Here is a 57,671-nt window from a genome sequence, read left to right as displayed (position 1 = left end):
CCTTCGCTTACGGTAATCCGAATAAAAACAGTGATTATGATTTCTGGGTTGTTTTGCGGGACTCAAAAAAACATCCAATATACACAATTCAAAAAATTCACAAAAAATTGGGAAAAACAAAAGGTATAAATACGCCTTACGACATCTTAGCGAATAGTAAAAGCAAATTTGAAGAAAGAAAAAATTTACCTACACTTGAAAAAAAATCGCACAAGAAGGAATTTTATTATATGAACGAAGTTGATAATGGCAATAAAACATGCACAAAAAATATTTAGTTTTTGTTTAAAAAAAAGCAGATTGGAACAAAAAACATGACGGGACGAAACGAACCGTGTCCGTGTAGAAGCGGAAAAAAATTTAAACATTGCTGTATAAACAAAGATACGCTGAAATTTGGCGCCGCAAATAAAAAAATTTTCATAAAAACCCCTCAACAAATTGAAAAGATGCAAATCGCCGGCAAATTCAACGCTCAATTGATGGATTATATCCGTCCGTTCGTAAAAGCGGGAATTTCCACCGGAGAAATAAACCGATTAGTGCATAATTACACCATAGAACACGGGCATATTCCGGGAACGCTCAATTATAACAAGTTTCCCAAATCTTGTTGTATTTCGCGAAACGATATTGTCTGTCACGGGATTCCAAACGATAAAGAATTTTTACTTGACGGCGATATTGTAAACATTGATTTAACAACAAATGTTGACGGATGGTTCGGCGATCAAAACGAAACGTTTTTCATCGGAAAAGTAGATCCCGTCGCAAAAAATCTTGTTTTGACGGCGCGTGAAGCGATAATTGCGGCGATAAACGGCGTCGCTCCGGGGCTTCCGCTGTCGATTGTCGGAGATATTATTGAGCCTATCGTCAAAAAAGCGGGCTGTTCCGTAGTTCGCGAATACACCGGACACGGCATAGGAAATAAATTTCACGAGGATATTACGGTTTTGCATCATCAAAATTCTGAAAACAAAAATATAATTTTACAACCTGGAATGACTTTTACGATTGAACCTATGATAAATGCCGGCGATTGGCGTGTAACGACCGACAAAAAAGACGGATGGACCGTCAGGACTAAAGACGGTTCGCTTTCGGCGCAGTTTGAGCATACGATTTTAATAACCGAATTCGGCGCAGACGTACTTACGCTAACGGAAAGTCAAAAAGAAAAAGACGTAATCATAGACGTTCCGAAAGAAAGTTAAGCAAAAATGATTTATCTTGATTTTGCGGCTACGTCTAAACCTTCAAAAGAAGTTTTAGACGTTTTTTTGGAAGTCAATACAAAATTTTGGGCGAATCCCGCCTCTCTTCACGACGAAGGAATAAAAACGGAAGCGGTTTTACAAGAAGCCAGAAAAAATATTTTACAAAACTTTGATACAAAAAAACGGTACGATTTAATTTTCACGTCTGGGGCGACAGAAAGTAATAATTTTATAATAAAAAGCGTTGAAAATTTGAATAAAAACGGAAAAAAACATATAATTTCCTCAAATATCGAACACCCGTCTATTCGCGAAGTTTTGTTTTATCTTCAAAAAGAAGGTTTTTACGTTGAATTTCTGCCGGTAAATCAAAACGGAATGATTTCGGTCGAACAAATAAGAAACGCCGTTAAAAACGATACCATTTTGATTTCAATTATGCATGTGAATAACGAAATCGGTTCTATAAACGACGTTTTTGAAATTGCAAAAGCGGTAAAAGAAAAAAACCGAAACATATTTTTTCACAGCGATTTCTCACAAAGCGTCGGAAAATTAAACACAAATCTTGACGATTCTGAAATTGACGCGGTTTCGTTTTCCGGCCATAAAATCCAAAGTGTCAAAGGAATCGGCGCGGCGATTTTTCGCAAAAACGTTTCACTTTCTCCCCTTTTGCTTGGAGGAGCGCAAGAATTCGGACTTCGAGCGGGAACGTCAAATCTTGCCGGCGCCGTAGCTTTGGCAAAAGCGGTAAAAACCGTTATAAAAACTCAAAAAGAAAATTATGAGAAAGTCTCGCGTTTTCAAAACGTTCTGTTTGAAAATCTGCAAAATATTCCTGAAATTCAAATAAATTCTCCAAGAAACAATTCACCGTTTATAATAAATTTCAGCGTAAAAAATTTAAAATCCGAAACAATTCTTCGCGCTTTGTCCGAAAAAAAAATTTATGTTTCAACCGTTTCCGCCTGTTCGTCAAAAAAAAATAACGAGAGCTATGTTATAAAAGCTATTACAAACAATATAAACCGAGCAAAATCAAGCGTTCGCGTAAGTTTATCCGAAAGTTTATCTGAAAACGATATTTTTATATTTATAGACGAATTGAAAAATATTATAGAAAATTATAGTTTTACTGCAAGGTAATTACAAACAAAAATAAAACTAAAAGCGGAAAAAATAACTTAATTACTAAAAATATACCTTCATAATATTCATTATCATGAACAATCCTGTTATAATTGACGGCTTTTTTTATTTTGTGATATAAATTATCCTCATTAAAAGGAAATTGCAAAATTTCATCGCTATATTCCAAAAATCTATTCTGTTTTTCTTTCAATTTTCCGTCTTCTATAATTAAAAACGTCGGAATTTTACGCGCCTTATTAAAAACGGAAAGAATTTTTTCCGGATATTCCGGAAGTAAATTAATGTCTGCGATGAAAATAGACGGTTTATAATAAATTATTTTTTCTTCCGCTTCAATTTCGTTTTCGGTAATATCTATAGAATATCCGTGTGAACTTAATATTATACAAATATCGTTCTCTATTTCTTTTTCTTTAGATAAAATTAATACCTTTTGTCTGTCTTTTACTTTTTGAAGCATTTTACTACCGTATCTCCTTTTGAACGTGTTGGTATTCATTATTAAAGGAAACATTTTCTAAATTGTTACCAAAATATGAAATTTTATCAATGTTGTGAATTAACATCGCAACGTCTATCGGTTTTTGAACTAAATAAACTTTCTTTTCACTTTTAAAAATTTTATAATACTTTTTAAGATTATCGGCGGACGATATAAAAAATATCGCCGTATTAAATAATTCTCTAATTTCATGTATCTTGTGAATATCGCGTTCAATAAAATCGTCCTTATCGTTGTAAATAATAAAACTTTCAATGTTTTTTTTCTTACTTTCTTTGTAAATCGTCGTAAATTTTTCTATACAATATTTGTCTGAAGCCGCTAAATATAACGATTTATCAAAACAATTATTGTCGGTAAAAACAAAGATATATTTTTCTATACCGACGTTTTTTATTTTATTCTTAAACATTGCTTTTTTTCCAAAATCTAAATAATCAAGTACACGAACAAAAACATATATCGAATATGAAATAATCAAAATTTTTACTATATAATTTGAAGAAATATTTATTATCACGGAACACAAAGCGAACAAAATTGATATAGACCCTAAAAAAAACAGCGTTCTTTCGTGACTATATCCTTTGTTTACAAGCCTATGGTGCATATGACGATTGTCCGGCATCATCATCATTTTTATTTTTTCTTTTGTAGATTTTTCTTCTTTTGAACCGTAGGCATATCTTCTTATCATTGATATAAAAACTTCAATAACCGGTAATGCGACTATATAAAAAACGGAAATCGTTTCTATTTTTTCACTGGCGACGACTCCTACTTTTACAGAAATTATAGCCGCTATCGCACCAAAAAATAAAGAACCGGAATCTCCGGCAAAAATTGTAGCGGGAGAATAATTATATTTTAAAAAAGCTAAAATTACGGCAATTAAAGGAATTGTTATTATCATGTATCGGTCCGCTCCCACAAATAAAAACAAACCGGTTGCAAAAACTAAAGAAATAAGCGTCAAACTTCCTAATAAGCCGTCAATTCCGTCAACGATATTAAAAGCGTTCATAACGCCCGCTATCCAAATTATTGTTAAAATAGGGCCAAAATATCCGAGGTTATAAATTCGTCCAAGAAAAGTAACTTTTGAAATATAAAGTCCAAAAACTAAAACTATTATTGCCGCCAAAATAAATTGAACCGCTATTTTTTGATACGGGCTTACTTCAAAAATAGTCGTATCGTCAAAAAATCCTAAAATTAATATCACCGCCGCCGATAAAATTATAGATTTTCCCACGCTTTCGTTAAGCCAAAATGAAAAAACAGAACTTTTAAAAATCAACAAAGTAATTATAGTTAAAAAAAACCCGATTATTATACAAAATCCGCCGATTCTGGAAATAGCTATGCTATGGACTTTTCTTTTATCGGGAACATCTATAAAAAACTGGGCGAGTTTGCTGTCGCTTATAAGATAAATAGAAATAAACGACATAAAAAAAAATAAAAGTATTGTGGGAATTATACTTAAAAGCGTTTCCATTTTCATTTTCCTCTTTATATATTACCTAAAAATAATTTTATCTACGATAAAAAATTGGTTTTCATTAGAATTTATTAAATTTTTTATTTCTTTTTCTTTAAATAATAATTCATTTTTCCAAACCGTATTTTTAACCTTTACCGTTAATTCTTTATTTTGATATTTAACGATTGACGTAATTTCAGATATTTCTTTACCGACCGCGTTTTCATAAATTTTTTTTATTCTTTCTTCTATTTTAGGTTTTTTTGTTTTTAAATTTTCTATCGCCGCATTAATACGATTTGAAATTTTATATTCTGCGATAGAATATCTTTTTTTTATTTCTACTTTCGGAAGCATTTCATTTGTCCTTTACTGACTTCAAAATAATTGATAATCGGATAATAATCTAATTCTTTTTTACTATGAATAGCAATAAAAATTTGTCCGCTTTTGTTTAAAATATTAAAAAACTTTTGCTTGCGTGAAATATCCAAGTCGGAAAAAGCGTCGTCTATCACTATTATAAGAGATTTTTCAGTTTTTGATAAATATTTTACCGCCGCTATTTTTAATGCAATCGCCGCAGATTTACATTGTCCTTGAGAACCAAACGAAATTAATTTTGAATTTTCGGTACGAAACTCAAAATTATCTCTATGTATTCCGCCCGTAGTAAATTTAAAATCCCTATCTTTATTCAAATTATCTTTAAGAAAATTATAATATTCTATTTCTGTTGAACATTCGGTCGATAATAAATATTTTAATTTTATGTTTATATCGTCATCGGAAATTTCTTTATAAATACTTTCGCAGACAGACGTAATTTCATTAAAAAAATATTTTCTTTTATTTATAATATTTATAGCGATATGTGAAATTTGTTTGTCATAAATATCTATTAAATCATAATTCATATTGTTTGATAAAATGAAATTACGTTGTTTTATTAAACTTTTATATTTTATAATATCTCGAAGATATTCTTTATCGTTTTGACTTATTATCATATCAAAAAATTGTCGTTTTTCCTGTGGTATTCCTTTAACTGTTTTAATATCGTCAACGCCAAAATAAACAAATCCGTTATTTCCATATAAACATAAAAAAGAATTGTAAAGAATATCGTTTATTTTTACAAAAATATCGTTATTTTTTGAAAAACCTACGCTTTGTACTGTTTTTATTTGAGATTTTATAAAAGAAACGCTGATATTTGATTCTTTTTCATTAATTGAAATCATTTCACGAAGAAGAGCGCCGCGTACCGATTTTCCAAGAACGGCAACCGATAACGCTTCAAAAAAATTAGTTTTTCCACTGCCGTTTTCTCCTAAAAAAAGAGAACCTTCTTCCGGTACTTCTACATGTAAGTTTTTATAAGAACGAAAATTAATTAAACTAATATTCGTTAAGAACATTTTTAATTATTAAATTCTTAAAGGCGTTAATAAAAATAAGATATTTCTTTTTGTATCTTCTTCAGAATAAACAGGTCTTATTAATGATACGCCTAAATTGCTTACAAATTCAAATTTTATTGTTTGAGTATCGATAGCGGAAAGAATTTCTATAAGAAAAACAGCGTTAAAACCGATAATAAAACTTTGTTCGTAAGGATAATCTACATATAAAAATTCATCGCTTTTACTATTAGTGTTTATATCTTCCGAATGTAAACGTAATTCATTATTTTCTAAATAAAATTTAGTTAAATTATTAGTTTTATCGGCAACCGTCATAGTAATTCTTAAAGCGTTTATAAGTTCTTGTCTTTCAACTGAAAAACTCTTACTATATTCTTTAGGAATAACTTTTTCATAATCGGGATACTGTCCTTCTACTAATTTTGTTATCAATTCAAAATCGTCTGCAAAAAACAATATATTTTCATTAAAAAATGAAAATTTTATACTTTCATAACCAAATGTCTCTACTATTTTTGCAACTTCGTTTATAGGTTTAGTAGGAACTATCTCACGAACGTTTCCTTCAAATCCGAAAGATTCGTTAAAAGAAATTATACTTAATTTATTAGCGTCAGTCGCTACCGTTATCAATCTTTCTTTTGAACAATCAAAAAATACGCCTTCTAAAGAACCTCTATTTCTTCCCGCTTCTTTGGACGCTGAAAAATTACAAACTTTTCCCGAAATATATTTAATTTTTTCAGCGGAAAATTCATAATATTTATCTTTATTAAGAGTTTGAAATTCAGGATAATCGTTAACGTCGACGCATGCAAAATTTGATTTTGACTTTCCTCTTGTAAGAACTATATTATTATTATCGACGTCTATTAAAATATTTTGATTTTCGTCATTACTGGAAATAGTCGTCCAATCATATATTTTTTTAGCGTTTACTACAAATTTATGATTTTCGTCACTGTCGATATTTATTTTTGCGACGATGGACGTATCGATATCGGTCGCATATACTTTAAGTTGTTTGTCTTCTATAACAAACTTTAGATTAAATAAAACATTATACGGCGTTCTAACCGGAACAACGGGATAAACTTTTTGAAGTAAATTCTTAAACTCTTTAAGATTAACGCTAAACGACATAAAAACTCCATTTGTAATATTCGATTAAAAATAATATTTGCATTATAAATAAAACAAGTAATTTTTTTATTAAATTCAACTATAGTTATCAATTCAATTTATAAAAAATTATTTGCTGCTGATTATAATTATAAAAGAATTTATAAACATATCTCTATTTATAGAATAGTTGAAAAGATTATTTATGCCTACTGTGAAAAAGAAATATATTGTTGAAAAAGCGTTAATTATCTGTTAAATAAAACGCTATAATTTAAAATAAAAAAAAATTTTAAAAAGTTTTCAACGATTATAATAAATAATTTGTATTTAAGTTTTGAAAAAAACTAATTTATGAACGAATTTTTAATATAAGGAGTTTATTATGGACGGAATTATAATAATTGTCGGTATTTTTCTGTTTATTTTATTTATGATTTTTATAGGCGCTCCGTTTGGATTGTGGTTTCAGGCTACGATAAGCGGCGCTAACGTCGGACTTTTGAATATAGTATTTATGGGATTTAGAAAAGTTCCGGCAAAGTTAATTGTTGACGCTATGATAACGGCGACAAAAGCTAATATAAAAATTACCAGCGATCAATTGGAAGCGCATTTTTTAGCCGGAGGAAACGTGATAAGAGTTATTCAAGCGTTAGTCGCCGCAAGTAAGGCTAATATTGTTTTAAGTTTTGAAAGGGCTACGGCTATTGATTTGGCCGGAAGAAACGTATTAGAAGCGGTTCAAATGAGCGTAAATCCTAAAGTTATAGAAACTCCGAAAGTAAGCGCGGTAGCGAAAGACGGAATACAATTGCTTGCTACAAGCAGAATTACGGTTCGTGCAAATATCGATAGACTCGTAGGAGGCGCGGGACAGGAAACAATTTTGGCGCGTGTAGGTGAAGGAATCGTTACTACGATAGGTTCCGCCGAAAATCATAAAATGGTATTAGAAATGCCCGATATGATTTCAAAAAGAGTACTTGAAAAAGGTCTTGATTCGGGAACCGCGTTTGAAATTTTATCAATCGATATAGCGGATGTCGACGTAGGTAAAAATATAGGCGCCGTTTTAGAAACGGACAGAGCGGAAGCGGATAAAAAAATAGCGCAGGCGAAGGCTGAAGAAAAGAGAGCGATGGCGCAGGCGAGAGAACAGGAAATGTTAGCTAAAGTTCAAGAAATGCGAGCGTTGGTGGTAGAAAAAGAAGCGGAAGTTCCAATGGCTATAGCCGCGGCTTTTAGAAGCGGGAATTTAGGAATTATGGATTATAATCGTATAAAAAATATTGAAGCCGATACTAATATGCGTTCGGCTATAGCCAAAGAAAATAATTCCGATACAAAAAGAAGTTGAGTAATGGAGAATTTTTTTTATTTTATCGGTTTTATATTAATATTGTCCATAAATTTTTTTTTAAAAAAGAAAAATTTACCTAAACGCGTGATAGAAAACGAACAAAGAAAGAAAATTTCCGACGTTCACAAACAAATTCGTAATAGTCAAAAGACGTATAGAAAAACAGATGAAAAGAAGTATTATAATATTCAAGAATATTTTAATAATGAAAATTCAAAAAAAACGATAAACGATTCTTTTAATAAAGAATTTAATGAAAAGAACGCCGATATTTTTGAAAAAAATAAACTTATTTTACTTAATAAAAAAACATTAAAAGAAGCGATGATTTTTAAAGAAATTTTAGAGACGCCGGTTTCGTTAAGGTAAAAAATGATTGAAAAAGAAGTAATAGTTATAGGATCCGGTCCTGCGGGATATACAGCTTCTATTTATTTAGCGCGGGCGATGCTTGAGCCTTTGCTTTTTGAAGGGTTTAGCGCAGACGGAACACCAGGCGGACAACTTATGAAAACGAGTTTGGTTGAAAATTTTTCCGGATTTTCTGCGATCGAAGGACAAACTTTAATGTACGAGATTCGGCGGCAAGCGATAAACAACGGCGTAAAATGCGTTATGGTTGACGTTATTTCATTGGAAAAATTTGAAAACAAATTTATTTTAACGGACAGTAACGAAATCCAATATTCGGCAAAAGCGGTTATAGTCGCAACCGGAACAAAAGTACGCAGATTAGAATTAAAAAGCGAAGAAGAATTTTGGATGAAAGGAATTTCCGCTTGTGCGGTATGCGACGGCGGGCTTCCTATTTTTAGAAATAAGACCATCGCCGTAATAGGCGGCGGCGATTCGGCGGCGGAAGAAGCGATTTATTTAACGAAATTTGCACAAGAAGTTTATTTAATTCATCGTAGAGACAAACTTCGCGCAAGTAAAATTATGCAAAAACATTTAATAAAAAATCCTAAAATTAAGATACTTTATAACAAAATACCCGTAGAATTTTACGGTGGAAATTTGCTTGAAGGAATGAAGATTAAGGACGTATATACGGATGAAATTTCAGACTTGTCTGTCAGCGGATGTTTTGAAGCGATAGGCAATATTCCAAACACTAAACTATTAAAAAATTTTTTAGATTTGGACGAAAACGGATATATTATTACAGATAAAAACAATATGTCAAGCGTTGACGGCGTTTTTGCGGCGGGAGACGTTATGAGTCCGCATTATCGGCAAGCCATAATCGCTGCGGGAAACGGAGCGAAAGCCGCCTTAGCGTGTGAAAAACGGCTTCTTGATAAAGAATAAACAATGAAATTGTTTTCTTTGTTCGATTTTTTTATAGTTTTGATTTTCGCGGCGGTAAGTTTCTTTTTATTTTTCAATATTGAAAAAGAGGAATCCGATTATTTTGAAATTTACTATGGCGAAAAAAAAATAGAAATTCCAATAACAAAAGATACGATAATAACCGTAAATTCCGTCGAGATCGAATTTAAAAACAAAAGTGCAAAAATTATAAAAAGCAATTGTCTTAATCAAATATGCGTCGCCGCAAAACCGATAGACGGCGACGGGCAAATTATTTGCGCTCCAAACAAGGTTGCGGTTTTGATTCATAAGAAAAAAACAAAAATAGACGTATATGCTTACTGATAGTAAAAATGAAAAAATAACGCTTTTTGTTATTGCGTTTTTACTTGCCGGAATAGAGAAATTTCTTCCTGTGATTCCTGTTTTACCTTGGCTTAAAATCGGACTTTTTCACGCCGTCGTTATGGTTTGGATTTATAAATTTGGGTTTTTAGACGCGCTCGCGTTTATTTTTATTCGTCAATGGGTGTTTATGTTATTTTTCGGATTTTCGTTTTTACCGTTTTTGTTAGGAACTTTTGCCGCAATAGCTTCCGTATTCGTCGGCGCCGTATTGATAAAATCAAATAAATTCGGCATGATTGTTATAGGAATTTTCTGCGCGCTTATTCATAATATTACACAGTTGTTCGTTTTGTATGTTTTAATGAACGGAAATTTTATATGGCGCTGGCAATTACCGATAATTACCGGCGCTTCGTTATTAACGGGAACGATTACGGGATTTTTGGCATACGAATTAAATAAAGTTTCTTTGAATTTTAACGGTAAAAAAGATATTGGAGAAAGCGGTTTTCAAAACGAATACAACGGTTTTGGAATTTTTGCGGTTTTATTTACGCTTGTTACGACTTGCGTTTTTGAAAACTATGTTTTTTATATCGTTTTATTTTTGTTAATTATTTTTATTTCGCAAAAAACCGATCAAAAAGTTTTATCTGTTTTTTTATTTTTAAAGAGATATGGAATTTTTTTACTTTGGTTTTATTTTTCCTTTGTTTTTTCACAAAAAACGAACGTATATGATATAAATTTTTGGATATGTCCGTTATTACACGTTATGAAGATTTCTCTTTGGTTTTTATTGACGCCGTTTTTTCAGAAATTCGGATTTTATCGCCTGTTTTATAAGATTTTACTTAAAATTTTTCCGAAAAGGTGTTCGCAAACATTGAGTATAGGTACAATAATGCCGCAGGTTTTTCCCGGTGTTTTAGAAGAAATTCCGCATCTTGTTAAAAGTATTTTTAAAAACCGTAAAAACACGGTAAATATTCTTGTAAAAAAATCGCAGAAAATCTTATCGGAATGGGAAGGCGCTTAATAAAATTCGGTAAACAAAAAGAGCGAAGATAAATCTTCGCTCTTTGCAGAATTCCAAAAATTCAACAATTATCTTATTGAAATCTTTTTAATCAGCGTAGTGTTTGCTCCCTGAACGCGGACGACGGCGATACCGTGCGCCAAATTCTTGTTTATAGGCAAAGTGTTTATACCTTTAACAAGGTTGGCTTTTGTCTGCGCAAGCATTCTGCCGTCAACGCTGTAAACGGCGATTGAGTAATTACCTGTCGATGGAACGTTCAAACCTAATTTACCCGCCGAAATTCCCGTAACCGCAATGTTAGCCGATTTTGCAATGGCGCCTTTCGGTTTTGAATTCGGATACGGATCATCGCCTTCGTCATCCACTCCGTAAACTTTAACGGAATGAAGTTTAATCGTTATAATTTTCCCATCACTACCTTCAACGTCTTCATGAGGTGCAAAAGAAATCCCGTCTGCTTTCGTCAAGTCAAGAGAACCGCTCCACTTATCCCAACTCGGAAGACTAAATTGGCCTATTTTAGCGGTTACTGTCTTTTTTACATTTGATTTTGAAAGTTTAACGCTAAATTCATGGTCGCCGGGCATTGATATTACAACAGCCATATCTTCGTCTGCTTCATATTCTATAATAATTGAGTCCAATCCTTCTAAAGATTCCGCTATATAACTGGAAAGAGAAACCCATGCCCAAATGTCGTCTGTTTCATTAGATGAACCGAAAGGCAATTTTGCCTCCAATATCGGATAATAAGAATTTATAACCAATCCGTCCGCTTCTGTAAGGTTCTCTGTGTCATCGCCTTCATTATTAAGTTTTGCACCCATAACTTCCCAATTTTCCTGCATTTCTTCGTCATCGCTTATCAACTCAATATATTCTGCAGTCGGTTCAGGACCAGGACCGGGGCCGGGACCCGGATTATCGCCTCCTGTGGTGTGTAATATTAATTTAGTTATGTTGATTTCATAAATACAATTTTCGTCTCCACCGCTGGTAAAACTGATGCCTGTCATTTTTGACAAATCAATAGCATTTTCTGTCGAACCCCAACTCGGAGCGAAATTTGTAGTGTTTATTTCTATCGTTTTATTTACAGTTCCTGACAATACATTAATAAATGCACCTACACCGGTAGGAATACCAACAAGTGTTAATCTTGTGGATTTACTAAAAGTTCCTTCAATTTCAATGGATTCCAAATTTGAAAAATCGGCTGTATAGCCGGGGCTTACTTCAGCCCATACCCAATTTGTCTCTGTAGTGTCTTCTTTGTTAGGTAGAGATTTAACCAATTCAAAACTTGCTATTAATGGATTCTTGCTGGTTATAGAAACGGAAGAACCAAAATTATCGGCTAAGCCTGCCCAATTTACCTCATCTCCAATCAAACTTCCCCCGTCCATAACCGGTTCAGCCGCCCACACCATCGCAGTCGCCGCCAAGGCGAGCGCTAAAAACTTTTTCACCATTACAAAACTCCTTTGTAAAATTTAATATAATTCCAAAACCACATAAAATAATATACTATTTTTTTGTTTTCTCCGCATGAAAAAAAATAAAAATTTTAATTATCCGCTCCAAAGAGAAAAATTTTTAAGAATTTTAAGACCCGATTCGCCGCTTTTTTCCGGATGAAACTGAACCGCGAAAAGATTTTTACATCCTATGGCGCAAGCGAACTTGATTCCGTGAACGCTTTCTGCGTAAACGTTTTTTTGAGGTAAAACGGGATAGTACGAATGCACGAAATACATTTCGTCGTTATCCTGTAAATCTTTTAATATAAAATGTTTTTGCCGGATTTTAATATTATTCCAACCCATGTGCGGAATTTTAAGCGTTTTGTCGGTCAAATTAAATTTTACGCATTCGCCGTCGATCAAACCGAGCGTATCTACGCCGCCTTCCTGCGAACGCGAAAGAATTATCTGTGTTCCGAGGCATATTCCCAAAATCGGAATTTTTTTATCGAAAGCGTTTTTTAGCGCGGCGTCGATTCCTTTTTGTTTGAGCGACGCCATAGCCGATTTTGCGTGTCCTACGCCGGGAAAAATAATTCTTTCGGCGCTTGCGATTTTTTGCGGATCGTTTGAAATTTGCGCAGAAACGCCGATGTGTTTCAGCGCTCGATAAACCGAGGTTAAATTTCCGGCGTCATAATCGACAATCGTTACCATTCAAGCAATTCCTTTTTATTTTATTACAGTAAAATAATATTTTTACCGTTATGGAGAATTTAAAAATAAATTTTGAAAACGGCACCATAACACTTTCGCGGCAACCGATAAAAAATATTCAAAAATATTTATCGTTTGATTCCCGAACAAAAAATTATCGCGCTTACGCTATGAATTACGGCGATATCGTTATGGAACTTTTCAGAGAAAAAATCGAATTTGAAGACAATGCAAAACTTTTCGAGAAACAGAATTTTGTTTTCAAAAATCCGCTTGAACCGCGTACCCATCAGAAGCGAGCGATAGAATTTTGGCGGCGAAACGATTCAAAAGGCGTAATCGTTATGCCTACGGGAGCGGGAAAATCGCTTGTAGCGCGGCTGGCGATTTCACTCGTAAGCAGAAATACGCTCGTTTTGGCTCCGACCCTGGATTTGGTAGGTCAGTGGGAAAGACAACTTTCAGAATCGTTTAATATTCCGATAGGAATTTTGGGCGGCGGGCGGAAAAGCATAGAAAAAATAACCGTTTCCACTTACGATTCCGCGGCTGTCATGATGGAGTATATAGGAAACAAATTCGGTTTTGTAATTTTCGACGAATGCCATCATTTGACCGGCGAAATTTACAGAAAAGCGGCTCAATTTTGTATCGCTCCTTTTAGGCTGGGGCTTACCGCGACTCCCGAATCGGAAAACGAATTCTTGCTTTATGAACTGATCGGGAAAAAAGTTTTTCACACGCAAATTAACGAACTTGAAAAAAACATTCTCGCACCTTACAAAGTAGAAAGAATAAACGTCGAATTGACGGCCGCCGAGCAGCGAAAATACGACGAATCAAGACAAAGATATTTATCGTTTATCCGCAAAACGGGTATAAATTTTTCGTCAAAAGACGGATGGAATAAATTTATTATAACGTGCTTTTCGTCAAAAGACGGCAAAAAAGCGTTTGAAGCGTATAAAACGCAAAAAGAAATTCCTCAAATCTGCGAAAATAAAATCGCCGAAATTAAACGGATTTTGTACAAACACGCGGGAGAACAATGCATAATATTCACGGCGGACAACGATACCGCGTACAAAATCGGGCGCATGTTTTATCTTCCGGTGATTACGCATAATACGAAACCGCAGGAACGTAAAAGTTTTTTGGAAAGATTCCGTGAAAAAAAGTATCCTATTTTGGTTACAAGCAAGGTTCTAAACGAAGGGGTCGATGTTCCGGAAGCAAGCGTAGGAATTATAGTTTCCGGAAGCGGAAGTATCCGTGAACACGTACAGCGGCTTGGAAGAATTTTACGCCCAAGCGTCGATAAAATCGCCGTTTTGTACGAATTGATAGGCAAAGGAACGGCGGAATTTTCAACGAGCGAAAGGAGAAGCAGACACAATGCTTACGAAAGATTTAATTCGATTTACGATAAAAAATGACTCTGTGAATCCGTCGTTTATAGATCTCAAAACGCCGAACGTAAAAAGCGCCTGTGAACAATTATTCGCCGTTTATGAAAGCGGACAAAACTTATCCAAGAAAGAAGTTCTTCAAAACGCAAATGCGATAATCAACTCTATGCGTTCGCCAAAAACCGCCAAAGGATTGAATAAAATTTTGCTTGACAACTGTAATTTTGAAAGAAGTCAAGATTGCGATTACGTTTCTTTGCGTGAAAAAATATTTGAAAAATCCGCAGTTTTTTATTTATCGCCTAAGCGAAATTCGTTTGAAGAAATTTCTCAAAAATTTGATGAAAATTTTATCAAAGACGTTTACGGAGATCACCCTGACTGTGAAAAAATGATTTCGTGCGAAATAAAAAGCGAAGAAGAGTTGATTGACGAATACAACGTTTCTTTAGTTCAGGGATTGCTCTTAAACGCCGAAAATCTAATTATAAACATAGAAAACACAGACAAAACGGTTATGCGGTATTTTTTTCGGCAGATTCGATTTAATCAACTTCTATGCACGATTACCAAAACCCCGAGCGCTTATTCGATTTTTATCGACGGACCTGCCGGTATTTTGGAAAACTCTTCGGGATACGGACTGAAAATTGCAAATTTTTTTAAAACCGTTTGTAAACTTCACGACTGGAAATTGTTTGCCGCCATTAAAATGGACGCGAATAAATATTCGTTTTTACTTAACTCGGATTTTATCGTAAAAAAAGAAATTTTGGCTTCTTATTACCCTAAAGAATTTGAGGCGTTTAAGCAAAACTTTGAAGAAAAAAGCGAATTTTGGGAAGTTTCTGACGAAGCCGAACCGTTTTCGCTTGACGGAAAAAATATAATCGTTCCCGATTTTTTGTTTATTCATAAAAAAACAAAGAAAAAAATTCAGCTCGAACTGTTTCATAAATGGCACAAATCACAAATCGTCAAGCGGATAGACGACCTGAAAAACCACGAAATTTACGATTTTATCGTCGGAGTCGATACCAATCTTTACAAAAACATAGAAAATGAAATAGACGAGAAAGTACAAGCGAAGATTTTCAGATTCCGCGATTTTCCATCGCAAAACATAGTTGAAAAAACTTTAAACATGCAGAACATTTTCAGAAAATCATAATTAAAATTCAGTTTGTTTTTACTTTTTTAACGCCGCTTCGATAAATCCTATAAAAAGCGGGTGCGGTTTAATCGGTCTGGATTTAAATTCGGGATGGAACTGAACTCCGACAAAAAACGGATGGTTTTTTAATTCGACGATTTCAACAAGCTGTTCGTCGGGAGAAAGTCCTGAAAAAACTAACCCTTTTTTAGTTAATTCTTCACGATATTCGTTGTTAAATTCGTAACGGTGTCTGTGTCTTTCGCTGATTTCTTCTTCACCGTAGAGTTTATATGCCAAGGAATCTTTTAACAGTTTACAGGAATATGCGCCCAAACGCATCGTTCCGCCTTTATCGACGATTTGTTTTTGCGAGTCCATTAAAACTATCATACGATGAACTCCGTTTTCATCGACTTCATGACTGCAAGCGCCGGAATATCCAAGCACGTTTCTGGCATATTCTATGACAGTGATTTGCATTCCTAAGCAAATTCCTAAAAACGGTACGTTTCTTTCACGGGAATATCTTGCGGCGATAATTTTTCCTTCGATTCCTCTGTCGCCAAACCCCCCCGGCACTAAAACGCCGTGCGCCTCTTTTAGAATTTCTTCGGCTTTTGATAAATCGCCGACTCCTTGTGTTTCAAGCGTTTCCGAATTTACCCATTTTACGACGACTCTGGAGTTAAGCATTGCCGCCGCATGCTCAAGGGACTCTTTTATCGACTTGTAAGCGTCGGGAACCTGGGTGTATTTTCCTACGACGGCGATCGTAATTTTCTTTTTGGCTTGGGTTATATTTTTAATATATTTGTACCATTCGTCAATTTTCTTATTTTCATACTTTAAACCGAAATGTTCCAAAATTTGAACGTCGACATCCTGTTCCGAAAACATAATCGGACACTCATAAATCGTATGCTTAAAATCCAACGATTCGACGACGCAGTTCACATCGACGTTGCAGAACATTCCCAATTTTTCTTTAACGTCTTTTGCTAAGGGAATTTCCGTTCGGCAAACAAGCATATTCGGGATAATTCCTATTTCACGAAGCCGCGCGACCGAATGTTGCGTCGGTTTTGTTTTAATTTCTTCGGCTTTGTGCAAATAAGGTACAAGCGAAACATGGACAAAATACACGTTCTTGTATCCTTCTTTTTGGCGAAATAAACGCAACGCTTCCAAAAACGGAAAACTTTCAATATCCCCGACCGTTCCGCCTATTTCCACGATTACGACGTCAATATTTTCATTTCCTACGCTTCTAATCGCGTTTTGTATCTCGTTTACGACATGCGGAACAACCTGTACGGTTTTTCCGAAATATTCTCCGCCCTTACGCTCTTTTTTTAGAATGATGTCATAAATTTTTCCTGCGCTAAAACTTGAATTTCTGTTTGTCCGCACTCCGGTAAATCTTTCATAATATCCCAAATCCAAATCGGTTTCCGCACCGTCTTCGGTTACATAAACTTCGCCGTGCTCTATGGGATTCATGGTTCCAGGATCTATATTCAGATAAGGATCCATCTTTTGATACGCAACGGTTAAACCTCTTGATTTAATCAACAATCCGATTGAAGCGGCGACTATCCCTTTTCCTAATGAAGAAACGACTCCGCCGGTAACGAAAACATACTTAGGCATACGAACTCCGGTAAACTTAAATTTTGCAGATTAAAATACAATTTGCCCGAAATCAAAAAGAAAGGGAATTTACGGTCTTTCAGATTTTATCGTATAACAGACGATAATAAGTTCCAACGAATGCGCATATCGTATTTTAAGTATTATGAATATTGCAATGATTTTAACCGGAAGTCGGCTTTTTACGGGCGCGTTATTCGCGTTTTTTTTTATAAACGCTATAGGAAAAACGGGCGAAGTTTTAAGTTTTGCGTTTTTGAACGCGGCGCTTATCACCGCGATCCTGCTTGAATTGTCCGACGCTTTTGACGGCGTTGCCGCAAGAACGAGAAATCAAGTTACGAATTTCGGCAAAATATTCGACCCGATTTGCGACGCAATTTCCCGTCAAACGATATTTTTATCGTTTTTATTAGTAGGAGCGATTCCTGTTTGGGCGTTTTTAGCGTTTTTGTACCGCGATTCGCTGATTTATTTGCTCCGCATTATGGCGGCGAAAGACGGTACGATTTTGGCGGCGAACAGTTTTGGAAAATTTAAAGCGATCACACAGGCGGCGGCGACATTTCTAATTATAATTATTTATTACCTGCAATATTTCGGCATAAAAATTCCGGTTTTGTTTTTCCCAGTTTCATATTATATTATCGCCGTTGCGGTGTTTTTTGCGCTTTATTCGGGGATACAATACTACCGAATGAATTGGAAGGTCATTTTGAAAGGTCTTTAATTTGTTTGTCTATGGCTTCAAAGGCGGGATTGTCTTTGAAGCTATTCGCTTTTATAAAATAATTCAACGCTTCCTTTTTCTTTCCGAGTTTTAAATACAGTTCGCCTAAATGGTAGTAAACCACATAGTCGTTTGTAATAAGTTGCGCCGAACGCAAAAGCGGTTTTTCCGCTTCCTTGTATTTCTTTTGTTGAAACAAAATCCAACCGTAAGAATCTAAATATGCGCCGTTATCGGGTTCTTCTTTCAACGCCGAAATAAGCAGCTTTTCCGCTTCGTTTAAATTTATTCCTTTTTCCGCCCACATATACCCCAAATAATTAGCGGCGACGGCATAATTAGGATTAATTTCAAGAATTTCTTTGAAATACTTTTCCGCTTCTTCAAATTTTCCCGTTCTTTCCGACGCCATTCCCAACTCAAACAAAACCGTCGGCGTTCTTATTCCTAATTCAAGAACTTTATTCAAAACGACAAACGCGGAATCGTATAAATTCATTGCGTTGTATATTGTCCCCATAATAGCCGGATATTCCGCTCTTTCGGGAAATTTTTCGGACAGCCTTTTGACTAAATCCAACGCCGTTTCAAAGTCGCCGATTTTTGTACATAAAACCATCAACGCCCAAACCGCATCTGTAAAATCTTCTCTTATTTCTACGGATTTTTTGTATGCGTTTGCCGCGTTTTGCCAATCGTTTAACGCTTCTAAAGCCGAGCCGAGCAAATACCACATTTCGCTGTTAACGGGTTCCGCAACCAAAATCTCTTCCAATACGGTCTTTGCAGGATATGCGTCGTTTTGACCGATAAGGGAAAGGGCTAAACCTTTTTTCGCCGCAATATTATCGGGCTGTTTTCGGACAGTCTCCAAATAAAGCGACTCCGCCGTTGCAAACAAGCCGGATCTTCTATACAGATCGGCGATTTTGAACTGTAATTCGGCGGAAGTGTCTGAGAATTGCGTTTTATACAATTCAATCGCATACAAAAATTTTTCCGCCTGCTCCGAAACTCTGGCGAGAATAATCGTGTCTTTTTTGTCTTTTTCCTTTATAAACGAAATCGCTTCAAACGCTTCGGAAAAGTAACGATAACGAGAATAAATCGCGCCTAATCTTCGCAGTTCGTCGTCATTGATTTGCGAGTACTCGCGCCCGCGCATAATCGCTTTAACGGCTATTACCGGATTGTTCAATAAAATTGAAATGTCGATTACTTTTTCATTTAAAATTTTAGAATCCGCGTCAAGCGTCAAGGCGGTTTCAAAATAATTCAGCGCCATTGCCGAATCGCCTCTTCGTAAGGCGTTCATTCCTTCAATAAAATATTCCGAAGACAGCTCGGAATAAGCGGCTTTGTTTATCGTATCGTTTTCTTGTCTGAGTAATTTTGAATTTCCAGAAAATCCGCAGCCGACAGGCAGGGATAAGAAAAATACAACAAGCAAAAATATTATGTTTTTTAGTTTATCTCTCCACCGCGACAACAACATTTATCATACTCCCAAAAGGAACTTCTTTTCCGGGGGACAGCGACTGTGAAATAATTTGTCCCGCCCCCATCAATTGGCTTGACTTATAACCGACATCTCCCAGTTTTAATCCCTTATCTTCAATTTTTCCCCGCACCTCAGAAAACATTTCTCCTACCAAATTCGGAACTATTACCGACGTAGGTTTTTGCCCTTTTGATATCAAAAGGACTACCGGAACGCTACGCGACGTCTTCGTATTCGCCGGGGGATTCGTTTCTACGGCGAACAGCGCGGGAATTTCTTTGTCAAAATCAATTTTAACCGAAATATTTTCAAACCCCGCCTGACGTAAAGTAGATTTCGCCGGACCTTCCGCCAATTCTCTGACGTTCGGAATTTCGCCGACTTCCGCTCCGTTGCTCAAGGAAACAAAAATATGACGCCCTTTTTTTACATATTCTCCGGCGGACGGCTCTTGCGAAAGCACGGAATTATAAGGCGCGTTGTCCGAATACTCACGGTTTTTTCTTCTTATAATCCTTAACCCTAAATCAAATGCGTTTTGCGCCGCCGCTTCAACGTTTAAACCCACCAGCGACGGAACGACGACATCGTTTTTATTTTGCAAATCCGTAAAATTCGGCATAATTACTTTATCGACAAACAAAAATCCGGCAACTCCGCCCAGCGCTAAAAAAATCAAAATCGCCGGAACAAGAATTGTCCAAAAATTTTTTACCGAAATGCTGAAAGAATATTTTGAACCCATATCACTCCGATTTCAGACGTCTTATTTTTAACGAACAGACCAAGTTTTTCGTCTGTCTTCACGAATTTGTTTACGTTTTGCAGCGTTATTTTTTCTCTTTTTTTCTTCACTCGGCTTTTCAAAATAACGATTTTTCTTTATATCGGAAATTAACCCCGCTCTTTCGCAAACTTTTGAAAAACGTTTAACCGCTCTTTCAAGCGGTTCGGTTTCTTTTACATATACACCGTTCATAAAACTTTAAATCACCCGCTTCCACTGTAAAAAAATTAAATACGAGTATGAAAATATTTTATTTGCCGAGACAAAAGCGGTTTTCTTGTAATTTTTGTATAAAAACACAGGAGTTTATCTCGGCGACCGTTATGTGATTATAGTTTTTTGAATGAGGGGTTTAATACATATCAAAATAAAACCTAAACGGCTGTGAAAACGGCAACCCCACAATCGCTTCACCGACTTTCAAACTGTTCATATCCCAATCTTCTACCGTTTGCCCGTTTCGTTTTTCTTCTGTTATTTGATTGTCTAGACGCTGATATTTCTCCAGAACAATATTTTTTCCGAACAATCCGGTTATGTAATCTCTTGTTGAAACATCGTTTGCACGAAACGCATACACCGACGAAAAACCTGCCGCTATATTTCTACCTCGACTCTGCCCGTAAATCTCGTATAATTGTTCAATACTTTGAATGCCGGCAAACACCTTAACCCCCAAACTGCGTCCAAAATTTACACCGTCGTCAATGTGGCGTAAATGCGGCAATAATTTGAACTCGTCACAAACCAAATATACGTTTCCTTGCGGCTTATTTCGTCCGAGCGCTTCTTTTAGGGCAAGGTCAAACATAAGGCGATATACCGGCGTAAGCATACTTCCGATTGAAAGGTCGTATTCTATAAATAGTGTTTTATTGCCTTTGTTGCGTACGAATTCACGCATAGAAAAACTTCCTTTTTCTGCAAAAACGCCTATCAATATTTCTCTTATAACAGAATACATTTCCGATAAAACTCCTTGCGATTGAGCATTGTCTCCGCTGATATACGACAGCACAGCATTTGCGTCGGGGCTTTCGCTGAGCAAATCCATAATTCTTTGCGAATCTGATTGTTCCAACCACTCTTTTAATTTATTGTTATAAAACCATTCTCTTTTTACGCTAGCGTCTTTTTCTCCTTCACGAATAAATACTGTAATAACGGCGGCAAGCATGTCTCTTGCCGCATTTGGGAAAAAGGCGTTTGTCGTGTTTTTTGTGCGCTCGTCAAAAAATGATTTACATATTTCTTGCGTGTTTATGATATAATCACGTTTGTCCCAACCGTCGGCAAGGATTTCTTTGTAAATATTCCAATGTTGCGATATACTTGAATATTGTTTGGAATTTCCGATAACGAGGTCTGTTGATTTGTTATAAAATTGAGAATAAAAATCTCCTTTGCTGTCAAAAATAATCATAACATCGTCATTTGTCATATTGCGTTTTATTTGCGAAACAAAATGGTAAAAAAGAGTGGTTTTACCGCAACCTGTTCCTCCGACCAGCATTGTGTGTTTGCTTAACACGTCATTATCAAGCGTGAAAGTATTTGGTTTGCCGTTATATGCGCCGTTAAGTTTAATTTTTGCGTTTGCAATTTGACTTGGCGGGTTGTTTTGCGATATTGTGTTTCCGTATAACAAACGCGTCGATATATTCATCTGCTTTGACCTCCGCTTTTGTTTGCGCCCGAACTTGCGCTTGTTCCTTTAGACTGTGCTGAAGAACCGCTTTTTGACGCACTGCTTGATTTGTCGGTTATTGCGCTTGACGCACGTCCTTGCGGCGTCATCGCTTGTTGAATTTTCATACTTTGCAACGCTTGTCCTGAATTTGGATTTTGCCGACTCGCACCTTCCATTATAGATTTTGCGGAATACGACATGCCTTGAGCGCCGTGCTTTACAGCTTGCCCTAAGTCTTTTCCGGCAGCAATTCCGCCTGCGACTATTCCATTGCTTGACCCTCCGCTTTCGGAAATGCTTTGAGCTGCTTTACCGCTGCCTTTAACAGTCGCTTGTCCCAAAGAATTAAACATGTTTTTAAAACTTGCGTTTGCGTTAGCCGCACTTGACGGCTGCGAATTTCCTTGTCCGGCACCCGCATTTGAACTCGTATTACTCTTGCTCATTTTAGCGTTCTCCTTTTTTTATCTATTTTGCCCAAAATTTTTATTTGACAATTTATCCAATTCCATTACCTTTTCGGCTCGTTTTTTAAGAATTACCCGCATATTTGATTCATCTTTGGCGTTCTCTTTTTTTTCGCAACGGTCACAATTTCCGTTTGCTTTTCCATATTCATTACACCAATAATCCGTACATTCGCTCATATAATCTCAGTCTTTCTAAATCACTTTTGTCTGTATCAAACTGCCTGTTTGATTGTCGTATATAAATATCTCATTGTGCGACAAACGATTTATTTGTTCCGGTTTTACTTTATACTCGCGTTTTTCTTTCATCGTTTTTCCTTGATTTGAGTTATAACCCCATTTACTGCTTTGACTCCAACCGCCGTTTGTATTATGCGATACATCGATTTTATCGTACTCCCCTATATATTTTGACCATTTTTCGCAACCAATATGCGAACCGTGGGATAACAGCACCGTTTTTTCCGCTTCTCCGGCGATGTTTGTAAAAACATCCTCTTTCCCATTAAGCAACGCATACAAATCTTTAGAACAAATAATGTTATTATGATTTGATTTTTGGCACAACATGTTTTTTAGGGCTTCGTTGTTTGCTACGGCTACGTCGTCCAAGAAAATTGAAAATTCATATCCGCGATTCATGGCGATGGTGATGGAATTTACGATTAATTCTACAAGCATAGTATTTGCTGACGATTTTAAATCAACGCACAACGTTTTTCCTTTTTTAATCGCCGATAAAACACTTGTACCGCCGGTAATATTTGCGTTGTTTGTCGCTATATGGCCCATTTGCGCTTTTGAATCATAAAAAAACGAATCAATTTTTGCGCACTCGGTCTGTCCCATCATAAGCAAAGAATTTAAATTGTCAGCTGCTGTTTGAGTAATCAAGCCTCTCACAAAGCAGTCGTTAATTTTTTCGGACAATTGGTGGTAAGTGAAATCTGCGTAATTTGAAAAATACGGGCGTATTTTTTGACAAGCCAAAAGTTCGTACACTATCTGCAAAATATAACGCCCATACGGTTTTATATCATATTTGGATTTACAGGTATCAAGAACGACTTGGCAGATTTCTTGTTGCTCAAAAGAAGTAAACGCGTCAAAATTTTTACTGTGCATGCTTGCGATAACGCCGAGATTATTCTGCGCCGCAATGTTTTCCAAACCAGTATTTCCCAAATGCAGTATAATCATCGGACGTCCTTTTGCGGAGCTGTTTTGTATAATGCGTTCACTAAACCTCAGACGTTCTCCGGCATCTCCTCCCGATACTATAATATTTTCATTATACGACTCGCAAGGAAATAAAATATCGGTCGTAATGCTTTTATATTCTTCAAGGCCTCTGGCTTGTTTATTGTATTTGCGAATTTTACGTCTATTTATAATATCAAATATCCAGTCGATAATAAATAGAAACAATCCGCCGCCGCTATCGTTTTGATTGTTGTTTTGCTCACTCATTTTTTTCCTTTCTCATTTGAAATTTATGTCAAATACCGCTTGATTTAAATTGTATTTGACTTCTACCGTTACACCGCGTTTATAAATTTTCATATATTGTTGCTGCGAAACAGACATTACTTTATCTACGACGCTTTCTGTGTTTTTTACGTTTTTCAGTTTCACCGTAATATTTTTCTTGCCCTGCGTTAAACCGTTTCCTATTATTTTTTCGAGTTCAGCGGGTGTGAACACAACTAACGAATTTACCGAAAAATAATCGTTTCCAATTGTTGAACATACGGGTAAATCGTCTAGTGCGGTATGATCCTTTTTTATGTCTTCGTCGGTAAGATTGAAATAATCATAGCGATTTGTTTTGTCTTTTAGCGTCATATCGAAAGTAACGTCCAAGTGATATGTTTTTCCATCAATTTTGACAACGTTCCAAGCGTGTCCTTCTGTTGCAGAGTTTATAGGATTTTTTGCTTTTCCCGAAACTACGACGCTTTCAATTCCAAGATAATCAAACGCAAGTTTTACAAATTTGGCGATTCCTTCACATACGGCGGTATTATTTAGTACAGGACCAAGGACTAAATACGAGTAGTCCGCGAACGTATAGTCATACTTAAAGTTATTCAAACAATAATCATGAACATACATCTCTTTTTCAATATCTCTTTTTGTCTTTAACGCTTCAAATGTTTGTAAACAGGTTTTGATATGATTTGTGTTTTGTCGCACAAATTTATTTGAATATTTATAATCGGGTTTTACAATACATTTTTGTTTGCACAAATCGTTTATTTGGCTAAAAGATGAAGTATAAAAAAGCGTTGGATTGTCAAGCAAGATACGGTTAAATATCATAGATATTTCATTAATCGGCTTCATAGGTAATTTTATTTCTTCCGCATACGTTTCAATACCGGATAATATTATCCGGTATATTGATTTCTGTTCGTCACTTAGGCGACTGTAGTAATAGCCGCCGTTATCTACAGAAGGTTTAAATATGTTGCTCATGTCAAATAACAAAATTGTCGCTCCTCGTTACAAATACTTTGACGCTTCATCTGTTTTTCTCTCTGTTTAATAGTTTGTTTACATTGAGTTTTTTCGCCTAAGAGCGTCTTCCAAATCTTTTTTTGCTTCCGTATCGTTTGGATTTAGCTTTATTGCCTCTTTGAAATCAGCGATTGCTCTGTCATAATCGTTTTTCATGAAATATGCATTTCCACGGTTGCCGCGAACAATTGCATTGTTTGGATCAATTCGTATCGCTTCATTAAAATCAGCGATCGCTCTGTCATAATCGCCTTTGTTCAGATATTCAACTCCGCGGTTGTTATGATCTGCCGCCCTATTTATAGCAGTAACGGTATTAACCGTAGATTGTTTTTGAGGCGTTGGTGTTTTCGTCTGTTCCGTTTTAATGGAAGTAGTAGTAGTCAGCGGTTGCTGTTGTCGATGTTCAAGCGATTTCGTATAAGCGTTTCCGCTTGTGTTTGCTGTTTTTGTTTGTGCGGTTTCTACATTTACATTTTGTGGAATGTGTGGAGGAACGGAAGTAACGGCAATAGACTCTTGCGGCTTTTGGTGAACGAACGTTTTAATTGTTTTGTATGCCTCTCGCGAATTTACCAAATTCACTCCTAATGTTATTAAGCTTAACGAAATGGCGATTATAATAAACTTGGACAGGGATCTCCATCTTTTTTTGCGAAAGTTTGAGAATTTATTACTGCCGGACTGTTTCTGCGAATAGGTTTTCTGTTGAATAATTGATATAGGCGCCGGTATGGGAGAATGCGTTTTAGCCTTCATCCCGTTTATCGCGTTTTGATACTTCATATCCGCTTCACAATACGGACATGTTTTATTTTTCCTGTCGTATTGATGTAGTTTATTTACAGGACAGTCAATCAACGTATTTTCATATCGGGACAAAGCCTGGTGCCATTCGATTGATGTCGGTCTTTGCAGCGGATTGATTGAACCGGTAACTAAAAACGCCCGCTGGAATAAATTCGCTATTTCTTGCGGAAATATGTCAAGCGGCGGCACTGCGGCAGACATAGGTTTATATCCGGGTCTGAAAGAATATTCGTTGCGGCGGACAGCGGTGTTTCCTTGGCTTGGAGAAGCTTGTGAGAGCCTTTCTGTTTCAATTATCCCTCCGAACGGCGTATATCCGTTCATTAATAATTTGAATATATGGATGGCTAAGGCAAAATTATCCGTTTGTTCTGTAAAAGATTTTTTTAACGGTATTTTTTCGTAAAGTTTTTTACCGTCTTGCGGATATGCAGCCGCATGGTCGGCACACGCTTCCAGCAGTTCCGGCGCGACATATCCGTCTGCGCATACTTTACAGCGATAATGCTTGTTTTTAACTGTGTCAAAAACATGGTAAGAGTCCGTATCTAAAAAAGCGACTTTTCCGCTGTTTTTATCAACGCCGATGTTTTGCGGATTAAAGTCTCCAAATACATATCCTGCGTTATGCACCGCAGATATAACGGCGCATATATTTTCCGCTATGATTATCTTATTGTTTATGGATAAAGACTGATAAACGGAAGAAAGATACTTATAAACATCGCTTAACTCGGCGTTTATGCTTAATTCCGGCATTACAAAACCGCAAAATTTGCTTTCCGTATCGTATAAAATATCCAACGGCCAAGCGACCTGATTCAATACACTTGGGTCAGGAGGGTTATTTACCATATATTTGAGTTTATCTTCGAGTTCCGGCGTTAACGCTTCGTCATGATAAATTTTGGCAACCTTTTTTGATCCGTTAGCGTCCCCTACATGGTATATACTGCCTTCGCCGCCGCTCTTAAAAGAGGTGGATTGAAGCGAATAGTTTGTTCCCGATATACCCTTATGCGTCATATATCCTTTTGTTCCTTGAATAAATGCGGATACGCATCGTGTTTCCATTTTTCGTCGTGTATTTTTTTCAACCCAACCCAGTCCGGTTCTTTGTAATAATTGTCAGATTGCTCCTTAGATTCAATCGACGGATTCACTAATACGACTATGGTTTTGTCGTCATTGACTTGTTCGTCCGATATATTGTGAATAAAGTCGGCAATCCGCGCTTTCACTGCGTCTTCGCCTAATTCGTCTATCTGTAAAATTTTGTTGTCCATAAAAAATCGGGCAAGCGATACGTGTATATTTACCGGCTCGTATTTAATCAGATAAGGGAATAACGGTTCAAATATTCCATCGGTCGCCAATAATACGCTACAAACCTGTTTTTCAAATTTCTTAAATACCCATTTATCACTGCAAAACAGATAGAAAACACGTCCTTCCTCGTCTTGTTGTTGTTCTGTAACTTGTTCATAAAGCCCTTCGGCAGTCAATGCGAGAATTCCACTGTCGCCAGAATGACCGTAATATAACGTATCTTTGTACATAACGGCTAAAGTAAGTGTCGTATCATATTGGTCAACGCTATGTCCGTTATCTTTCGCTTTTTGTTCGATAGTGTTCTGCGCCAGTAAAAACGATTTTTTTATTATATTCAAAATATCGTCCTTATCTTCCGGCATAGAAATATGTTCCACGCAAAAATCTACGGAAACTTTTGCCGCGATTTTTGAAGCGATATCCGAATGTTCTTCACTTCCGCACCCGTCTGCAACAGCCGCAACAATCATATTATCGCCGTATTTGACGATATAATGCTCGTCTTGACAAGGTATGTTGTTTTTAACGTGGTATGCGCCTTGTTCCGTAATACCGTATGTATATATCATTTTCGTTTAACCTCTCTTTGTGAATAACATACGAAACTAATTCGTTTACTTAAAAATCGGTTTCGCATGTTTACAATCAATCATCCCAATCCGTGTCAACAACTACATTCCCCGAAAGCTTTATCGCTTCCGGTTTTTCGTGCGGCGAGCTTTGAGAAACCGCTCTCATACTTTTATTAACCCAATCGAAAAAACTAGAGAAATCTGTACCCGTTAATTTCATTACCTTTGGACCTGACAAATCGTGTAAAACTTTAGAGTCATATCCCTCTACGCCCAAAGAACGAAAACTGACATTACGATTCTCTTCCATGTCCTTAATTCTTTCAATAGCGCCGCTTATATCGTCGCCTGGAGCGCCGTCGGAGATTAAAATAATCCAGGGCTTATAAGGCACGGAACCGGAGAGTTTGTAAAACCTTGATCTTTCGTTAATCATATCAAGAGCGGTTTTTATTGCCGGAGCCATGTTAGTTACTCCGGTAGCCGCGAGATTGACTTCTTCCATATCTTCTACGGGAACAAAATCTTGTATTACCCTATGGTCGCTGTTAAACTCAATAATCGCGACGTCTAAAATGTCTCGCGTTTGCTTGTCTTTGATAATTTCAGCCTTAAATCTGTTCAAGCCTGCGTTAAGTTCTTGAATAGGACTTCCGCCTTTACCGTCTGACGCCATAGATCCTGACGTATCAAGCAGAAAAATCAACGCCATGTGTGATTCGCTTGGATTGATAATGTGCGGGGATTCGTTAAAATTTTTTTGTTCCAAATTTTCCATGTTCTGCTACCTTTCTTAATGCCATAATAGGCATACGTTGTTTATGTTTATTGTCGATGATTTTTTCATCTTTCCTATTTTTTGTAATCAACCCCCACTATAAATATAGATTGAGATTAATTCTTAATATTTTGCTAATTTTTTCATCCACTTCTTTCCTCTTTTCTGCTATCAAATATTTAAGTTTATCATATGTTCAAATGTTTTCTGTATCCAAATTTTTTACAGTTCTTGTTTTTCAACGTATGCTTTAGTGTGGTAGGCACTCGTTGTAATTGGTTCTGCGCTGCAACGAATTTACCCCTTATAAAAAGTTCGCCTATCGCTTTCCATACAGTATCGCTCTCGCACTCCGCACTTCTTCTAAAAATTTAACATCTTCTATATTATCAGGAATAAGTACAACTTTTTGATTTTTCGCTCCAATTATTGGATCAAACGCTCCGCTTTTCCATTCATCTTCGCGCCTTGGAAAATCTACAGCAAGACCGAATGCTTCCATTTGATTCCTCGGAACGCCAAATCTTACAAGTGTTTCCATAACAGTTTTTGCTCTGCTTTCAGATAAAGCGGTTGTAAATGGGGGCGGAACGCCCCTGTGTTTTGACTCTGAACCGACCACATATATTTTAGCGTTCTTGTTCTTTGCAATATATTCAATTATTTCGTTCGAAAAATTCCTAAGCACTTTTTCTGCGCTACTTGGATCTTTATAGACCGATTGTCCGAAAGAAAATGTTACCAAACTGTCAGGAATCTCCATTATTCCGTTAAAAAAAAATATAGGCGTAACTTGTGGAAGCCCTACATTAGGATTGCCCGTATTTGGAGGCCAGTCTTTTATATCTATCTGAGCGGTAGGAACATTACACTTCTCAAATATAGTTCTCCACAGTATTATTAGTCCTTCTCTTACCTTCATTGACAATTCTTCTTGTGGCGGAGCGACATCGCCAAGTCCCATAAAAGTAATGTTTACATCTCCAAGGTTAGGCAATTCTCCGTTCATACTAAGTTTTTCAGCAATTCCGGCGGCAAATGCTTCGACTTCATTTTTCTTGGTTTTAAAGTCATACTTATTAATCATATACGCCGAAGCCGTGAAATCAAACTCTCCTGTCGTTACTATGCCATTGTTCATGATGACAATTCGTTTTTCTCTGAGTTTTCTTTTAGATTGACTTTCAAAAGCATTCAACTGTCTAGCTCCGTGCTGAATAGCCTTTAACAAATCGTTTTCAGGCACTACGGCACGTATTTCATTTTCGTCCATTAAAAATTTCTCAATTCTCTTTTTTCTGCTTTCATTTTTTTTCTCTCGTTCGATTCTATTTTTTTCTGCGGAGAAACAATTCTCATATAAGACTCTTGGAACACCGTCGCTTGAAATTACGGCAACGCAACCTCCATCTACGGCACCTTCCAGAAATTTACTTATTTCACTATAAAATCTATCCGGCAATACATTCGTATTCGCATTACACCCAACGATTAAAACCAAAGCATCGGCGCCTCTGTTATCTCTGCAAGATATGAGTGTTATACTTATTAGTAACGCGGCGATTATAAAACAACGCATTTTTTGTGATTTCATTTTTCACTTCCTTTATATGGTTTAAAAATATTTTGGGCGCATTTCAAGTTTTGCAACCGACTCTGGTATTTTTCATCTTCATTCAACGAATGCAGCTGAGTATTAGTGGCAAGGGAGCATAAATCGTTTTTTATTTTGCCTGCTACAACAATTAGAGACTTATGTAGATCTTCAATGTCATATTCATAGTACTTCGGCAAGATCTGTATGATTTCTTCTATTAATTTTTCTCGACATTCGTATAATGGCTTGTTGTTTGGTTTTTCTTCGATTGATTCCATTATGGCATCATACAATTTTCCTTTAAGTTTTCCGAGATCATCTATCGGACCGATAATTTTTTCTGCATCTTTCAAGAGTTTGTTAGAAGTGTTTTTGAGTTCTTCAATCTTTTCCTTTTTTTCGTTTTCAAGTTTTTTTACTTTCTCCTTGGAATCGTCGTTAATTGGTTTTTCTTCCTCGTCCTGCTTATTGTACCAATCGGTAATTTCTTTGCACTTTTTATCATATAAGTCTTTAATCCCATAATACTCATTTCTAAATTTCACTCCGAATACGAATGAAAAAATAGTAGTAAGGAGAGGGAACATGAATGTTGCCAAATCGATAACCCCGTTGGCATCCTTAGGCTCATTTTCTATATGCGAATCTTGGCGCGTAATCTTCCATGTTTGAAACTCATCACTTTCCTTAATTTTTTTCCATTCAACATATTTTTCATTAAACTCAACATTATGCTGTACTATTTGTTGATATTTCTTAAACGAAAGTACGGACTGCAACACTATTATCGCTATGAATGTTACCACGAATATGAACCATGCTATTTCTCTGTCACTTTTGATCTGTTCAAGTATTCTTTCGTTTTTTGTATTAACTATTGTTTGCTTAACCTCCTTAATTTGACCATACCCGAAATCTCCACAGACATATGAAGCCAAATTTGTCAGAAGTCCTGATAATACTCCTCCAATTAACACATACAACAAAGACAACCCCATTGCGTAAATCATAAACCCAAAACAAGAAATATCCACTAATGTACAGAACAAAAGTACAAGAATAATTTTAAGTCTTTTACTCTTATCTTTTCTCTTTACTCCTTCAAATACAGATCTAAAAGGATTAATCCTTTTATTTTCTTTACTCATTATTCGATCCTTTCTTTATACGATTACTCTTAATTTCGTTGTCATATTGTTTAAAAGAATCTCTATCTCCCTTTAATTGATCCAGCTTTTCATTAAAATTATTTTTTGTTTTCAAATCTTTGATTTTTTTCGAAAGATTATTATTTTCTTCTTCTATTTTATCGCCATATTCTTTTTCTTTGACGCCTATTTCGGCTAAATTTTTTTTATACTCTCTCAGCATTTCTTTTGCCATGTCAAGTATATCGCCAAACCCCAGTTGATCAAGATAGCTCCTATCGGCTTCAACCTTGTCCCATGCTCTTATAATTTTTTGTTTCGCTTGCTCATATTTATTTAAAGCGGTGTCATATAGAAGATCAATAGCTTTAACTATTTCTTTTTCTCGCTCTTCGGTCTTCTCCGGTATGAGTTTCAGCCTCTCCATATTTTTCTCAAGTTCTTTCTCGACATATTCTTTGACCTGACGAATTTCCTCGTTAACTTTGCTGAGTATCGCACTCTTACCTGCAACACCATATCTAGAACTGAAAAAACCATCCGTTGGTTTTCCATCTAATTCTGTGGATAATTCCATCTCAAATCTCCTTGTCTCTTATTTTTTATAAGTTATATTGTAATTGCCACAACTGGATACTATTTACTTGCCTCAATCTCAATTTGGAGGCATAATATCGTCATATTGCTCAACCTTAAAACCTTCTGCCGGATTGTTCTCCTGTAATTTTTTTTTAAACATGTCTCCACAATTATCTAAACCTTCATGGTTCATGCTGAATTTTTTATACGCCACACAAAATGCTTTCCAATAAACATTAGCTTGTTTTATACGTAGTACTACCTCATTATCAAAATAGCGATTATAATTTTTCAAAAGTACTTCCGCCTTGTTTATGCTTTTTTTAGCGGAGGTTTTACACTCAATCAAGTATTCTCCACATTCCTTTATATGCTTGTCAATCATTTTTCCCTCAATCTCAATCAGATGTTGATTGGTTTTTCCACCCACTTGTATTAATCTATCAATTTCTTGACGACGTTTTTCAATCTCAAGTTTAGTTTTATGTAGTTTATTAGCGGCATTAACCTTAATATCTCTGATTGACGTATTCAAGCATTCCAATTCATTATGACAACTTTCATATTTGTTACCGACTTCCGGAAGGAAATCGCCTTCTATGAGCGGCACTACGTACTCATGGTAATAATTTTTGTTGGTCTCTTTGCCTTTCTCAGATTTTTTATTAGATGCTGCTAAATTTTTGGCGTCTTCGCTTCCGTCTCTTCTGAACGCACGCTCTTCGGCGCAGCTAAGCTCTTTATACTTATCAATATCTTCTTTCCACCAACACAGAAACGGAATTATCCTTTTGACAGGTCTAAGAAAACACATCTTCCCATCATTTTTTTTACATTTCATAACTTTCTCTCTCCCTTTTTTACATATGATTACAAATCAGGATTCGGTCGCAAACGTTTTGCCACTTTGTCTTCCAAACTTCTGTTTGTATAATTTGCACATTGTTTCCAATTGTAGCTGTCTAAGCAATTGTATTCTCTATTTTCTTGATACGTTCCAAAAAAATTACAAAGTTTATATTCCGTTTGATAATACGGACACATTACGGTATCTGACATAATACACTCCCTTTTCTTTAAATTTGCGGCATAACTAAAGAATTACATATTTCAATGAGTTTAGCGACAATTTCCTCAGACGCTTCAATTTTGTAGGCGACAATATCGTTTTTATCTGAAACTCTTGTTTGAAGCCCTACATTTTCCTCTATCTTGCTGGCTATTTCATACGGATTCTCTAATAGGTATCCGTATTCCGAAATGTAAAATTCGTCGTCTTTTATACGGAAAACGAATCCTGGAAAAAACAGATCGCTATTTTCTCCGAAGCGTTTGTCGATTTCAAAAGTACAGTAGTATCCACTATCCTGTTTCAAGAAATATTCTTCAATCAAGTTTTGCAGTAAACAGAAACGCAAGATTGAATCTAATTCGTGTTTTGATAAAGTTACTTCTTGTTTAGAAAAATCTTCCATCGTTTTTACATCTCCTTAATTTTTTAATTTCCCTGACTACAAATCAAGACTTCGCAGCGGCTCTTAATTTCTCTTCAGAACTTCTTTTGTAATAATTTGCACAATTCTGCCAGTCACTACCCTGACAGTAATGTTCCTTTTGATACCCTTCTTGATATGTATCAAAAAATTTGCAAGTATTGTACGCCGCTCGAAAAAATGGACACATAATACACCTCCTTTTTCGTTTTAATTATTCTGTAACCAATTCTTTTCTTTGAACCTTGTCTTTAATAATCATATCTTACCACTTCCGGCTTCAATTTGGATTCTTTGTAATCGCTCGGCGTGATTTCAAAAATACCAACTTGACCTTGTTTTTCTTTATCCATATATTTGTAAATAAAAGTGACATCGTTTTCGCGGTAGCGAGCCAACGACACATCATCAGTTTTAACACCTTTAATCAATTCGTTTCGTATACTTGATAAGTCATTCTGAGCAAGTGTTTGTCCTATGGGAACATTTATCATAGTATAGGTATATAAAATTTTCTTGCCGGGAAGTGCTTCAATTGATTCCATTTGCAAATCAGCAGAAATAAGTTTGGGTAAATTTAGACTTTTTGCAAATTCCGCGATTTCATTTGGAAGTGTACTATCTGTGACCGGTTTCTTATAGAATCGCCTAAAAATAGAGTATATAAATAAAATCGCATCTATAATTCCCAAAACAAGCCATCCTACTCCGTGACGAATGTGCCAAATGTATAGAAAAAGAAATGCTAAAATACCAACACCAACGATATCAAAGTTCGGTTTAAATGTCGCAGGAATACCTCTGAAAATAAACTTCATAACTGCACCAACAATAAATACTACTGCAAGTGCATGCCAAAAACTAGTTTGAATGTACTGTTCCATTTTTTCTCCTTAGAAAAATTTATTTATATTTGCTATCAGTAAAATTATACTGATACTATCTTTTCTTTGGGGCAAGATATACCCTTCTTGTGTTTCGTTCAAATACACGTAAGATTTTAGATTTCCCGTCCTTTCATATTAATGTAAAACTCTCAAATTATTCTCTTAAGCGTTATTTTCTGCAAGCAATTCTTTCATAACTTCATTTCCCAATGCTTCAAAATATGCCGACGAAATAGCTTGGCTTTCCAAAGCGATTTGTTGGTTAGCTTTAACCGTTTTCTTTCCTAAGACACTTTCGTGAAACTCAATAAGATCAGATATTTCTTTATGAGTAAAATGTTGTTCATAAATATCTGCGTACATTTTGCGCAGGCTTTCGGCATCAAGGTCGTTGCGAAATTTATCCCAAAATGAATCAGAAATGTTTGGAATTTGTTCGTTAACGTGTTCAATCATAGGTTCCAACATTTGTGATGTTATCACGTTAAAGTCAAATCCCATTAAGTAAAACAGTTTGTGTGTTTCGTTCATCATTTTAAATCTCCTTTTAAGATATTTCTCCAAATTCATTGTTTATATTTTCTGCTATTCGCTCAACCCATATCTGATTTGCGACAATTATTTCCTGCAAAATTGCAGGGATTTCTTTGATCTGTTTTGCACCAACAGGCGTTTCGTAAAAAGCGATAAGCCCTGCTATTTCTTCTCGTGTATAATAGCGGCTATAAATGGACATCATCTGATTAAGCAGAATACCCATATTCACCTTTTGCATAATTCTTTTATAGTACTCTTCTGACGGAAAACCTTCACATTCCGCTTCAATTTGGTCGATTCCCATTTTAATCCCTATTTCCAAAAATTGTAACATAGAGCCTTCGACATTCATTAATTTCATGAGTTTAGCAATATCGCCATTAACTTCCATAAAACCTTTTCTTTCTACGTTTTGCTGCCACGTCCGCCATTGTTATTTATTTCTCGGTTTATTCCCACCCGCCTGCGGCGCCTGTCACTTTTGAATCAAGATTCAACTCATTACCTGCGGTAGTTTCTCTGTGCATATCCGAATTAGTATTGACAAACATCGCATGACCTTGTTAGTATCAATTATACCCGTTTCCGCTTTCTCATTCATATCCACAATCATTTTCTCGTTTCTGTAAAACCTATTCATTACCAATCAAAATCTCTATGAAACCCATATTTGGGGTCTAATTCGGTGTCTTTAAAATTTCCTGTTTTTTTAAGTTTCCCGTTTTTGTAGTACAATTTTCCGCTTAACACTCCGTCTTTGTAGTCTCCGGTTATTTTAAGTTTTCCGTTTTCATAATAACGCTCGTGTTTTCCGTTAAAGAGAATCTTTCCGAATTTGTCTATTCCTTCTACATTTCCTACAATTTCAGGTTTTCCATTCTTGTAATAACTCTCGTATTTTCCGTATAACGTCCCATTTTTGTAATTTCCTATAATTTTAACTTTCCCATTTTCGTAAAACTCTTTCCATTTACCGTTTAACTTCCCGTCTTTGCGATTTCCGGTTTTTTTAAGTATTCCGTTCTCATAATATTCTTCAGTTTTACTGCTGATATCTTCTATTGTTTTAAGTTGCCCGTTCTCGTAATACCCTTTCCATATTCTGCCACCATCTTTGTTGTAGTTATATTCTTTTTTTAATATTCCATTCTCATAATATTCTTTAAATTCCTCATCAAAGTCTATATTACCGTCTTTATAATATATCACTTCTTCAAGTTGTCCATTTTCATAATAACACTCGTGTTTTCCGTCTTTTTTATCATCTTTGTAATTTCCTATAATTTTAACTTTTCCATTTTCGTAAAACTCTTTCCTTTCTCCGTCTAATATTCCACAATACAATGACGAAACATCTGTTTCGATGCAAAACATTCCCGTCTCGTCGGGGTAAGTTTTGCTTTTTAACACTTTGTCTTTATCGTAATATTCACATATTATGGGATGCTTGCTGTCGTAGTAATAAAACAAACCAATGTCGCCATTTCCTGCATCAAACCGATTTCCATGTATTTCGGTTTTAACTTTCCCGTTTTCGAAATATTTATCAAATTTTTTAATAATTCCTCCGTATTTGTAATTTTCTACCGTTTTGAGTTGTCCGTTCTCGTGGTAATACTTCCATTCACCGTCTTTTTCATCATCTTTAAAATTCCCTGTTGCACGAAGTCGTCCGTCGTCGTAGTACTCTTCCCATTTTCCATCTTTTTTGTTGTTTTTGAAATTTCCTCTTACATAAAGTTGTCCGTTATCGTAGTACTCTTCCCGTTTTCCGTCTAATATTCCATCCTTGTAGTTTACCGCCAATTCAAGCTGTCCGTTTTCGTGATAACGCTCAAACCTTCCGACAGGTTCTCCGTCTTTGTAGTTCCTCGTTTTTTCAAGCTGCCCATTCTCGTAATAATATTTCTGTTCTCCGTTCAAGATTCCACATCGTTCCGAAACATCTGTTACGGCGTACAACATTCTTTTAACTTTGTAACATCTACTTTCTATCACTCCGTCTCTGTCGTAATATTCAGACATTATAAAATTTTTGTTATCAAAATAATTCAGCTGTTCATGATTATCATCTTGTTTACTACGGTTGCTAAGAAATTCGGTTTTAACCTTCCCGTTTTCGAAATACTTATCAAATTTTTTAAATAACTCTCCATATTTGTAATTCTCTACCGTTTTAAGTTTTCCGTTCTCGTAGTAATGCTTCCATTCTCCATCTTTTTCATCGTCTTTAAAATTTCCTGTGATTTCAATTTTCTCGTTATTGTAATATCTTTCCCATTTTCCGTCTTTTTTGTTGTTTTTGTAATTTCCTCTTACATAAAGTTGTCCGTTTTTGCAATACTCTTCCCATTTTCCGTCTAATATTCCATCCTTGTAGTTTACCGCTAATTCAAGCCGTTCGTTCTCGTAGTAACGCTCAAATCTTCCAACCGATTTTCCGTCTTTATAATTTCTTACCTTTTCAAGTTTTCCGCTCAAGTAATAATATTTTTGTTCTCCGTCAAGTTTCCCGTTTTTATAGTTTAATACCGACTTAACTTCATATGTCGGATAATATTTCTTAAGCTCACCGTTTTTTATTTTTTTGCCGCTGTTCGCCATAACTCATTCTTCTTTCGCTAAATTTCCCGTTTGGAGCTCAAACATTTTTAGTTTTCTATCGTTTACCATTCTTTATTCCCATCCGCCTGCGGCGCCTGTCACTTTTGAATCCAAATTCAATTCTTTGCCTGCGGTGGTTTCTCTGCGTTTGTTGGGATTAGTGTTTACAAACACAGCATGACCTTTGTCGGTACTTGTTATCCCCGCTGTCGCCGTATTCCTGTTGTTGTCTTTTATATCATAACCGTAAATAATCCCGCCGGTTTTAGCGATACTTGCATTGCCGTACACAAACACACCGCCGCCGGAACGGGCGGTATTAACAGAGATTTCACCATCTGTCATAATAAAATTCCCGTTTTCCACATACACACCGCCGCCGCCATAAGAAGTGCCGTTGGCTTTATTGTTTGAAATTTTGCCGCCTTCCATAATAAAATTCCCGTTTTCCACATACACACCGCCGCCATTATAAGAAGCGGTATTGCCTGAAATTTCACCTCCGGTCGCTGTAAAGAGTCCGTTGTAAACATATACGCCGCCGCCATAAGAAGCGGTATTACCTGAGATTCTTCCATTTTCCAATAAGAAATTTCCTCCCGCACCAACATACACACCGCCGCCATAAGAAGTGCCGTTGGCTTTATTGTTTGAAATTTCACCGCCTTCCATCAAAAAGTTTCCATCGGTAGCCACATACACTCCGCGATACGGATTACTCGAAATCTTTGAGCCAGTTTTCATTATCAGCGTCCCTCTGCCGTTGACATAAATTAACGATACGTTGTTACTGTTATTTCCACGAAGCGTAACTCCGTTGTCCAATATAAGAGTAATACCTGAATTTATAGTGAAAAGCGCCCCCTTATCTGTTAGCGTGATTATTCTTTCTCCTCCGACCCCTTTAATTCGTACGGTGATATTGCTTCTGCCAGCAAAAGAGAGCGGCTGGGCGCCTATATTTTCGTTACCGCTTAATTCAATAATATATTCTTTGTCGCTTTCCGCGTTTGTATGGAGCGCCAGTAATTGTGCCGCCAACGATGTTCCGATAGGGATGTCGTCTTGACGTTGAAAATTTGCTGTAAGCGCAGCGTTTGAATTTAAAGTAATTGTCGTAGATGCGTTGTTTTGATTGGCGACCGCTCCTCCCGTCCATTCAGTAAATACATAGCCGGACGCCGCGTCGGCGGTAATCGTAACGGTTGTTCCCAAAGTATATGACTCCGAGTCCGGTAAACGCGATACCTTGCCGCCGCTTGCCGGATTAACGTTAAGTGAAAGCGCGGCGGTTCCGATTTGCGTGGAAATCGTCAAATCTCTGGTAGGGAATTTTGGATTTGAATTTGAACTTGGAACAATGGAGATACCGGCGCTATTAACATCATCGTCTTTTTTACTGCGGTCTATTGTAACAGTTATCGGTTGCAATCCGCCGTTGGGATTCACCGTTCCGCTCAACGGATTTACTATGACCCATTCGGTGTTGTTCTCTATCGTCCATTCCAATTTATAGGGATTTTCGTTAAAAATATTGAAGGAGCGTACATCGTTCGTGTTACCGAAGTTAAGTCCGGTTATATCATTCATTGTTCCGTCTGCGGCTAATAATCTCAAAACTCTTGGCTGTCTTTCAATCATAACGTCTCTTTGAGAAGCGGTGTTTGCTTTGACGATTATTGTGTACGGGTCGACAAGGTCGGAATAATATGATTTTGTAACGGTTATTGAGTAGCTCCCCGGTTTAACATTCAGAAATTCAAACCGTCCGTTAGCTCCGGTCTGTTGAGTCGTTCCGCTTGGACGAAGTTGAACGTTTGCGTTGTTAATAGGTTCTCCGTCGAAAAAATCTGTAACAAAACCGAATATGCCGCCGTTGTCTTCGTCGGAAGTATCGTTCGTATCCGCACAGGAATAAAACCAAAAGCACAACCCTGCTACAATAAAATATAAAACTTTTTTCATAAATAGTCTTCCTTTCTATATATATCTATTCTACTGTTAGTAAAAAATTTACCAAAGCGCTCTCTCCGACTCGTACGGTAACAATGTTTCGGTCGGTTTTGTAGTCTATGTGCTGAACATTAACGGAATATTGCCCCGGTTCCAAATTTGTAAACTGGTAATTACCTTCCCAGTCGGTCAATCTGTTCGTTCCGTCCGGAGACAATAAAACACTCGCGTTTACTATCGGTTCGCCTGTAAATTTGTCGGTTACCGTGCCGTGAATCCCGCCGAAATTATCAAATTCTTCTTTCGCACAAGAAACTAAGAATATAGACGCTACTGCCAAAGTACAAAAAACATTTAAATATTTTTTCATTTCAATTTCCTTCTCTCTAAAAACCAAAACTCAAAATTAAACCGCCTGTCCCATATAAATCTGCGTAGGGGGTTATCTTAAAATCAGAATCGAACATCTGCGTAAATTTGTTACCGTCGTTCCGTCTTTTTGATACAAAACCGTCTATTACATTCCAAAGGTAAAACGCACCGGTTGCCGCTATGGAAACGTTGCGCCAGTTTTGCAAAGTATTGGCGTTGTCTATATATGCCTTTCTCTGAGACATTTTGAAAGTCGTATTTACTTTTGACGCATTGTCTGCGCGAAACAACTCTGTTGTTACGATGCCGCCGGCGAGAATTGACGTTCCGACGATAAAAAATACGCCTTTTGCATTACTGTCTTTGTAGATTTGAGCCATACCGGGTACAAACGGTTTAAGTCCCAATGCGGTTTTTTCCAATTTTCTGATTTGGTCTCTTGAAATAGTTTCAAGCGGTTCGGGATACGGTATTTTCGCTGTCTGTACAAGCTGCCAAAGTCTGTATTTGCCCGCTCTGCATTCAAGATGCTCGCCGAGACACTGAGCTCTGACCAAAAACTCTTCTGGATTTTCGGATTGAAACACCATGCTGTCGTTTTTTTTATATAATTTTCCCCATTCGCTCGCCGCCGCTCTGCTGCGAGTCGAAAAAACTTCCGCTTCGGCTCGTCTGCGCACTTCGTCCAACGTTCGTCCTTCAACGAAAATCAAGACGAAATCGGAACGACTCGTTTCTTGCGGACGGTAACGGGAGCTGTTAACCCACGAGGGTCGTATTCCGTTCGATAAAGTAAGGCATTGCGCTATTAAGGGCGTTATAGGCGCAGTCGACAATAAAATAAATAACAACGAAAAGATTCTAGACATACTCAGTTCCTTTTTTCTCAATTCAAGGTAGTTTAACGTTCTCTTGTGAATCTTTGAAATACCGCACCCATTTGTTCGCGGAAATTACTCTCTTCAAGCATTACGCGCTTTCTCTCATCTTGCGAAACTACCGACTCTACGTGTTTTAAAAGTTCGTCGGAGATGTTTTTTCTACTTATTTCAATCGCGAGAACCACTTCAAGATGCCCTTTTTCATCGACATCGGAAAATTTGGGACCGCAAATTATAGACGCGTCGTTTATCATCCGTAATATTATCTGATTTCCGCCGGCTCTGACGCGTTCGTCGATATCCGTTCCCGCATTAATACCGATAGAAGAGCCGTAATCCATGATAACTCCCTCGTAAAGATGCGAAATTCTTTGACGAATTTCACTTTGTGCGTTACTGATAGCGGTTCGTTTTATAAAGTCTCTGCGAGTGTAAGGACCGTTTGCGGAAGCCGCGGCTCTGAAAAAGTTAACGTCGTCGCGCACTTGGCATATATCTTCCGCATGTCCTTGGAATCCTCCTCTTGCTGTTGTCGGTGCGGTTTCCCGCTCGTTTTTTCCGCCGCCGCACGAGATAAGACTAATAGCGACAACCGATACCGCAAGTTTGATTAATAACTCTTTTTTGATGCTCATAAAAACTCCCTCCGTTAGGATTGTTTATTTGTTAAATCTAAAAAATTCAAAAATTATTCCCAGCCGCCGGCTGCACCGGCTATGCTTGAGTTCAGAAATATCCCCGCTCCTGCTGTTGTCTCTCTACGTCTGTTGGGGCTTGTATTTATAAAAACGGCATGTCCTTTGTTATTACTATTTATACCTTCTGTCGCCTTATTACCATTGCCGTTTGTTATATCATAACCGTAAACAACACCGCCGATTTTGGTAAAGTTCGCTTTGTCGCTTACAAACACTCCACCGCCTGAACGAGCTGTATTTCCCGAAATTTCTCCGCCGGTCATAGCAAATTTGCCGTTTTGCACATATATTCCTCCACCTCCGGAAGCGGTGGAAGTCCCGTTAGCGATGTTACCTAAAATTTTACCGCCTTCCATTTCAAACATTCCATTCCACATGTTTATTCCACCGCCTGAACGAGCTGTATTTCCCGAAATTTCTCCATCGGTCATTAGAAAGCGTCCGTTAATTCCTACTCCGCCGCCTTCGGAATTTGCGGTATTACCAAAGATTTTTCCGCTTTTCATCTCAAAGTATCCGCCGTCGGCTACATACACCCCGCCGACTGAACTGGCGGAATTGGCGAAGATTTCACCGCCTTCCATAAAGAAACTTCCGTCCACCCCGACATATACCCCTCCTATTCCGCCGTTATAACGAGTATCTGTATTGCCGGAAATCTTTGCTCCGTTTTTCATTGTAAGAGACCCTCTGCTGTTTATGATAATCAACGGAACGTTGTTTTTACTGTGTCCTCGAATGGTAATATTACTGTCTAATATTAATGTAACGCCGGCGCCTATACTGAAAAGTGAGCCGTTATCCGTCAATTGTATAATTCTTTCCCTATTATTACTTTTAAGTCGTATTTTTATATTCTTATCAGAGAAAGAGAGAGTTTGAGGCTCCATATTTCCGTGACTGGATAGTTCAATAGTGTATTCTCCGCCATTTACCGCATTTTCATTAAGCCACTGCAATTTTTCCGGTAAGGTTAAACCATCAACGGTATTTGGAACAGTGCCCGGACGAGGTCTACTAGTTGTGTCGTCAAGTTCTAATGTTCCTAAATTACAGCCAGTAAATAAGAACAAATAAGCAAATATACTCAAAAATATTTTAATGTTTTTCATTACCTTCTCCTTCCTGTAGTTAAAGTGTAGCCAGCACTTAAAGATATAGTTGCTGAAAATTTATTAACCTTGTGTGCAACCGCATCATCGTAAAAATAACTGAACACTTGACCACCATTAGCACGGTAAGATTCAACAAAATTAACTCTTCTGAATCCAAACAAAATTTTAGTGGTAAAATCAAAATTATGCGTATTACCCGCCAATAATTTGAGGAAAAAGCCGGCAATATTAAAGTTTTTATCGGTGTAGGTGTCAATAATAATGCCACTTTCTTTAACATTGATATGGTAGTTCGTTCTAGAAAGCCCTAAACTAACACCGACTGCGCCTTTATCAAAATAACCTCCAAGATTTAAGAAGCCACCTAGATTTAAGAAGCCACCTAAATAATCTGTTCCGCCATGTGCGGTACCGGTAAGAAAAAAATTATTTATGAAAATTCCACCTAATTCAACGGCTACGCCTACACCTAATAAACCAGTTCTTGCCGGTGTTCCTTTAAGGTTTTTAGTACTCAAAGAATAAATATTCGCACGAGTCGAAGAATCTGCTGTAGAATCCGGTTGACCTTGAATTACCGGAGGAGTAATTGCCACAAATTCAGGACGAGCAGAAAAAACAAAAGATTGTGCAGATACATTTTGTGTCGAGCAAAACAAAACAATCGCTGCAATTGCTAATAAGTTATTAAAATGTTTCATCTACTTCTCTCTTTCTTTTGTAAGCCTTCAACTTTCGGGAAAAGTATGATACAATTTTGTTTTGCGAAGATATAAACGAAACAGATAATCGTAAAGAAAATTTTACGAGAAAAGGTGATGAAAAATTGATTTATTATATCAAGAAAGTCAGAAATTAATACCGATTTATGTCCTGAAACCCGCTCTGCGAGAGGATTGGCACGGAATTTGATGGGGGGGGGGGGGGTAAATCTTAACGAGGGATTGACAGTGTCAAATACATAATTTAATTTCACCGCTATATTGGCGTAAACCGTCCGCCTCGTTTTGAAAAGCAAAGAAGAAATTATATTTATTATCGCCGTCTTACTCATTGTCGCCGCGTTTCTAATTTTGGTTTAGTCAACATTCATTTATTTATATAAATATAATATTTTTTATAATGTTTCGCCGAATTTTTTTTATTTTTTAAACTTTTTTATTGGTTTTTTAGTTTTCGGCTATCCAACGAAGGCATCGACTGCGGAATAAATATTTTTTTTGGGAATTGAACAAATTTCATTTGGTAAATAGTATTTTCTTTGTGAAAAATAGTGTGAAATTAAGAAAGGAATGTAAATTACGAAAATTACAATCCAAATTTCAGTGAAACGCCGTAAGTTCCGTCAAGAGCGGACGAATAAATATAGGCGAAATCAATGTTTGTTCGATTAAAAAGATATATTCCTCCGCCAAACGTAAGTTTATGCGAATCCGTTAGACCCAATCGAAGAGAAACTATTTTTTTAATCGTTAAATCCATACCGTAACCAGCCGCAACAAATAAATTTTGCGGATTTTGACGAATTGAGCCGCTCTTAATTTCGTCTTCAAAAACACTCTCTTTACCCAGCGTATTTGAAACTACGCCGGAATTTCCAAACAAATCGGGTGAACGGTAAAGTAATTCGATTTTCAAATTTTCTTTTACTTTTTTTGAAAGCCCATACGCCAAAAAAGCCTGCGGAAGAACGTTTTCGTGGTAATTTTTGCTCCAATGCGTATATTGCGTCGTTATGTTGTCGATTTGAAACGAAATGAAATTCCCGCGATTTGTAGAAAATAAAACGCCCAAATCCGCGCCGATTCCATACCCTGTCCATTCCACGAGCCGCCGGCGCATAACGTTAATCGAACCGCCGACGCTCAAATTCCAGCGTTCAAAATTAAATAATTTTCTCGCATAATTTATATTTATGGAAAGTTCGCTGCTTGAAACTTGCGAAATTTTATAAGTCGGCTCGGCGTTTTCAAACGGAATTATCTGTTCGACCGAATCTATGCCGGGAATATTGAGGTATCCTATAAACGCCGAAACAACGTTTTGCGAGTCAACTTTCACTGTTGCGTGTGTAGTCGCCGCCCAAAACGAATTTTCGTAAAATCCCGTATAACCGGCAAAAAAGTTTGTTTTTTCGGATAAAATTATGCTGACGGGATTGTTTACGGGAATCGGATCGGAGCAAAGTGCGTTTTTTGCCTCACCGGTCGCCGCAAATTCAGGCGACATGAAAAGAAAACGGTTTTCGTTTCCGTACACGGACCTTTCGGCGCAAGCTATTAAAACAGCAAAAATTATAATTACTATAACTTTTTTCACTGAAATTCCTTTACAAAATCTATTTAAAAATAAGAGCGGAATCGTTTAAAGAAAATAATATCTGCCAAAACAACAAGAGGAAGATTACGAAGTCGAACGATTACATAAACGGCGCTATAGTTCTCATAGCGATGCCCTGCAAAAAAGAAATCGCCACGCCGTAATTTGTGATTGCTACATTCTTTTGCCTGCAAGTTTCCATTCGCATAAGCATTTCCCGCCGCGTGAGCATACATCCGCCGCAATGAATTACTAGTGAATACTTTTGTAAACCTTGCGGGAAATCCTTTCCGGAGCAGAAGTCGATTTGTGGTGCAAAACCTAAATTTCGTTCCAATAATTTTGGAATTTTCACTCTGCCGATGTCCTGTTCAAGCGGGTGGTGTGTACAGGATTCTGCAATTAAAATTTTGTCGTCGGAAGTTAATTTCTCTATTTTCCCGCCGCCTTCGACAAACACTTCCAAATCGCCTTTATTTCTTGCAAAAACTATAGAAAATGTCGTTAATTTCACGTCTTCAGGCGTATTTTTTGCGACAAAATCGACAACCTGCGAATCGCAAACAACCAAATCAGGCTTACTTTTTAGACTATCAAACATTTGTTTATACGTGTTTTGCTGCGTAATTGAAACGACCGCGTTCGCGTCCAAAACGTCGCGGATCGCTTGCGCCTGCGGAAGAATCAAACGCCCTTTAGGCGCAGCTATATCAATAGGAACGACAAAAATTGTATGTTTGCCCGGTAGTACGATATCGCCTAAAAGCGGGGGAGGAGTAATGAATTCTTCCGGAACGATTTTTATTATTTTTTCTTTGAAAGCGACAATATTTTGTTCTCTTTCAACCGCGTTTGCGGACGACAAAATTAAAATTTCACCTAAATTTACAAATTTTTTAATTGTTTTTTCTTCCGGTTTTTCTATGTCGGATTTATTAAAAATAATTATTAGCGGAATATTTTCGTTTGCACATCTGCGGGCGATTTCCAAGTCTGTATCGTTTGCCTGTGCGGTAGTTATTATTACGACAATATCGGCTCGTTTTATAGCGTTCTTAGTGCGAATAACGCGTTTTTCTCCCAATTCCGAATTATCGTCAAGCCCCGCGGTATCCAAAAATAAAACAGGACCTATCGGCAAAAGTTCCATCGGTTTTTCAACGATATCGGTAGTCGTTCCGTGAATTTCACTTACAATCGAAACGTCTTGCCCCGTTATCATGTTCAAAAATGAGGACTTCCCGACATTTGTCTTTCCAAACAATCCGATTGTCAAACGAAGTGATTTTGGTGTTTTTTGCATTTGGATTTCCTGTTTCTATTCAAAAAACATTTTCCGTCACTTCTCGCTATTGTTTTTGTTATGTTTTAACTCGTTTTTAACGCTATTTCAACCGCAAATTCGCCGAATTCGCATTTGTACGGAACTACAATTGTACTTACGCCTGAAGGAGCGACAAGTTCATGCCCGCTGCCTACAACGACATTAGGTAAACTCACCGAAACTTTATAGTCTGTAAGATATTGCTTTGAATATCCGGCTATAATATTAGCGATTTCACCTATTCCGTCGGTAAGGTCGGAATTGACGGCGGTAAGTTCTGAACCGAGCATTTTGGAGACTACGCGCAGCGCCGTAATTTTTGAAAAGCTTATCGCAATTGAACCTTGCGCTTCGCCAGAAAGTCCGATAACGCCCGATACGTCGTGAGAATGCTCGGCATTGCTCTTGACAATGGGTTTCTCCATCGTAGGCTCTATGCCTATCATTGTCTTAAACGTTTCATTGGTCGCTTTCAAAAACGGATTGATAAATTTAACATCCATATTCACCTCTTATTTTAAAAATAATTTTTATTGCAAAATTTTTATCGTTTATGTTTTCAACGCCACTTCCAGCGCAAACTCACCGAGGTCGCATTTGTAAGGTATGACGATCGTATTTACGCTTATGCTTGTGGAAGTAGTAATTTTATGCCCGCTGCCTACGACGACATTAGGCAAACTCACCGAGACTTTATAATCTATAAGGTACTGTTTTGCATATCCGGCTATAATATTTGCAATTTCGCCTATTCCGTCGGTAAGGTCGGAATTAACTATTTTAATTTCCGTCCCAAGCATTTTGGAAACGGTACGCAACGCCGTAATTTTTGAAAAACTTATCGCAATTGAACCTTGCGCTTCGCCAGAAAGTCCGATAACGCCCGATACATCAAAATGATGCTCGGCGCCCGGTCCCTTAATAATAGGTTTTTCCATTGTAGGTTCTATACCAATCATCGTATTAAAAGTCTCGTTAGTCGCTTTTAAAAACGGATTGACAAATTTAACGTCCACATTACCTTCTTTTTATCAAGTCAAATGTTTACTACAATACACATAAAATACTATATGCCGTTAAACGTTTATAATAAAACACATGATTTTAATTATAAAATTAAAAATTACTTCCAAGCGATATACGAACAAAAATTTATTGCCTGAAACCATCGTTGTGTTTTTTTGAATCCTACATCACTAAGCCGCTTAATATGAATTTTTTCGGAATCGGCGATCAAAACGTTTTCCAAAGCGGCTCGTTTTTGGGAAATTTCCGTTTCGTTATAGCCGTTCGCCCGCTTAAAGTCATAATAAACATCGGTAAAAAAATCGTCTTCGTTGTTTATTTTTTCGGTCAAAATCAAAACGCCGTTTTCAACCAAGGAATTGTAAATTTTTTTCAAAAGCGAGGCCCTTTCGTCGGGATTTATGAATTGCAAAGTCAAATTTAAAACGACAAAAGACGATTTTTCAAAATTTATTTCCGTAATATCCTCGCAAAAAAGCGAGACTTGCCGTTCTTTTTTACTTTCCAAAACCAAAACTTTTGCCTTTTCAATCATCGGACTACTGATATCGAAACCAAAGATTCTACAATTTTTGACATTTTGGGCAATCGTTAAAGAAACCGCGCCCAAAGAACAGCCCAAATCGTAAATCGCGGTATTCGGCTGGGCGTATTTTTTGGCTAAAACGGCAATTAGTGAAATTATCGTGCCATAACCGGGGACGCTACGTTTCAACATATCGGCAAAAACGGCGGCGACTTTTTCGTCAAACGCAAATTCGGCGATTTCCGGATGCTCTTCTCTAAAAACGATGTCGCGCATAAACTCAGTTTTTTACCTCGTCTAAAACCGAAACAAAAATTTTTAACGCCTCGTCTAATTCGTCTTTTGAAATAATGAGCGGCGGGATAAAACGAATCATATTTCTTTCGGATTTCGCAAGCAACAATCCTTTTTCTTTCGCTTTTGTCACGGCTTTTTTCGATTCAAAATTAAGTTGAACTCCAACCAAAAGTCCACGCCCGAAAATTCCTGTTATTTCATCGTGTGTTTTTTGAATTTCGGAAAGTTTTTGTTTTAGATATTCACCTTTTTGTACGACGCCGTCCAAAAATTCCCTGTTGTCGATAATTGAAAAAACGGTGTTTCCCAGGGCGCACGCCACACAATTTCCTCCGAAAGTCGTACCGTGGTCGCCCGCTTTTATAGTCGAAACAAACTTTTCATTAGCAAGAACCGCGCCTAAAGGAATGCCTCCTCCAAGCGGTTTTGCGGCGGTAAGCATATCGGGAATTATATCGTAATTTTGATAAGCCCAAAGTTTTCCGCTGCGTCCTATTCCGCACTGAATTTCGTCAAATATAAGCGCTATGTCGTTTTTATCGCAAACTTCGCGCAAAAACTGCAAAAATTCTTTCGCCGCTTCGCAGACTCCGCCTTCAGCCTGAATCGGCTCAACGATTATAGCCGCAAATTCCGCATTTTCCAAAACATTTTTTGTCGCTTCAATATTGTTAAACGGTGCGTAAAAAAAACCCTGTGGAAGCGGATGATATCCTTCATGAAAACATTTCTGTCCGGTAGCCGTCATTGAAGCGTACGTTCTTCCGTGGAAACTACCGTAAAAAGACAAAATCGCCGTTTTTGACGCTTTTTTCGCCGAAGCGTATTTACGTGAAAATTTAATCGCCGCTTCGTTTGCCTCCGTTCCGCTGTTGCAAAAAAACACTTTGTCCGCAAAACTGTTTTCAATAAGCGTTTTTGCAAGATCTATGTTGGGTTGGCTAAAATACAAATTCGACGAATGAATGATTTTCTTAGCCTGTTTCTCAATCGTTTCTTCAAGCGCTTTATTTCCGTAACCGAGCGCATTGACGGCGATTCCCGCCGCACAGTCTATGTATTTTTTCCCATTGATATCAAACAAATAAACGTCTTTACCGTAATCAACAGGCGCACCGGTTCGTGCGTAAGTCGGCACGTAAAAATCTTCGTAATTCATAATTAACTCTTTTTGTTTGTCGTTTCTTTTTTCGCCGCTTTTTTTGCAACAATTCTTTTTATCGGCTCAACTTTGTTTCCGGACAAATCCCATGCCTCGCCGCATAAAGGACATTGGCGAAAGACGCCGTTTGTTTTGTTTTCTTTTTCATTCACGACAATACAGCCACATTTAGGACATTTGTCTTCTACGGGCTTATTCCAAATTACAAAATCGCATTTGGGATATTTGCTGCATCCATAGAAAGAACCGCGCCTGCCGTTTCTTTTAACGATATCGCCGCCGCACTTTGGGCATTTTATTCCGATAGACGCCAAAACCGACTCTGTATAATCGCATTCGGGATATTTGCTACATCTTAAAAATTTATTTTTATCTCGAGTGATAAGCATCATTTTTGAACCGCATTTTTCGCAGATTTTATCGGTTTCTTTGCGGACTTCCCCGCCAAGCGGTTCAATGTATTTGCAGTCAGGAAAATTCGGACAAGCCAAAAATTCTCCGTTTCTGCTGTTTTTTACAATCAACTGTGCGCCGCATTTGGGACATTGTTTTTCACTTACTTTTTGGTGCTGCTTTTTGAGTTCGTCCAAGTTACTTGAAACAGCCGTCAAATTTTTCTCAAAAGGGGTATAAAATTCTTTCAAAAGTTGAATCCATTCAACTTTGCCTTCTTCGACTTCGTCGAGTTTTGTTTCCATTGATGCGGTAAATCCCACTGCAAAAAATTCGCTGAATCTGCTGATCAAAATGTCATTTACTTTGATTCCGATTTCTGTCGGAACGAAACGTTTCTTTTCCATTTCGACGTATTTTCTTTTGCGAAGCACTTCGATAATTGAAGCGTAGGTCGATGGTCTGCCTATTCCCTGTTTTTCGAGTTCGCGAACCAAAGACGCTTCAGAATACCTTGCCGCAGGTTTTGTAAAGCGCTGTTTTTTGTCAAGATTTACGGGTATAAGCGATTGGTTTTTATTCAAATTCGGCAATTTTTCATTTTCTCCGCTTTCGTTGTCGAAATTTTCGTTTGTTTCTTCATAAATCGCCAGAAAACCGTCGAATTTCACTACCGATCCATTCGCTCTGAAAATGCAATTTTCTACCTCAAAATCGATTCGAGTCGCATCAAGAATCGCGTCAGGCATCTGCGAAGCGATAAATCTTTTCCAAATCAGTTCATATAATTTAAGCTGGTCTTTACTTAAACAATCTTGAATGCGATTGGGAGCGTAAGCAATCTCAATGTGTGCAGGGCGAATCGCCTCGTGAGCGTCCTGCGCACTTTCGGATTTTCCATAGAATCGCGATTTTTCTAAATGGTACTTTTTATCAAAAAGTTGTGAGATAAGTTTTTTTACAGCAAAAAGCGCTTCGTTTGAGATTCTGGTAGAATCGGTTCTCATATAGGTAATAAGTCCGACATTTCCGCCTTTTCCAAGAGAAACTCCCTCGTAAAGTTGTTGGGCGATTTGCATGGTTTTTGCGGATGAAAACCCAAAAGCCCGCGCCGCATCCTGCTGTAAAGACGAGGTTATAAACGGCGCATACGGACGACGTGTTTTTTCCTGTTTTACGACATCAATAACTTTCATAGGCTTATTTTTTACACGGGTATAAATTTCCTGCGCCGTCTTTTCGTCCGATACGAACCATTTGTTTTTGCCGGTTTCTTCGGATTTTGAATCCGGATTATTTATTTTTTTTGAATCTACTTCGACAAGTCGCGCTGAAAAATCAACATTTTGCTCGTCGAAATATGCTGTAAGCATCCAATATTCCTGCGGATTGAACTTTCTAATTTCCGCCTCGCGCTCGCAAATAATTCTCAAGGCGACGCTTTGCACTCGTCCTGCGGAAAGCCCTCTGTAAAGCGTTTTCCATAAAACCGGCGAAATTTTGTATCCCACAATTCTATCCAAAATCCGTCTCGCCTGCTGTGCATTCACCCTGTCCATGTCTATGTTGCGCGGATTGGCAATAGCAGCCGTTATCGCCGATTTCGTAATTTCGTTAAATTGTATTCTTTTAATCTTATTTTTTTCGCTTTCGCCTAAAGCGTTCGCTATATGCCACGCGATAGCCTCTCCTTCACGGTCGGGGTCAGACGCCAAATAAATTTCGTCGGAATTTTTAGCGTCTTTTTTTATTTCGGAAATGAATTTTTTTTTGTCGGCGGAAACGACATATTTTGGCGTAAAATCACTTTCTACATCCACTCCAAAACCTTTTTCGGGCAGATCGGAAACGTGTCCCATAGACGCTTTTATTATATATCCCGCTCCTAAATAGTGCGCAATCGTTTTACACTTTGCCGGCGATTCAACTATCAGTAATTTTGACGCCATTTTTACTTCCGATATTGCTTTGCGAGATAATTTGAAATTTCCGTATCATACTGTGCGGTATGTGTAAACGCTTTTAACGCCAAACTATTTCTTGTTTTTTGTGATACTTCGCCCGTTCTTTCTATTTCGTCCATAACGATTTTGTAGTCGTCGGGATTTACTATTACTGTTACGAATTTGTGGTTTTTAGCCGCGCTTCTTACCATCGCCGGTCCGCCGATATCAATGTTTTCCACCGCTTCCTCAATTGAACAATCCGGCTTTGAAATAGTTTGCTTAAACGGATAAAGATTAACAGCGACCAAATCAATAGGGACGATATCGTTATTTTCCATATCTTTTTTGTGTCGCTCGTTATTTCTGACGGCAAGAATGCCGCCATGAATTTTCGGATGAAGCGTTTTTACCCGCCCGTCCATAATTTCCGGATGTCCGGTATGTAAATCCACGCTTTTTACCGCAATTCCCTTTTCTCTGAGAAGTTTTGCGGTTCCGCCCGTAGAAAGAATCTCAACGCCTTTGTCTTGTAAAAACTCGGCAAATTTTTCAACGCCCGTTTTATCTGAAACGCTTATAAGAACGCGGGTAATTTTTACGACATCCATTGACGATTCCTTATATTTACTGAATTTTTGTCACTTCTACAACCAAATCAATTGACTCAACCGGCGCATTAACTAAGTTTTGGTCGGTAATAGGAAGTCCTGCGCGAAAGTTTATCGATTCGTTTCTGCCAAAAGCCGAATTAGTCGGATTTTTCACGTTAGGAAGAGCAATTTCATAAATTTTTCTTCCTTGAACGTAAAATTTAAGCATGCAGTCGAATGCGCTTACAGTCTTTGAACCGTTATTTGAAAAAACAAGGTCTGCAATAATAAATTTATTTTCAGAAACGCTTTTATTATTCAAAATACCGGAAATAGGATACAAAAATTTCTCTGCAGCCGGCGCCGGCGCAGGGACAGCCGCAGGCATTGCCGCGATTTGGTTTTTTAGGTTCATATTTTCGGTAGCCAAACGGCTGTTTTCGTTTGCAAGCGTCTGAAGCGATCCGGCGCTTGTCTCGTATAGCGCGGAGTTTTCGGACAACGCTTTGTTTTTCTTTTCGAGGTCGGCGTTTTTTATTTTCAAATCGTCAGACTGTTTTACCGCTTGGTCTTTTTCCTTAACCGCCGCATCTTTTTCTTTTTTAATCGCAGCGTTTTCATCTTTAATTTTTTTCATCTCTTCTTTAAGATTACGATTTATCATCTGCTCGTCGTTAGCTCGAGCAATCGCATTATCCAAATCTTCTTTGCAGCCGCCATATACTGTTGCCGCAGTAATCATGACAGCAACGATTCCTTGTACAGAAAATAATTTCATAAATCCCCCTAATTTAACAATAATAACAATTTATTTACACTAAAATAATAATACTTAAATCAAAAAGTTGCATAAAATTTACTAAATTCATAAATTTCATAAATTTTACATACAAAAACGGGGGAATATTTATTCCCCGTTTTTTATATTTTTGACAAATCTGACATTTATAACTTGATTTTTACAGGCTTAAGATTCCAAATCTCGTTTGCGTATTCCGCAATTGTTCTGTCGGACGAAAATTTACCCGTATTTGCGACGTTGATAATTGAGCGTCTTGCCCATTCTTTTTTATCGTTAATATACAAATCGGAAACTTCTTTTTGTGCGCGTACGTAGTCGTCAAAGTCGGCCAAAATTAAATATCTGTCATTGTAAAGCAAACTGTCAATTAATGGATTGAATATACCGTCTTCAACAGGAGAAAAATATCCGCAGCGAATGAAATCAATCGTTTTACGAATAGTTTCGGAACGTTCATAATATGAATACGAATTATATCCGCTTCTCTGAACATCCTCTACTTCGTTTGTACGCAGACCGAAAATGAACATATTTTTTTCACCGATTTCTTCCGCCATCTCAACATTTGCACCGTCCATCGTTCCTATAGTCAACGCTCCGTTCATTGCAAATTTCATATTTCCCGTTCCGCTTGCTTCCGTTCCCGCCGTGGAAATTTGCTCGCTCAAATCCGTAGCGGGTATAAGATATTGAGCTAAAGAAACTCGGTAATTAGGAACAAAATAAGCCCGCAAAAGCCCTTTCGTTGCAGGGTCGTTGTTAATTACTTCCGAAATATTATTGATAAATTTAATAATAAGTTTTGCCATATAATAACCGGGAGCCGCTTTCCCGCCGAACATTACTGTACGCGGAGTAAAATTTTTCGTATGTCCCGATTTAATTTCGGCATAAAGATATACGACGTGAAGCGCGTTAAGCAATTGACGTTTATACTCGTGTATCCTTTTAATTTGAACGTCATATAGCATACTTGTATCAAGTTTTATACCGTACCATTTTTCAAGCTGGACGGCAAGACGTTCTTTCGCCGATTTTTTTATTCCCATCCATTCTTTTTGGAAAGCAACGTCGTCGGCGAATTTTTCAAGTTGTTTAATTTTGGATAAATCCGTAATCCACCCTTTTCCGATTTTTGAAGAAATGAAATCCGAAAGAGGACGATTTGCTTGATGAATCCATCTTCGCGGAGTAACCCCGTTGGTTTTGTTGTTAAATTTCTCCGGATAAAGTTGATAAAAATCGTGAAGCAGTCCGTTTTTAAGCAAATCGGAATGCAGCGCCGCTACGCCGTTTACGGAAAAACTCGCCACTATAGCTAAATACGCCATTCTTACTTTCTGCTCGTCTCCTTCTTCAATAATACTCATTCTTCTCAACCTTTCGGTGTCGCCCGGAAATTTGTAAGAAACTTCACGCAGAAAGCGAGAATTTATTTCATAAATGATTTCTATGTGTCTTGGGAGAAGATTAGCTAAAAGTCCGACCGACCAGCGTTCCAACGCTTCGGGCATAAGAGTATGATTTGTATAAGCGAATGTTTTTGAAACGATACTCCACGCTTCTTCCCACTCTATATTATGCTTATCCAAAAACAACCGCATAAGTTCTACCACCGCAATAGCCGGGTGAGTATCGTTAAGCTGTATAACGTTTTTATCTGCGAAATTTTTAAGCGAGTCGTTTGATTTGAAATGACGTCGAATTATATCTTGCAAAGACGCCGATGTGAAGAAAAACTGTTGTTTTAAACGAAGTTCTTTTCCGCTGTGGTTGTTGTCGTTGGGATAAAGTACTTTTGAAATATTTTCGCTGTTAAGTTTTTCCGAACATGCGCCTACATAATCTCCAGAATTGAAACTTCCTAAATGAAAATCGTTTTCGGCTTTACTGCTCCACAAACGAAGCGTATTAACCGTGTTGTTACGATAGCCTGGTATTGGAATATCATACGCTACTGCAACCGCGTCGTCGGTATTTACCCAATGTCTGTGCCATTTGCCTCTTTCATCTACCTGATTTTCAACGCGTCCGTAAAAATGAATTTTGTATTGATATTCCGGACGCTTGATTTCCCAAGGATTCCCGTTTGCAAGCCACTGTTCCGGTATTTCAATTTGATAACCGTTTAATATTTTTTGCAGAAAAATTCCGAATTCGTACCTTATTCCATAGCCTACGGATGGAAGTTCCATCGTTGCCATTGAATCTAAAAAGCAGGCGGCAAGACGCCCTAAACCGCCGTTTCCGAGTCCGGCGTCAATTTCCTGGTCTTCAATTTCTTCAAACGAGAGCCCCAATTCTTTAAGCGCGTTTTGAGTATTGTCCGTAACTCCTAAATTAGAAACGTTGTTTCCAAGCAGACGCCCCATCAAGAATTCAAGCGACAAGTAATAAACACGTCTTGTGTTTTCCGAAGTGTATCTCTTTTGCGTTTCGATCCATCTTTCTACAAGACGGTCTCGCATAGCGAGCGAAAGTCCGACAAACGCATCGTTCGAAGTATAACTTTTAGCGTCTTTAATTTGATAATATTTTATTTTATATAGAAAATCTTCACGAATACCTTCCGTGTCCATTTCTCTGGCTTCAACATCCCAATCCTGCGGATTTGCAGATTTGATCGCCGACGATTTATTTTCCGCTTTTTTTACGGATTCTTTTTTTTTCTTTTCCTCGTTCGCCTTTTTTACGGATGCCATATAAACTCCTTTTTCATAATTCATGAAATGATTTACCGATTAAAATACTATATTTTGCATACAAAAAAATATATAAAATTATTTTACTCCAAATTAGTCAAAAAATCGTTTGATTCCGTTTCTTCTTTTGTAAATTTTTAGGTTCAATCCTAGTTAAGCGTAAATTATATTATCTTTTTGTTTTGAACTTCATGTTGATTAAAACATTTATTAACAATACTGCGGTATTGTATATAAGGAAAATAAGATGAAAATTTTATATATTTTATTCGTTTTTATATTTTTATCCGGCTGTGTCGGTTATACGGAATTTCCGCCGTATAATTCATATCCCGACGATTTTGTTAAATTGATTAAAATCGATTCAAGGATTATAGACGTTAAAAAAGAACAAATAAACACAAAAGAAGAATTGATGACGTATATTCATACTACCAAGAGAGACGGAACGTTTGACGACGACGCTAAAGAATGGCAATATATATATCATCGCAGTTATCTATATTTTTCCATGTCCAACGCGGATGCTTCCGCTTACAAATATGTAGTGTATATAAAGCCGTTAAGTCAAAACAAACCGGTTTTGGATACAAATCTTTACTATTTGGGAATGCCGATATCAACAGACCTAGACCAAGATGATTATATAGGTACTACAATGGCTGGACTTAACGCATATATTAGTAGTCAACGAGTTGTTCTAATAAAAGGAAAGCCCGAATATTGGGCGGATTCTTCGTATGAACACAGAGGAAATAAATTTACGATTTTACCAGTTTGCGACAGTGACGAAACCGAAATTGCCGAATTGCGGTTTACTTACACGGTAAAAAAAGTTGTTAAGGATTATTAACCATGTCAAACAATAAAATAATGAAAATAAAAAAATTAATAATTTCACTGCTTCTCGCTTTTACTTCAGTTTGTTCTACGGTCGATATTGCACCGTTGTCCCCGTATATTAACAGAGGGTTGTCTGTTGATTTGCATTTGTCGCATAACCCGTTGACAATAACTCATTATTACGAACAAAAACCGCAAGAACATATGTATGGATATTATTCCGGATATTCCGCTTATTCAAACGTCATATATTTTAAAAAAAACGCTTGGGAACGGGAAGGCTTTATAAATGTGGGACTTAGGAATGAAAAATTGGAAATTTCCGCTTGGTTACAAGCCGGTTTTGTACGCAGGAGTATTATGAGAACCCGCATAAAATTCAATCATATTGACATAGGAGATAACAGAATATTCGGAAATATCGCAGTTTCGTCGTTTGTCGGATTTTCTTTTATTGAATATATCTCGCCATTCGCGATCGTAAAACGAATAGACTCACACGTAGAAAATATCGTACTTTATGGCGGCGCTTCTGTCGGAACAAGAAAGAAAATAGACGATTTTTCTTATTTTGAAATATTTACAAATCCTCATATTTCGTTTACTCAATATACAGGTCTGGGCAGTCGATCGTACGACCCCGCTAAGGTCTTAGAGAACAGTTATATTGTCGATAAAGATAAAACGTTTAATTTATGGTTTCCAGATTTTTCTATGCCTGTAGGCGTCGGCGTAAAATACAGAAACTTTTTTGCAAGAACCGGTTTTGCAATTTCGGTGACAATCGGCGGCGAATCAAGGAATTTGAATAGACCGGGAACGTTTTTAGACAAAGTAGTCGTTGACTCATATAATCTTCCTAAAATTCCTATTTTCATGGAATGCGGCGTTCATTTCCGAAAATTCAAACAATTGGAAAGAGAAATGCCGTGATAAAAACATTTTACTTTTATTTTACTTTCAACAGCCATTTTCCCCAACGAACCCCTACGGCGCTCCTCGCCGGAAGCGCGCCAGGGGAGCAAATTTACAGAGGCGCTATTTTACAGAATTTTTTGCGCTCGGGTATAATACCCTTTAAAGCGATAAATCGCTGGGCGCAAAATCTTATAAGGAACATCTCAACCTATTCCGTCTTTGCGAGCGAAGCGAAGCAATCCAGCCACCGTATTATCGTTTCACACCCAACTTCGTCGAATACTTATACGTCTTCCCGCTGTTTCCCTTAGCCTCGACTACTACCAAATAACTGCCGTTCGCAACGTTTCTGCCCGCGTTATTCGTCAAATTCCACAGAATCTCTTTGTTATTTC

60 protein-coding genes (1 of these 60 running past the window's edge) are annotated in these 57,671 nt (G+C 37.2%); 13 read left to right on the top strand and 47 right to left on the bottom strand.

All coding sequences use genetic code 11. The features are described from left to right. The 3 genes in view from LBH98_09355 to LBH98_09345 are tightly spaced (at most 36 nt apart) and all read left to right on the top strand, a layout consistent with a single transcriptional unit that may run on beyond the window. Positions 1–278 carry the 3' portion of a nucleotidyltransferase domain-containing protein gene (locus LBH98_09355; GenBank protein ID MDR0304952.1) on the top strand. 85 nt of this gene lie to the left of the window's left edge, so 278 of the gene's 363 nt are visible here — the last part of the coding sequence; its start codon lies beyond the left edge, outside the window; it ends in the stop codon at positions 276–278. Positions 279–314: 36 nt separating this feature from the next. Beyond that, positions 315–1,217 carry a type I methionyl aminopeptidase gene (map, locus tag LBH98_09350; protein MDR0304951.1) on the top strand — a complete coding sequence of 301 codons (903 nt, stop codon included), beginning with the start codon at positions 315–317 and terminating at the stop codon, positions 1,215–1,217. 6 nt (positions 1,218–1,223) lie between these two features. Further along, a complete protein-coding gene (locus LBH98_09345) occupies positions 1,224–2,369 on the top strand; it encodes a cysteine desulfurase (protein ID MDR0304950.1) in 1,146 nt (381 codons plus the stop codon). On the opposite strand, the gene LBH98_09340 is transcribed toward LBH98_09345, so the two are convergent. From LBH98_09340 to dnaN, 5 genes are read right to left on the bottom strand one after another with little or no spacing between them, the layout of a single operon-like run. Next, a complete protein-coding gene (locus tag LBH98_09340) occupies positions 2,356–2,835 on the bottom strand; it encodes a hypothetical protein (GenBank protein MDR0304949.1) in 480 nt (159 codons plus the stop codon). The two genes, LBH98_09345 and LBH98_09340, sit on opposite strands and share 14 nt — an antisense overlap. A gap of 4 nt (positions 2,836–2,839) precedes the next feature. After that, positions 2,840–4,378, bottom strand: coding sequence for an undecaprenyl/decaprenyl-phosphate alpha-N-acetylglucosaminyl 1-phosphate transferase (locus LBH98_09335; protein ID MDR0304948.1), 1,539 nt, complete (start codon positions 4,376–4,378; stop codon positions 2,840–2,842). Between the two features lie 21 nt (positions 4,379–4,399). After that, on the bottom strand, positions 4,400–4,720 hold the full coding sequence (locus LBH98_09330; protein ID MDR0304947.1) for a DUF721 domain-containing protein: 321 nt from the start codon (positions 4,718–4,720) through the stop codon (positions 4,400–4,402). Continuing rightward, positions 4,705–5,784: a DNA replication and repair protein RecF gene (gene recF / locus LBH98_09325; protein MDR0304946.1), complete on the bottom strand. Its 1,080-nt coding sequence runs from the start codon at positions 5,782–5,784 to the stop codon at positions 4,705–4,707. The genes LBH98_09330 and recF overlap by 16 nt, the downstream gene beginning before the upstream one ends. A 9-nt stretch (positions 5,785–5,793) precedes the next feature. Beyond that, the gene (gene dnaN, locus LBH98_09320) at positions 5,794–6,933 is read right to left on the bottom strand and encodes a DNA polymerase III subunit beta (GenBank protein MDR0304945.1); all 1,140 of its coding nucleotides are present in this window, start codon (positions 6,931–6,933) and stop codon (positions 5,794–5,796) included. A 364-nt stretch (positions 6,934–7,297) separates the two neighbouring features. Here dnaN and floA point away from each other — a divergent pair, with 364 nt between their 5' ends. The 5 genes from floA (at position 7,298) to LBH98_09295 (ending at position 10,976) form a co-directional block, all read left to right on the top strand. Then, positions 7,298–8,272 carry a flotillin-like protein FloA gene (gene floA / locus LBH98_09315; protein ID MDR0304944.1) on the top strand — a complete coding sequence of 325 codons (975 nt, stop codon included), beginning with the start codon at positions 7,298–7,300 and terminating at the stop codon, positions 8,270–8,272. 87 nt (positions 8,273–8,359) lie between these two features. Beyond that, positions 8,360–8,644: a hypothetical protein gene (locus LBH98_09310; GenBank protein ID MDR0304943.1), complete on the top strand. Its 285-nt coding sequence runs from the start codon at positions 8,360–8,362 to the stop codon at positions 8,642–8,644. Positions 8,645–8,647: 3 nt separating this feature from the next. After that, positions 8,648–9,586: a thioredoxin-disulfide reductase gene (gene trxB, locus LBH98_09305; protein MDR0304942.1), complete on the top strand. Its 939-nt coding sequence runs from the start codon at positions 8,648–8,650 to the stop codon at positions 9,584–9,586. 3 nt (positions 9,587–9,589) lie between these two features. Then, the gene (locus LBH98_09300) at positions 9,590–9,934 is read left to right on the top strand and encodes a NusG domain II-containing protein (GenBank protein MDR0304941.1); all 345 of its coding nucleotides are present in this window, start codon (positions 9,590–9,592) and stop codon (positions 9,932–9,934) included. Continuing rightward, positions 9,924–10,976, top strand: coding sequence for a Gx transporter family protein (locus tag LBH98_09295; protein ID MDR0304940.1), 1,053 nt, complete (start codon positions 9,924–9,926; stop codon positions 10,974–10,976). The genes LBH98_09300 and LBH98_09295 overlap by 11 nt, the downstream gene beginning before the upstream one ends. A 68-nt stretch (positions 10,977–11,044) precedes the next feature. On the opposite strand, the gene LBH98_09290 is transcribed toward LBH98_09295, so the two are convergent. Continuing rightward, positions 11,045–12,451 carry a T9SS type A sorting domain-containing protein gene (locus tag LBH98_09290; GenBank protein MDR0304939.1) on the bottom strand — a complete coding sequence of 469 codons (1,407 nt, stop codon included), beginning with the start codon at positions 12,449–12,451 and terminating at the stop codon, positions 11,045–11,047. Positions 12,452–12,550: 99 nt separating this feature from the next. Beyond that, positions 12,551–13,159, bottom strand: coding sequence for an imidazole glycerol phosphate synthase subunit HisH (gene hisH / locus LBH98_09285; GenBank protein MDR0304938.1), 609 nt, complete (start codon positions 13,157–13,159; stop codon positions 12,551–12,553). A gap of 50 nt (positions 13,160–13,209) precedes the next feature. On the opposite strand from hisH, the gene LBH98_09280 reads away from it, so the two are divergent. Further along, complete coding sequence (locus LBH98_09280) at positions 13,210–14,595, top strand: DEAD/DEAH box helicase family protein (GenBank protein ID MDR0304937.1); 1,386 nt, start codon at positions 13,210–13,212, stop codon at positions 14,593–14,595. Next, a complete protein-coding gene (locus LBH98_09275; protein MDR0304936.1) occupies positions 14,555–15,739 on the top strand; it encodes a DUF790 family protein in 1,185 nt (394 codons plus the stop codon). The genes LBH98_09280 and LBH98_09275 overlap by 41 nt, the downstream gene beginning before the upstream one ends. Positions 15,740–15,757: 18 nt before the next feature. On the opposite strand, the gene LBH98_09270 is transcribed toward LBH98_09275, so the two are convergent. Continuing rightward, positions 15,758–17,374, bottom strand: coding sequence for a CTP synthase (locus tag LBH98_09270; GenBank protein ID MDR0304935.1), 1,617 nt, complete (start codon positions 17,372–17,374; stop codon positions 15,758–15,760). Between the two features lie 145 nt (positions 17,375–17,519). Between LBH98_09270 and LBH98_09265 the strand changes: the two genes are divergently transcribed. After that, positions 17,520–18,104 carry a CDP-alcohol phosphatidyltransferase family protein gene (locus LBH98_09265; protein ID MDR0304934.1) on the top strand — a complete coding sequence of 195 codons (585 nt, stop codon included), beginning with the start codon at positions 17,520–17,522 and terminating at the stop codon, positions 18,102–18,104. Here LBH98_09265 and LBH98_09260 read toward each other — a convergent pair. The 39 genes from LBH98_09260 to LBH98_09070 all read right to left on the bottom strand — a co-directional run bounded on the left by LBH98_09260 (position 18,085) and on the right by LBH98_09070 (position 55,515). After that, on the bottom strand, positions 18,085–19,599 hold the full coding sequence (locus LBH98_09260; protein ID MDR0304933.1) for a tetratricopeptide repeat protein: 1,515 nt from the start codon (positions 19,597–19,599) through the stop codon (positions 18,085–18,087). The genes LBH98_09265 and LBH98_09260 overlap by 20 nt on opposite strands. Then, positions 19,574–20,350, bottom strand: coding sequence for a PASTA domain-containing protein (locus LBH98_09255; GenBank protein ID MDR0304932.1), 777 nt, complete (start codon positions 20,348–20,350; stop codon positions 19,574–19,576). The genes LBH98_09260 and LBH98_09255 overlap by 26 nt, the downstream gene beginning before the upstream one ends. Before the next feature lie 27 nt (positions 20,351–20,377). Further along, positions 20,378–20,584, bottom strand: a complete 207-nt coding sequence (rpsU, locus tag LBH98_09250) for a 30S ribosomal protein S21 (GenBank protein ID MDR0304931.1) — start codon at positions 20,582–20,584, stop codon at positions 20,378–20,380. Between the two features lie 160 nt (positions 20,585–20,744). Beyond that, positions 20,745–22,058, bottom strand: coding sequence for a type IV secretion system DNA-binding domain-containing protein (locus tag LBH98_09245; protein MDR0304930.1), 1,314 nt, complete (start codon positions 22,056–22,058; stop codon positions 20,745–20,747). Then, positions 22,055–22,528 (bottom strand): hypothetical protein, encoded by a 474-nt coding sequence (locus LBH98_09240; protein ID MDR0304929.1) that lies wholly within the window; start codon positions 22,526–22,528, stop codon positions 22,055–22,057. The genes LBH98_09245 and LBH98_09240 overlap by 4 nt, the downstream gene beginning before the upstream one ends. A gap of 18 nt (positions 22,529–22,546) precedes the next feature. Then, entirely contained in the window at positions 22,547–22,729 is a 183-nt protein-coding gene (locus LBH98_09235; protein MDR0304928.1) for a hypothetical protein, read from the bottom strand. Positions 22,730–22,744: 15 nt separating this feature from the next. After that, positions 22,745–24,022, bottom strand: coding sequence for a hypothetical protein (locus LBH98_09230; protein ID MDR0304927.1), 1,278 nt, complete (start codon positions 24,020–24,022; stop codon positions 22,745–22,747). A 12-nt stretch (positions 24,023–24,034) separates the two neighbouring features. Continuing rightward, positions 24,035–25,042: a hypothetical protein gene (locus LBH98_09225; GenBank protein ID MDR0304926.1), complete on the bottom strand. Its 1,008-nt coding sequence runs from the start codon at positions 25,040–25,042 to the stop codon at positions 24,035–24,037. 66 nt (positions 25,043–25,108) lie between these two features. Next, entirely contained in the window at positions 25,109–26,956 is a 1,848-nt protein-coding gene (locus tag LBH98_09220; GenBank protein ID MDR0304925.1) for a tetratricopeptide repeat protein, read from the bottom strand. Continuing rightward, on the bottom strand, positions 26,905–27,783 hold the full coding sequence (locus tag LBH98_09215; protein MDR0304924.1) for a protein phosphatase 2C domain-containing protein: 879 nt from the start codon (positions 27,781–27,783) through the stop codon (positions 26,905–26,907). Before LBH98_09215 ends, LBH98_09220 begins: the two co-directional genes overlap by 52 nt. Positions 27,784–27,859: 76 nt before the next feature. Beyond that, the gene (locus tag LBH98_09210) at positions 27,860–28,564 is read right to left on the bottom strand and encodes a VWA domain-containing protein (GenBank protein ID MDR0304923.1); all 705 of its coding nucleotides are present in this window, start codon (positions 28,562–28,564) and stop codon (positions 27,860–27,862) included. Between the two features lie 319 nt (positions 28,565–28,883). Beyond that, positions 28,884–30,158, bottom strand: coding sequence for a hypothetical protein (locus tag LBH98_09205; protein ID MDR0304922.1), 1,275 nt, complete (start codon positions 30,156–30,158; stop codon positions 28,884–28,886). Next, entirely contained in the window at positions 30,155–31,309 is a 1,155-nt protein-coding gene (locus LBH98_09200; protein ID MDR0304921.1) for a hypothetical protein, read from the bottom strand. The genes LBH98_09205 and LBH98_09200 overlap by 4 nt, the downstream gene beginning before the upstream one ends. Beyond that, entirely contained in the window at positions 31,302–31,886 is a 585-nt protein-coding gene (locus LBH98_09195) for a hypothetical protein (protein ID MDR0304920.1), read from the bottom strand. Before LBH98_09195 ends, LBH98_09200 begins: the two co-directional genes overlap by 8 nt. Positions 31,887–31,964: 78 nt before the next feature. Continuing rightward, the gene (locus LBH98_09190) at positions 31,965–32,729 is read right to left on the bottom strand and encodes a hypothetical protein (protein ID MDR0304919.1); all 765 of its coding nucleotides are present in this window, start codon (positions 32,727–32,729) and stop codon (positions 31,965–31,967) included. A gap of 29 nt (positions 32,730–32,758) precedes the next feature. Then, positions 32,759–32,947: a hypothetical protein gene (locus LBH98_09185; protein ID MDR0304918.1), complete on the bottom strand. Its 189-nt coding sequence runs from the start codon at positions 32,945–32,947 to the stop codon at positions 32,759–32,761. 17 nt (positions 32,948–32,964) lie between these two features. Next, positions 32,965–33,363 (bottom strand): hypothetical protein, encoded by a 399-nt coding sequence (locus tag LBH98_09180; GenBank protein MDR0304917.1) that lies wholly within the window; start codon positions 33,361–33,363, stop codon positions 32,965–32,967. A 43-nt stretch (positions 33,364–33,406) separates the two neighbouring features. Then, complete coding sequence (locus LBH98_09175; protein MDR0304916.1) at positions 33,407–33,571, bottom strand: hypothetical protein; 165 nt, start codon at positions 33,569–33,571, stop codon at positions 33,407–33,409. A gap of 61 nt (positions 33,572–33,632) precedes the next feature. Then, positions 33,633–34,265, bottom strand: a complete 633-nt coding sequence (locus LBH98_09170) for a hypothetical protein (GenBank protein ID MDR0304915.1) — start codon at positions 34,263–34,265, stop codon at positions 33,633–33,635. Between the two features lie 165 nt (positions 34,266–34,430). After that, the gene (locus LBH98_09165) at positions 34,431–34,802 is read right to left on the bottom strand and encodes a DUF2059 domain-containing protein (GenBank protein ID MDR0304914.1); all 372 of its coding nucleotides are present in this window, start codon (positions 34,800–34,802) and stop codon (positions 34,431–34,433) included. A 13-nt stretch (positions 34,803–34,815) separates the two neighbouring features. After that, positions 34,816–35,196 carry a DUF2059 domain-containing protein gene (locus LBH98_09160; GenBank protein MDR0304913.1) on the bottom strand — a complete coding sequence of 127 codons (381 nt, stop codon included), beginning with the start codon at positions 35,194–35,196 and terminating at the stop codon, positions 34,816–34,818. Positions 35,197–35,444: 248 nt separating this feature from the next. Further along, positions 35,445–37,409, bottom strand: a complete 1,965-nt coding sequence (locus LBH98_09155; protein MDR0304912.1) for a toxin-antitoxin system YwqK family antitoxin — start codon at positions 37,407–37,409, stop codon at positions 35,445–35,447. Between the two features lie 72 nt (positions 37,410–37,481). Then, a complete protein-coding gene (locus LBH98_09150; GenBank protein ID MDR0304911.1) occupies positions 37,482–39,374 on the bottom strand; it encodes a carboxypeptidase regulatory-like domain-containing protein in 1,893 nt (630 codons plus the stop codon). 25 nt (positions 39,375–39,399) lie between these two features. Next, positions 39,400–39,732, bottom strand: a complete 333-nt coding sequence (locus LBH98_09145; protein ID MDR0304910.1) for a carboxypeptidase-like regulatory domain-containing protein — start codon at positions 39,730–39,732, stop codon at positions 39,400–39,402. Positions 39,733–39,748: 16 nt separating this feature from the next. Further along, entirely contained in the window at positions 39,749–40,603 is an 855-nt protein-coding gene (locus LBH98_09140; protein ID MDR0304909.1) for a hypothetical protein, read from the bottom strand. 32 nt (positions 40,604–40,635) lie between these two features. Then, positions 40,636–41,250 (bottom strand): hypothetical protein, encoded by a 615-nt coding sequence (locus LBH98_09135; protein ID MDR0304908.1) that lies wholly within the window; start codon positions 41,248–41,250, stop codon positions 40,636–40,638. Between the two features lie 53 nt (positions 41,251–41,303). Beyond that, positions 41,304–42,425 (bottom strand): hypothetical protein, encoded by a 1,122-nt coding sequence (locus LBH98_09130; GenBank protein MDR0304907.1) that lies wholly within the window; start codon positions 42,423–42,425, stop codon positions 41,304–41,306. Then, on the bottom strand, positions 42,425–43,129 hold the full coding sequence (locus LBH98_09125) for a hypothetical protein (GenBank protein MDR0304906.1): 705 nt from the start codon (positions 43,127–43,129) through the stop codon (positions 42,425–42,427). The genes LBH98_09130 and LBH98_09125 overlap by 1 nt, the downstream gene beginning before the upstream one ends. Continuing rightward, the gene (locus tag LBH98_09120; GenBank protein ID MDR0304905.1) at positions 43,126–43,482 is read right to left on the bottom strand and encodes a hypothetical protein; all 357 of its coding nucleotides are present in this window, start codon (positions 43,480–43,482) and stop codon (positions 43,126–43,128) included. Before LBH98_09120 ends, LBH98_09125 begins: the two co-directional genes overlap by 4 nt. A gap of 254 nt (positions 43,483–43,736) precedes the next feature. Further along, entirely contained in the window at positions 43,737–44,747 is a 1,011-nt protein-coding gene (locus tag LBH98_09115; protein MDR0304904.1) for a hypothetical protein, read from the bottom strand. A 100-nt stretch (positions 44,748–44,847) separates the two neighbouring features. Then, positions 44,848–46,050, bottom strand: a complete 1,203-nt coding sequence (gene hydF / locus LBH98_09110) for a [FeFe] hydrogenase H-cluster maturation GTPase HydF (GenBank protein ID MDR0304903.1) — start codon at positions 46,048–46,050, stop codon at positions 44,848–44,850. 65 nt (positions 46,051–46,115) lie between these two features. Continuing rightward, entirely contained in the window at positions 46,116–46,574 is a 459-nt protein-coding gene (locus LBH98_09105) for a chemotaxis protein CheX (protein MDR0304902.1), read from the bottom strand. Between the two features lie 48 nt (positions 46,575–46,622). After that, positions 46,623–47,087 (bottom strand): chemotaxis protein CheX, encoded by a 465-nt coding sequence (locus tag LBH98_09100; protein MDR0304901.1) that lies wholly within the window; start codon positions 47,085–47,087, stop codon positions 46,623–46,625. 107 nt (positions 47,088–47,194) lie between these two features. After that, positions 47,195–47,899, bottom strand: coding sequence for a carboxy-S-adenosyl-L-methionine synthase CmoA (cmoA, locus tag LBH98_09095; protein ID MDR0304900.1), 705 nt, complete (start codon positions 47,897–47,899; stop codon positions 47,195–47,197). A 4-nt stretch (positions 47,900–47,903) separates the two neighbouring features. Then, a complete protein-coding gene (locus LBH98_09090) occupies positions 47,904–49,079 on the bottom strand; it encodes an aspartate aminotransferase family protein (GenBank protein MDR0304899.1) in 1,176 nt (391 codons plus the stop codon). A 2-nt stretch (positions 49,080–49,081) separates the two neighbouring features. Then, a complete protein-coding gene (topA, locus tag LBH98_09085) occupies positions 49,082–51,424 on the bottom strand; it encodes a type I DNA topoisomerase (protein MDR0304898.1) in 2,343 nt (780 codons plus the stop codon). Positions 51,425–51,426: 2 nt separating this feature from the next. Further along, positions 51,427–52,029 carry a hypothetical protein gene (locus LBH98_09080; protein ID MDR0304897.1) on the bottom strand — a complete coding sequence of 201 codons (603 nt, stop codon included), beginning with the start codon at positions 52,027–52,029 and terminating at the stop codon, positions 51,427–51,429. A 16-nt stretch (positions 52,030–52,045) separates the two neighbouring features. Continuing rightward, the gene (locus LBH98_09075; protein ID MDR0304896.1) at positions 52,046–52,789 is read right to left on the bottom strand and encodes a hypothetical protein; all 744 of its coding nucleotides are present in this window, start codon (positions 52,787–52,789) and stop codon (positions 52,046–52,048) included. Positions 52,790–52,956: 167 nt separating this feature from the next. Beyond that, positions 52,957–55,515: a glycogen/starch/alpha-glucan phosphorylase gene (locus LBH98_09070; GenBank protein ID MDR0304895.1), complete on the bottom strand. Its 2,559-nt coding sequence runs from the start codon at positions 55,513–55,515 to the stop codon at positions 52,957–52,959. A gap of 247 nt (positions 55,516–55,762) precedes the next feature. On the opposite strand from LBH98_09070, the gene LBH98_09065 reads away from it, so the two are divergent. Continuing rightward, entirely contained in the window at positions 55,763–56,368 is a 606-nt protein-coding gene (locus LBH98_09065) for a hypothetical protein (protein MDR0304894.1), read from the top strand. Positions 56,369–56,370: 2 nt separating this feature from the next. Next, positions 56,371–57,291 carry a hypothetical protein gene (locus LBH98_09060; protein MDR0304893.1) on the top strand — a complete coding sequence of 307 codons (921 nt, stop codon included), beginning with the start codon at positions 56,371–56,373 and terminating at the stop codon, positions 57,289–57,291. Positions 57,292–57,671: the final 380 nt, after the last annotated feature.

It is taken from the genome of Chitinispirillales bacterium, from assembly GCA_031254455.1.
In the GTDB taxonomy this organism is placed as follows: domain Bacteria; phylum Fibrobacterota; class Chitinivibrionia; order Chitinivibrionales; family Chitinivibrionaceae; genus WRFX01.
Note: the sequence above shows the minus strand (reverse complement) of the source record. Positions and strands in the feature narration are given on the sequence as shown.

What these genes read in the sequence shown, in the direction of transcription:
- map (MDR0304951.1), top strand. Translation starts at nt 315, where the DNA reads ATGACGGGACGAAACGAACCGTGTCCGTGTAGAAGCGGAAAAAAATTT.
- LBH98_09345 (MDR0304950.1), top strand. Translation starts at nt 1,224, where the DNA reads ATGATTTATCTTGATTTTGCGGCTACGTCTAAACCTTCAAAAGAAGTT.
- LBH98_09340 (MDR0304949.1), bottom strand. Translation starts at nt 2,835, where the DNA reads ATGCTTCAAAAAGTAAAAGACAGACAAAAGGTATTAATTTTATCTAAA.
- LBH98_09335 (MDR0304948.1), bottom strand. Translation starts at nt 4,378, where the DNA reads ATGGAAACGCTTTTAAGTATAATTCCCACAATACTTTTATTTTTTTTT.
- LBH98_09330 (MDR0304947.1), bottom strand. Translation starts at nt 4,720, where the DNA reads ATGCTTCCGAAAGTAGAAATAAAAAAAAGATATTCTATCGCAGAATAT.
- recF (MDR0304946.1), bottom strand. Translation starts at nt 5,784, where the DNA reads ATGTTCTTAACGAATATTAGTTTAATTAATTTTCGTTCTTATAAAAAC.
- dnaN (MDR0304945.1), bottom strand. Translation starts at nt 6,933, where the DNA reads ATGTCGTTTAGCGTTAATCTTAAAGAGTTTAAGAATTTACTTCAAAAA.
- floA (MDR0304944.1), top strand. Translation starts at nt 7,298, where the DNA reads ATGGACGGAATTATAATAATTGTCGGTATTTTTCTGTTTATTTTATTT.
- trxB (MDR0304942.1), top strand. Translation starts at nt 8,648, where the DNA reads ATGATTGAAAAAGAAGTAATAGTTATAGGATCCGGTCCTGCGGGATAT.
- LBH98_09300 (MDR0304941.1), top strand. Translation starts at nt 9,590, where the DNA reads ATGAAATTGTTTTCTTTGTTCGATTTTTTTATAGTTTTGATTTTCGCG.
- LBH98_09295 (MDR0304940.1), top strand. Translation starts at nt 9,924, where the DNA reads ATGCTTACTGATAGTAAAAATGAAAAAATAACGCTTTTTGTTATTGCG.
- LBH98_09290 (MDR0304939.1), bottom strand. Translation starts at nt 12,451, where the DNA reads ATGGTGAAAAAGTTTTTAGCGCTCGCCTTGGCGGCGACTGCGATGGTG.
- hisH (MDR0304938.1), bottom strand. Translation starts at nt 13,159, where the DNA reads ATGGTAACGATTGTCGATTATGACGCCGGAAATTTAACCTCGGTTTAT.
- LBH98_09280 (MDR0304937.1), top strand. Translation starts at nt 13,210, where the DNA reads ATGGAGAATTTAAAAATAAATTTTGAAAACGGCACCATAACACTTTCG.
- LBH98_09275 (MDR0304936.1), top strand. Translation starts at nt 14,555, where the DNA reads ATGCTTACGAAAGATTTAATTCGATTTACGATAAAAAATGACTCTGTG.
- LBH98_09270 (MDR0304935.1), bottom strand. Translation starts at nt 17,374, where the DNA reads ATGCCTAAGTATGTTTTCGTTACCGGCGGAGTCGTTTCTTCATTAGGA.
- LBH98_09265 (MDR0304934.1), top strand. Translation starts at nt 17,520, where the DNA reads ATGAATATTGCAATGATTTTAACCGGAAGTCGGCTTTTTACGGGCGCG.
- LBH98_09260 (MDR0304933.1), bottom strand. Translation starts at nt 19,599, where the DNA reads ATGTTGTTGTCGCGGTGGAGAGATAAACTAAAAAACATAATATTTTTG.
- LBH98_09255 (MDR0304932.1), bottom strand. Translation starts at nt 20,350, where the DNA reads ATGGGTTCAAAATATTCTTTCAGCATTTCGGTAAAAAATTTTTGGACA.
- rpsU (MDR0304931.1), bottom strand. Translation starts at nt 20,584, where the DNA reads ATGAACGGTGTATATGTAAAAGAAACCGAACCGCTTGAAAGAGCGGTT.
- LBH98_09245 (MDR0304930.1), bottom strand. Translation starts at nt 22,058, where the DNA reads ATGAATATATCGACGCGTTTGTTATACGGAAACACAATATCGCAAAAC.
- LBH98_09240 (MDR0304929.1), bottom strand. Translation starts at nt 22,528, where the DNA reads ATGAGCAAGAGTAATACGAGTTCAAATGCGGGTGCCGGACAAGGAAAT.
- LBH98_09235 (MDR0304928.1), bottom strand. Translation starts at nt 22,729, where the DNA reads ATGAGCGAATGTACGGATTATTGGTGTAATGAATATGGAAAAGCAAAC.
- LBH98_09230 (MDR0304927.1), bottom strand. Translation starts at nt 24,022, where the DNA reads ATGAGTGAGCAAAACAACAATCAAAACGATAGCGGCGGCGGATTGTTT.
- LBH98_09220 (MDR0304925.1), bottom strand. Translation starts at nt 26,956, where the DNA reads ATGGAAACACGATGCGTATCCGCATTTATTCAAGGAACAAAAGGATAT.
- LBH98_09215 (MDR0304924.1), bottom strand. Translation starts at nt 27,783, where the DNA reads ATGATATATACATACGGTATTACGGAACAAGGCGCATACCACGTTAAA.
- LBH98_09210 (MDR0304923.1), bottom strand. Translation starts at nt 28,564, where the DNA reads ATGGAAAATTTGGAACAAAAAAATTTTAACGAATCCCCGCACATTATC.
- LBH98_09205 (MDR0304922.1), bottom strand. Translation starts at nt 30,158, where the DNA reads ATGAAATCACAAAAAATGCGTTGTTTTATAATCGCCGCGTTACTAATA.
- LBH98_09200 (MDR0304921.1), bottom strand. Translation starts at nt 31,309, where the DNA reads ATGAGTAAAGAAAATAAAAGGATTAATCCTTTTAGATCTGTATTTGAA.
- LBH98_09195 (MDR0304920.1), bottom strand. Translation starts at nt 31,886, where the DNA reads ATGGAATTATCCACAGAATTAGATGGAAAACCAACGGATGGTTTTTTC.
- LBH98_09190 (MDR0304919.1), bottom strand. Translation starts at nt 32,729, where the DNA reads ATGAAATGTAAAAAAAATGATGGGAAGATGTGTTTTCTTAGACCTGTC.
- LBH98_09185 (MDR0304918.1), bottom strand. Translation starts at nt 32,947, where the DNA reads ATGTCAGATACCGTAATGTGTCCGTATTATCAAACGGAATATAAACTT.
- LBH98_09180 (MDR0304917.1), bottom strand. Translation starts at nt 33,363, where the DNA reads ATGGAAGATTTTTCTAAACAAGAAGTAACTTTATCAAAACACGAATTA.
- LBH98_09175 (MDR0304916.1), bottom strand. Translation starts at nt 33,571, where the DNA reads ATGTGTCCATTTTTTCGAGCGGCGTACAATACTTGCAAATTTTTTGAT.
- LBH98_09170 (MDR0304915.1), bottom strand. Translation starts at nt 34,265, where the DNA reads ATGGAACAGTACATTCAAACTAGTTTTTGGCATGCACTTGCAGTAGTA.
- LBH98_09165 (MDR0304914.1), bottom strand. Translation starts at nt 34,802, where the DNA reads ATGATGAACGAAACACACAAACTGTTTTACTTAATGGGATTTGACTTT.
- LBH98_09160 (MDR0304913.1), bottom strand. Translation starts at nt 35,196, where the DNA reads ATGGAAGTTAATGGCGATATTGCTAAACTCATGAAATTAATGAATGTC.
- LBH98_09155 (MDR0304912.1), bottom strand. Translation starts at nt 37,409, where the DNA reads ATGGCGAACAGCGGCAAAAAAATAAAAAACGGTGAGCTTAAGAAATAT.
- LBH98_09150 (MDR0304911.1), bottom strand. Translation starts at nt 39,374, where the DNA reads ATGAAAAAAGTTTTATATTTTATTGTAGCAGGGTTGTGCTTTTGGTTT.
- LBH98_09145 (MDR0304910.1), bottom strand. Translation starts at nt 39,732, where the DNA reads ATGAAAAAATATTTAAATGTTTTTTGTACTTTGGCAGTAGCGTCTATA.
- LBH98_09140 (MDR0304909.1), bottom strand. Translation starts at nt 40,603, where the DNA reads ATGTCTAGAATCTTTTCGTTGTTATTTATTTTATTGTCGACTGCGCCT.
- LBH98_09135 (MDR0304908.1), bottom strand. Translation starts at nt 41,250, where the DNA reads ATGAGCATCAAAAAAGAGTTATTAATCAAACTTGCGGTATCGGTTGTC.
- LBH98_09130 (MDR0304907.1), bottom strand. Translation starts at nt 42,425, where the DNA reads ATGAAAAACATTAAAATATTTTTGAGTATATTTGCTTATTTGTTCTTA.
- LBH98_09125 (MDR0304906.1), bottom strand. Translation starts at nt 43,129, where the DNA reads ATGAAACATTTTAATAACTTATTAGCAATTGCAGCGATTGTTTTGTTT.
- LBH98_09120 (MDR0304905.1), bottom strand. Translation starts at nt 43,482, where the DNA reads ATGAGTAAGACGGCGATAATAAATATAATTTCTTCTTTGCTTTTCAAA.
- hydF (MDR0304903.1), bottom strand. Translation starts at nt 46,050, where the DNA reads ATGCAAAAAACACCAAAATCACTTCGTTTGACAATCGGATTGTTTGGA.
- LBH98_09105 (MDR0304902.1), bottom strand. Translation starts at nt 46,574, where the DNA reads ATGGATGTTAAATTTATCAATCCGTTTTTGAAAGCGACCAATGAAACG.
- cmoA (MDR0304900.1), bottom strand. Translation starts at nt 47,899, where the DNA reads ATGCGCGACATCGTTTTTAGAGAAGAGCATCCGGAAATCGCCGAATTT.
- LBH98_09090 (MDR0304899.1), bottom strand. Translation starts at nt 49,079, where the DNA reads ATGAATTACGAAGATTTTTACGTGCCGACTTACGCACGAACCGGTGCG.
- topA (MDR0304898.1), bottom strand. Translation starts at nt 51,424, where the DNA reads ATGGCGTCAAAATTACTGATAGTTGAATCGCCGGCAAAGTGTAAAACG.
- LBH98_09080 (MDR0304897.1), bottom strand. Translation starts at nt 52,029, where the DNA reads ATGGATGTCGTAAAAATTACCCGCGTTCTTATAAGCGTTTCAGATAAA.
- LBH98_09075 (MDR0304896.1), bottom strand. Translation starts at nt 52,789, where the DNA reads ATGAAATTATTTTCTGTACAAGGAATCGTTGCTGTCATGATTACTGCG.
- LBH98_09070 (MDR0304895.1), bottom strand. Translation starts at nt 55,515, where the DNA reads ATGGCATCCGTAAAAAAGGCGAACGAGGAAAAGAAAAAAAAAGAATCC.
- LBH98_09065 (MDR0304894.1), top strand. Translation starts at nt 55,763, where the DNA reads ATGAAAATTTTATATATTTTATTCGTTTTTATATTTTTATCCGGCTGT.
- LBH98_09060 (MDR0304893.1), top strand. Translation starts at nt 56,371, where the DNA reads ATGTCAAACAATAAAATAATGAAAATAAAAAAATTAATAATTTCACTG.